The following is a 56,200-nucleotide window of genomic DNA, read 5'->3' as shown; positions in this document are numbered from 1 at the left end:
TGGTGCTGACCGCTCTTTATATTCCCCTGGTGTTGATGCTGCTGGGACTGATCTTCCGGGGTATCGCCTTTGAGTTCCGCTTCAAGGCCCGGGAACGGGAACGCGCGATCTGGGACAAGGCCTTCATCGGCGGCTCCTTCACCGCCACTTTTTTCCAGGGCGTGGTGCTGGGCGCCTTCATCAGCGGCCTGCCGGTGGAGAACGGCGTTTACCTGGGCGGGCCGCTGGACTGGCTCGCCCCCTTCCCACTGTTCACCGGCCTGGGCCTGGTGTGCGCCTACGCCCTGCTGGGCTGCACCTGGCTGATCATGAAAACCGACGGCGTGCTGCAGGCGCGCATGGCTCGGCTGGCGCGCCCGCTGTCCTGGGGGCTGCTGGCGGCGATCGTGGTGGTCAGCGTGTGGACCCCGCTGCGCGACCCGGCCATCGCCGAGCGCTGGTTCAGCCTGCCCCATCTGCCCTGGTTCGCGCCGGTGCCGGCGCTGGTGGTGGTGGCCATGGTGCTGATGCAGCGGGCGCTGCGCCGGGGCGCCCAGGTGACGCCGTTCGTATTGACCCTGCTGCTGATGTTTCTCGGCTACGCCGGGCTGGCGATCAGCGGCTGGCCGCGCATCCTGCCCCCGAACATCGATATCTGGCAGGCGGCGGCCCCGCCCCAGAGCCTGGGCTTCGCGCTGGTGGGAGCGCTGTTCATCGTGCCGTTCATCCTCATGTACACGGCGTTTTCCTACTATGTGTTCCGGGGCAAGGTGCGCCCCGGCGACGCCGGCTATCACTGATGGGAGGAGAAGGCCATGCGGCAACCGACGAGCACCCCACCCCCTTCCCGGCTGCGTCGGCTAGGCTGGCTGTTGCTGATCTGGAGTGCCAGCGTGTTGACCCTGGCCCTTGCCGCCGGGGCCATGCGCCTGCTGATGAACGCGATCGGCTTACAGACCACCTAGCGACAAGCTGACAAGCTTCAGGGAAAGTTACTCACAGAATCTGTGGATAAGTCTGTGAACTTTCTGTCAGGAAATCCGTCGAGCCCCCGAGATGACGGCGATGACCCCTAAATGACGAAAAAATATCCACCCTGTTAAAAGTCAATAAAATCAACGACTTAAAATATTGTCCAGGAAAAATCAATCGGTTACGTCGACTAGCTAAAAGTGAAATGAAAAGTGCACATTCACTGTGCAAAACTCTTGACCCTTGGTGCGCTTCATGCACCGTTCGGGGGCCGGCTCAGCCGTCCGCGGGAAGCCCGCGCACCAGGCGCACATTGATCACCCCCTGCAGGGCGGCGATCCGCTCCAGCACCGCCGGTTCCGGCTGCTGTGCCAGGTCCAGCAGATTGTAGGCCAGGTCGTCGCGGCTCTTGTTGAGCATGTCGAGCACGTTGAGGTTGGCCTCGGCCAGTTCCGAGAGCACCGGCCCGAGCATGCGCGGCACGTTGCGGTTGGTCACCGCCAACCGCGCGCCCGGGCCCGGCTCCAGTATCAGGTCCGGAAAATTCACCGAGTGACGGATGTTGCCGTTTTCCAGGAAATCCACCAGGGCATCGGCGGCCATCATGGCGCAGTTCTCCTCGGATTCACCGGTGCTGGCACCCAGGTGCGGCAGGGCCAGCACCCCGGGCACACCGCTCAGGGCCAGGCTCGGGAAGTCGGTGACGAAGCCGCGCAGTTGCTCCGCGCCCAGGGCCGCGGCCACCGCGCGGTCGTCGACGATGCCCTGGCGGGCGAAATTCAACAGCACCGCGTCCGGGTTCATCACCGCCAGTTGTTGAGCACCGATCAAATCCCGGGTGGCGTCCAGCAGCGGCAGGTGCAGGGTGACGTAATCGGCCCGCGCCAGCAGCGCTTCCAGGCTGGCCATGGGCCGCACCTGGCTGGGCAACCGCCAGGCCGCATCGACACTCAGCGCCGGATCGTAGCCGAGCACCTGCATGCCCAGATCCAGAGCGGTGCGCGCCACCCGCGAGCCGATGGCGCCGAGCCCCACCACGCCCAGGGTACGGCCCTGCAATTCACGGCCCAGGAAGTGTTTCTTGCCGGCCTCCACCTGACGGTGCAGATCGGCCTCGTCGGTGGCACTCAAGCCCGCCACCCAGTCCATGCCCTGGCGCAGGTGCCGCGAGGCCAGCAGCAAACCGGCCAGCACCAGCTCCTTGACCGCGTTGGCATTGGCCCCCGGGGTGTTGAACACCGGAATGCCCCGATCACTGCACTGGCCCACATCGATGTTGTTGACGCCGGCGCCGGCACGCGCCACCGCCTTCACCGTGACGGGCAGGCCGTCGGCGTCCAGGGGGTGACTGCGCAGCAGAATGGCGTCCGGATCGGACAGCTCGCTGGCGACCTCGAAGCGGTCGCGGGGGAAGCGCTCCAGACCGCGCAGGGCGATCCGGTTATGGGTGCGGATGCGGAACATGGCGATTCTCCGATCGGCCGTGGTTGTTGTTTTCCCACAGCCTCCCGGAAAACCGCCGCTTTGGCCAGCCCGTGCCGACCGGCGGCTTCAGTGCTCGAAGGTGATGCCCAGGCGGCGGCCCACTTCCTCGTAGGCCTCGATGACACCGCCCAGATCCTGACGGAAGCGGTCCTTGTCCATCTTCTCGCGGGTGTCCTTGTCCCACAGCCGGCAGCCGTCCGGGGAAAACTCGTCGCCGAGCACCACCTCGCCGTGGAACAGGCCAAACTCCAGCTTGTAGTCCACCAGCAGCATGTCGCCGTCCAGGAACAGCTTCTTGAGCACGTCGTTCACCTTGAAGGTCAGGTCCTTCATGGTGGCGATCTGCTCATCCGTGGCCCAGCCGAAACTGCGCACGTGGTATTCGTTGATCATCGGGTCGCCGAGGGCATCGTCCTTGAGGAACATCTCGAAGGTGGGCGGATTCAGCGCCTTGCCCTCCTCCACGCCCAGGCGACGCACGATGGAACCGGCGGCGATATTGCGCACCACGCACTCCACCGGAATCATCTCCAGCTTCTTGACCAGGGATTCATTGCTGGACAGCCGCTTCTCGAAATGGGTGGGGATGCCGGCGGCCTGCAGTTTCTCCATGATGGCGGCGTTGAACTGGTTGTTCACCGCGCCCTTGCGATCCAGCGCCTCCTTTTTCTTGCCGTCGAAGGCGGAGGTGTCGTCGCGGAAGACGATCACCAGCCGGTCCGGATCGTCGGTGGTGAAAACGGACTTGGCCTTGCCCGCGTAGAGTTCGTCGCGCTTTTCCATGAAATACCCGTATTGTGGTGTCGCTGAGTGTGGTGTCGCTGATCCGGGCGCCGGCGGGCGCCTCAGTGAATCTCCAGCCAGTCGAAGCCGTGCCGCTGGCTGGCGACGCGGATTCGTTCCTGCCCGATGTCCATGACCCGGTGCACCTGATCAAGGGCGTGCGCCGGAGTATTATTCTGCTCGCTCAGATGAGAAAGCACGAGATGCTGCAGGCGGTCCAGATTGCATTGCGCCAGCAGCGTCGCCGCCTGTTGATTGCTCAGATGCCCCAGATTGCCGCCCACGCGCCGCTTCAGCGAGGCCGGATAGGGACCGGCGGCGAGCAGCTCCGGTTCATGGTTGCACTCCAGCACCAGGGCGTCGCAGTCCTGGTAGGCCGCCACCACGTGGGGGGTCACCGAACCCAGGTCGGTGAGCACGCCCAGCTCACGGCCTCGCCAGCCAAACCGGTACTGGCAGGGTTCCAGGGCGTCGTGGGGCACGGTCACCGGCGTCACCATCAGGTCCGCCAGCGGGAACCCCCGCCCGGGCCGCACCTCGCGCCAATCGGCGCCGTGGAATCCGGCCGCCTTGCCGGACACCGCCCGGGCGGTGCCAAAGGTGCTGTACAGCGGTGTGCCGTGCTTGCGGGCCAGGGCCCCGGCGCCACGCACATGATCACCGTGTTCATGGGTGATCAGCACCGCGCTCAGATCCTCCGGAGCCAGGCCCAGGCTGGCCAGCCGCTGGGTGGTTTCGCGCAGCGTGAAGCCACAGTCCACCAGAACCAGGGTATCGCCGGCGCGCACCAGGGTGCCGTTGCCTTTACTGCCACTGCCCAGGGATGCCAGTCGCAATACCCGCCCTCCGTCGCGGCGCGCTTACAGTTCGTCGTGAATGCTTTCCAGAATCGCCAGGCCGGAGTCCTTGGCCGCCAACGCCGTGCCTTCGCCGTTCAGCACCGCCACCTGGATACCGTTGGTGGTATGGCTGAGCTTGAGCTGAGCCTGCGGCGGCTGGAGCTGGTAGCGCTCCGGCGCGGTCAGGAAAAACACGCCCTGATCCCGGTTGCGGTCGGTAACACGCAGGTCGGTCTGGGTAAGCGCCTGGCCGACCCGTTCCCAGGCCCAGGCGAAGCTGGTCGGCATCATGATGATCGGATAACCACTGCCGTCCTTGCCCAGCACCGGCCGACCCTGCTGGCCCGGCGGCGGGGCCGGCGCCTCGGCGTCGTCCTCGTCGCCGGCGTCCGGGGCGGCGGCCACCAGTTGCGGCGGGCGTGGTGCCTTGAAGCCCTTCTCGCCCTCCTCTTCACCGGTCAGGCGGCGGTCCATTTCCGGCACCGCGTAGAGTGGTTCCTCGCCGATGAACACCATGTCATCGGGCGGGGTCATCGGCTCCAGGACCTTGGCCTCGCGATAGCGCAGGCTGTTGTCGGGGAGCAGGCCGCAGCCGGTCAGGGCCAGGGCGGCGGCGAATACAGCAATACTGCGATGCATTATCCCTCCAGAAGTCCACAGCCACGCAGCGTTTCGCGCAGCCGCGGCTGGGCGGCCTTGGACAACGGCACCAGCGGCAGCCGGATACCATTGTCGATCAGGCCCATTTCGTACAGCGCCCACTTCGTGGGAATGGGGCTGGGCTCGATGAACAGATCACGATGCAGGGGTTCAAGTTCCGCATTCAGTTCACGGGCCTTCTCCACATCGCCGTCCAGAGCCGCCTGGCACATGGCCGCCATCTTGGCCGGCGCCACGTTGGCGGTCACCGAGATATCGCCATCGCCGCCACCCAGCATCAGTTCCAGGGCGGTGGCATCGTCACCGGAGTAGATCAGGAAGTCGTCGCCGCAGCGCTCGCGGATTTCCCGTGCCCGCTCCAGATTGCCGGTGGCTTCCTTGATGCCGACGATGTTCGGCACCTTGCTGAGGCGCTCCACGGTCTCGGGCAACAGATCGCAAGCGGTGCGACCGGGCACGTTGTAGAGAATCTGCGGAATATCCACCGCCCGGGCCACCTTCAGAAAGTGCTGGTAGAGGCCTTCCTGGGGCGGCTTGTTGTAGTACGGCGTGACCAGCAGACAGGCATCGGCGCCGTCGCGCTTGGCGTCGCGGGTGAGGCGAATTGCTTCCTCGGTACTGTTGGCGCCGGTACCGGCGATCACCGGAATGCGTTTATCGGCGATCGCCACCACCTCACGGATCACGCTGTCGTGTTCCTCGAAACCCAGGGTAGCGGATTCACCGGTGGTGCCCACCGCCACGATCCCGTGGGTGCCTTGCTCCACATGCCAGTTCACCAGCGCGCGCAGGCGTTCCCAGTCCACGGAACCGTCCTCGCGCATGGGGGTGACCAGAGCCACGATGCTGCCACGAATCATGCCGTTATCTCTCTGCGTGCAAAGGGCGCTATGGTAAACCCGGCGCCGGGGGCAAGGGAACCTCTACCGGCCCACCGGCGCCTCCGGCGGGCTGATTCGCGCCTTGCCGGCCTGGACGCCTCCCCGACCCCGCGGCGATAATCCCCGCCCCGACCGAGCCGTGAACAAGGATTCATCGATGACCATCAAAACGGGCCAGCCGGCCCCGGACTTCACCGCGCCGGCCACCGGCGACACCACCGTTACCCTGTCCGAACTGCGCGGCCGCAAGGTAGTGCTGTATTTCTACCCCAAGGACAGCACTCCGGGTTGCACCACCGAGGGCCAGAATTTCCGCGACCTCTACCCCAACTTCCAGGAAGAAGGCTGCGAGATCCTCGGCGTCTCCAAGGACTCCCTGCGCCGCCACGAAAACTTCAAGGCCAAGCAGGAATTCCCGTTCGAGCTGATCAGCGACGAGGACGAAACCGTGTGCCGGCTGTTCGACGTGATCAAGCTCAAGAAGATGTATGGCCGCGAATTCGAGGGCATCGAGCGCAGCACCTTCCTGATCGACCAGGAAGGCGTGGTGCGCGAAATCTGGCGCAAGGTGAAGGTCAAGGGCCACGCCGAGGAAGTGCTGGAAGCCGTCCACGGCCTCTGAGCCACGCCCGCGCGTGGGAGCGACCTTCAACCACCAACGCCACCCTACAAAGCCGCCCGGGACGCCACCTCGAAGCATCTCGGTGTGGCCCCCTTTCCGGGACCCTGTTTGACAGGATGTCAAACCGGGAGCCCCCAGGGGTGAGGCAAGCGTGTTGCGAAGCATTGCTTCGCGCGCCGCCGAACGCCGCCCATCTGTGATGGGTGGCCGGACCCGCTTGCGGGGGTTCACGGCGTTCCCGGAAAGGGGGCCACACCGAGACGCGTCCCTGCTGGAGGGCCCGGCGCCAGCCAAAGAGAACAATCAGCTCTCGGGTATTTGCTCGGGACGACCCTGACGACGGGGCCAGGCGTTGATCACCGCCTTCAGCAGGGTCGCCAGGGGGATCGCGAAGAACACGCCCCACAGCCCCCAGATCCCGCCAAAAAACAGAATCGCGGTAATGATCACCACCGGATGCAGATTGACCGCCTCGGAAAACAGCAATGGCACCAGGATGTTGCCATCGATGAACTGAATCACCCCGTAGACCACCATCACCAGGGCAAAGTCGCCGCTCCAGCCAAATTGCAGATAGGCCACCGCCGCCACCGGCAGGGTGACGATGGTCGCGCCGATATAGGGAATCAACACCGACAACCCCACCAGCACCGCCAGCAACACCGTATAGTTGAGCCCCAGCACCAGAAACGCCAGGAAGGTGACACAACCCACCAGCAGGATTTCCACCGCCTTGCCACGCACATAGTTGGCGATCTGCTGGTCCATCTCCTCCCAGACGTGGGACAGGATTCGCCGCCGCGCCGGCAGGAAACTCAACGCCCAGTCGGTGAGCGCCGCCCGGTCCTTGAGGAAGAAAAACACCAGTACCGGCACCAGCACCAGAAACACCAGGATCTCCAGCAGGCTGGGAATCGACGACAGCGACAGGGTCAGCACCGATTGGCCGAACTGGGCCAGCTCCCGCTGGGTCACGTTGACCAGGGTGTTGACCTGCTCCATGGAGATCATCTCCGGATAACGCTCCGGCAGGCCGCGCAGCCAGTTCTCCGAACTGTGCAGGATATTGGGCAACTGATCACGGACCAGCAGCACGGTCTGGCGCCACACCAGCGGCATCACCACCACCAGCACCGCCACCAGGGCGGCCAGAAACAGCAGAAACACCAGGTTCACCGACCAGCCCGACGACAGCCCCAGACGGTTGAGTTGGGCCACCAGCCCCTGCATCAGATAGGCCAGCACCAGGGCGGTAAGCACCGGCGCCAGCATGCCGCCGAACAACACCACCACGGCGAAACCGAGCAGCAGCACGAACAGCAGATAAACCGCCTCCTCGTCGGAGAACCAGGTATGAAACCAGCCCTTGAGCACGTCCAGCATCAGTCGCTTTCCTCTTTGCCACGGCGGATCAGGAAACGGAATTCCTGTTCGTTTTCGTCCCGGCGAACCAGCTCATGAGGAGATTGTCCGAGATAGTTGGGAATGTCCCGGGCCGAGCCGGCATCCGTGGCGGCCACTTCCAGTAGCGCGCCGGGCGCCAGACCACGCAGTGCCTGGCGGGTCTTGAGCAACGGCAGCGGGCAATTGAGCCCGCGGGCATCCAAAAATGTCGTGTCCATGGTGTGATCCTTTCGCCGGGGCCGTCATTATAGGGCAGCCATGCGTATTCTTCAGAGGAGTTCACTTTTGACCGCGGTCCGCCTTCTGTTCATTGGCCTGTTGTGCCTGCTGGCCGCCGCCGGCCGGGCCCAGACCAACGATCTCCCCGAGCTGGGCGACCCCACGGTGGCGGTCCTGTCCGCGGACCAGGAGCACCGCCTGGGGCGCTCCTGGCTGCGCGACCTGCGCGGCCAGACGCCGATCATGGAAGACGCCCTGGTTCAGGAATACGTGGAGAACCTGGTCTACCGGCTGGCCTCGTTCAGCGATCTCAATGAACCGAATCTGGCCATCGTGGTGATCAACAGCCCGGCCATCAACGCCTTCGCGGTACCGGGCGGGGTCATCGGTCTCAACGCCGGCCTGTTCCTCAACGCCGCCAGCGAGGACGAGGTGGCCAGCGTGGTGGCCCACGAAATCGCCCACGTCAGCCAGCGCCACTTTACCCGCCGCTACATGGATTCCAAGCGGCGCGGCCCGGCGGTGCTGGCCGCCATGCTGGCGAGCATCGCCCTGGCGGTGGCCGGCGCCGGCGACGCCGGCATGGCGGGCATGGCCGCCACCCAGGCGGCCTCGATCCAGGCGCAACTGGCCTACTCGCGGCAGAATGAATACGAGGCCGACCGGGTCGGCATGCAGACCCTGTCCCGCGCCGGCATGGACCCCACCGCCATGCCGCGTTTCTTCGAGCGCATGCTCGAACAGCAACGTTACGCCGGTGATCCCCCGGAGTTCCTGCTCACCCACCCCCTCACCGAGGAGCGGGTGGCGGATTCCCGGGCCCGGGCGCGCAATCTACCGCACCCGGACAGCAAACCGAACCTGCCCTTCCAACTGGTACGCGCCCGCGTCCAGGCCCGCTACTTCGAAAACACCGACAAGGCACGGGAATACTTTCAGGGCCAGCAGGAGAAAGGAGCCGGCATCCAGGCCCAGGCGGCCCGCTATGGTCTGGCGCTGATCGCCCTGCGCGACGACCGCTACGACGTGGCCCGGCAGCGCTTCCAGGCACTGGTGGACGACGGCGGCGGCTACCAGCCCTGGTACCAGCTCGGCTTGATGGAAGTGGACATGGACCAGGGACGCTACCCGGCGGTGATCGAGCGCGGCGAGCACCTGCTCGACATCAACCCCGGGGATTACGCCACCTCCATGCTGATGAGCCGGGCCTACCTGCTCGCCAAGCGGCCGGAGAAAGCCGCGCCACTGCTCGAACCGCTGGTGCTCAAGCGGCCCGACGACCCGGCCGTCTGGTCGCTGGCCGCGGACGCCTGGGGCAACGGCGGCGACCAGGCCCGCGCCCACCGGGCCCGGGCCGAGGTGCTGTTCCTGCGCGGCCAGGACCAGCCGGCCCTGCGGCAGATGGACTTCGCCCTCAAGGAAGCCGGCGACCAGTTCGCGCTGCGCAGCAAGCTGGGCGCCCGCCGGGACGAAATGGAGCGGCTCTCCAAGGAAGAGTTCTAGCCAAAGAAGAGTTCTAGGGGCGGTCCACCGTCTAGAGATCCAGGCGCAGGCTCAGGGTGGCGCTGCGCGGCTCCCCCCACCAGGCCTGATCATAGAAACCGGCCTGGGTGTAGTACTCCCGATCCAGCACGTTGTTGACCCGGGCGGTGGCGCTCAGCGACGGCGTGATCTGGTAGCGGGCCATCAGGTCCACCAGGGCATAGCTGCCCTGCCCCACCTTGGTCCGGCCGTGCACCGGCACCCGCGCGGAAGTATAACGGGAAAACCCGCTCTGCCAGGTCACGCCGGCCCCCAGGGTCAGGCGCCGTCGTGGTGCCGGCGGCTGGTAGCGGGTGAACAGCTTGAACTGGCTGCGCGGGTGGGTGCGGTTAAGCGTCTTGCCATCGGCGTCCTTGGCGGTGAAGTGGGTGTAGCTGGTGGAAACCTGCCAATGGCGGGTCAGCTCGCCGGTCAGTTCCATGTCGAAGCCCTCCACGGTGGCGCCGTCCACAGCCCGGTAGGCGGCGGTGTCCGGTCGGCCCGGCTGGGAGGCACCGGGGATTTCCTCGGCCAGGTTGTCCTGTTCCATGCGGTAAGCGGCCACCGCGCCGGTGAGCCGTCCGGCCAGCCATTCCGCCTTGAGGCCCACCTCCTGGCTGGTGCCGCGCACCGGATCGAGCAGATCGCCGCGCGGGTCCCGGTTGCTTTGCGGCTGGAAGATCCGGGTGTAGCTCAGGTAGCCCGAATACACCGGACTGAAATCATAAATCAGGCCGGCATAGGGGGTGACTTCGTCACTGACCCGGTAGTCCGTGGGCGAGCCGAAATACATCTGGTCGATTTCCCACTGACTGACGCGGGCACCGACGATGGCGTGCAGCGGGTCCGCCAGGGACAACCGCGCCACCGCGTAGCCGCCGCTCTGGCGGATCACGCTGTCATCCACATCGCCCAGGGGCCCCCACTCCGGGCGCGGCACGTCGCCGTGCCGCCAGTCAAAGAAGCTGCCGATGTCCGGCGCGGTGACCGGGTAGGCGGCGCGCATCAGGTAGTCATCCTTGATGTTCATCCAGCCCAGCGATACCTCATGGAAACGGCCGAAGGCCTCCACCGGCCCGCTAGCGGTAAGGTGCATCTGGTGATAGCGGCGGTCGCCATCGTACTTGATGAACGAACCGCTCATGCCCTCGCCGGTGTCCGGGTCCGGATAGCCACCCCGGAACAGGTACTCCATGAAGTAGTCGCCCTCGTTGTAGCTGAAAGCACCACGCAGTTGCCAGCCGTTGCCCAGAGCCTGGGTCAGGTCCAGGAAGGCGGTGGTGGAGGTGGTTTCGAAGCCGGCCCAATCGGTGCTGTTGACCACCGAGCGCGGAAAGTCGGTGCGGGTACCGTCGCTGTAAAACATGGGAAAGCCGGCGCCCATGCCGTTGCTCTGGTTGTTCTGGTGCTCGACCCCGGCGACCAGCAGGGTGCGCGGTGTCAGCTCGGCGCTGACCACGCCGTACAGGGTGCGCCGGTCATCGTCGAACAGCCGCATATAGCTCTCGCTGTCATCACGTACCGCCACCACCCGGGATGACACCCGGCCATCCTCGGTGAGCGGCATGGTCAGATCCAGCTCGGCACGGCGTGCATCCCAGGAGCCCACGGAGAGCGCGCCGCTGGCGGCGAACTCCCGCCCCGGACGCTTGCGCACGAAGTTGACCAGGGCGGAGGGTTCGCCGGCACCGCTCATCAGGCCGGTGGAGCCACGAATCACCTCGACCCGATCATAGATGGCGGCGTCCATATCGGTGGCGCCGAAGTTCCAATAGTTGGAAATCGGCGTAAGCAGGCCGTCGAACTGGAACTGGCGAATGGTGAAACCCCGGGACGAAAATGAATAGCGGTTGCTGTCGCTGCGAGTCAGTGACACGCCGGGGGCGCGACGCAGAATCTCGCGGGTATCCTCCAGGCCTTCGTCCTCGATCTGCTGGCGGGTGATGATGCTCATGGACTGGGGCGTTTCCCGGGGCGCCAGCAGCAGCCCGGTGGCGCTCTGAGTGGCGCCCAGGGTATAGCCGCCACGCTCCTCGCTGCTGTTTTCCCGGGCCAGATCCCCGGCGGACACGGTGACCGGCGCCAGCGTCCGCCGCTGGCCGGCGTTACCCGTGCCGTCACCGTCGTCATCCGCCGCCACCCAGGGCGCCATGCTCAATCCCCCGGCCAGCGCCAGGCCGACCACACCCGGTTTCCATGCAAAACGGTGGCAACCACGCCCCATACCCCTTACTCCTCGACAATGAACAGGAATGAGAATTGTTCTTTATTGAGGGTGGTTCCGGTTATGGGGAACGCCAGGAAGATTATGGGCGACGCGTCGGCACGGGAACCCGGCCCCGCCGCCACTCTCCAGGCGGCATGCCGAAGTGGGCACGGAAGGCGGTGGTGAAGTTGCTGGCATGGCGGTAACCGACAAAATGGGCGGCCTGTTGCACCGTGGCCCCTTCGCGCAGATAACGCCCGGCCCGTTCCAGTCGCTGTTCGCGCAGACAGTCGAACACGCTTTGGCCATAAACACGGGGGAATTTGGCGCGCAGGGTGCTGGGGCTCATGCACGCGAGCGCCGCCAGGGATGCCAGGGTGTGGGCCGCCTCCGGCTCTTCCGCCAGGCGCTCGCGGACGCGGCGCAATAGACGGCGGTCACGCTCGGACACCGGCTCCGGGGCCGGGCTATTGTCCAGGGCATGCAGGGCATGGGCCAGCAATTGCAGGGCGGTGCCCTCCCAAAGCAGGGTCGCCAGATCCCCGTCCCACTGGTCCTCCAGCAGCGAGCCCAGGCTTTCGCGCAGCGCTGGCGGCACCCGCCAGGGCGCCAGCCGCGAGCGTCCGGCCCGTCGCAGGGCACTGAGCCGGCTCTGGAGGCGCTCATCGCCGAGTCCCTGGATGTCACGCACCGACAGGTTCAAGCCATGCAGCAACGGGCCCGCCGGGTGGGAGGCGAGCAATGGCGTGTCGCCGGTTTCCAGCATGGTCACGGCGGTGGTACCGGTCATGCGCAGCGGGCCGTCCCGGCGGGTGCGCAGATGGGCCTCGCCTGCATCCAGCCAGGCCAGGGACAGGCAGAAGTCCGGTCGTGAGCGCGCCTCATAGGCGTGCAGGGCGCGTACCCGGGACAGCACCAGCAAGCCACCGAACGCCAGCGATCGCTGCTCGACGCGGCCTTCGAGCACGTCCCGGTCGCCGCCGTCGGCGCTCAGCAGGCGGTAGTCGGCGCCGTGGGGGGCGCCCAGGCGGTTGAGAGTGGACAGGGAATAGCGCTCGGCGTGCGGTTGCAAAACGGCCCCACTGGGTTATTGGCGGGCCCCGGACGGGGCGGAACGGTCGCCACCTTAGCGTCAGTGAGAATCATTTTCAAAAAAACAACCGGGCGACGACTTCAGCCCTTCAGGCGGGCGCCGAAGTCGAGCATGCGGTCCAGGGGCTTCATCGCTTTTTCGGCCAGGGCCGGGTCGACGAAGATTTCCTGCCCGCAGCCGTTTTCGTCCTGCAGCACCGCCAGGGTGTTCTCCAGGCCGTTCATGGCCATCCACGGGCAATGGGCGCAGCTGCGGCACTGGGCGCCGCTGCCGCCGGTGGGCGCTTCCACGAAGGTCTTGTGCGGGGCCAACTGCTGCATCTTGTAGAAGATGCCCTTGTCGGTGGCGACGATGAAGGTGTCGTTGTCCATCTCCGTGGCCGCCTTGATCAGTTGGGAGGTGGAGCCGACCACGTCGGCGATCTCCACCACCGCCGCCGGTGATTCCGGGTGCACCAGCACCGCCGCGCCAGGGTGAGCGGCCTTGAGGTCGAGCAGGCCCTGGGCCTTGAATTCCTCGTGGACGATGCAGGCGCCATCCCAGCACAGCACGTCGGCGCCGGTTTTGTCGCGCACATAGCCGCCCAGGTGCTTGTCCGGAGCCCACAGGATCTTTTCGCCGCGCTGATCCAGGTACTCGATCAGCTCCACGGCGATGGATGAGGTCACCACCCAGTCGGCACGGGCTTTCACCGCCGCCGAGGTGTTGGCGTAGACCACCACGGTGCGATCCGGGTGCTGGTCGCAAAAGGCGGCGAACTGGTCTTCCGGGCAACCGATGTCCAGGGAGCAGGTCGCTTCCAGGGTGGGCATGAAGACGCGTTTCTCGGGGCTGAGAATCTTGGCGGTCTCGCCCATGAAGCGCACGCCGGCGACGATCAGGGTGCTGGCCGGGTGGTCACGGCCGAAGCGGGCCATTTCCAGGGAGTCGGCCACGCAGCCGCCGGTTTCCTCGGCCAGGGCCTGGATTTCCGGGTCGGTGTAATAGTGCGCCACCATCACGGCGTCGCGTTCCTGTAACCGTTGCTTAATGCGCTGGCGGTACAGTGAACGCTGGTCATCGGTCAGTTCGGGTTGTTCCCCGGTGCCCGCCAGGTGGGCGCGCACGATCTCTTGAGCCTGTACGGTCATAAGGCATCACCCCGGGTAAGGGCCTTTTCTGAATCCTCGGACACCGCCGGCGACGGTGACCGCCGGGGCGTGGACCGGCAACTATACCACAATGGATCGGGACGGACCTCAGGCGTGCCGGTAGTCGGGGCCGGCGGCGAGCAGATGGACGGTGCTGATGGCCCGCTCCATGAAGGCGCCCTGGCAATAGCACAGGTAATAGTCCCACATGCGGCAGAAACGCTCGTCGAAGCCGAGCTCGCGGATGCGCGGCAGCGCGCCCAGGAAGCGCTCGCGCCAGTCGGCCAGGGTGCGGCCATAATCAGTGCCGATGTCGTCCAGGGCCAGGGGCGAGAGGCGGGTGTGGCGGCGCAGACCGTCGCACATCACCGACACCGACGGCAGGAAGCCACCGGGGAAGATATAACGCTTGATGAAGTCCACGTTGTCGCGGGCGTACTGGTAGCGATGGTCCGGCACCGTGATCGCCTGCAGCAGCAGCAGGCCATCGGGTTTGAGCCGTTCGCCCAGCATCGTGAAGTAGCCACCCAGGAACTGGTGCCCCACCGCCTCGATCATTTCCACCGACACCACCCGGTCGTAGCGACCGGTGAGCTCCCGGTAGTCCTTTTCGAGCACCTCGATGCGATCTTCCAGGCCGGCCTGGCGGACCTGCTCGCGGGCATGGCGGGCCTGCTCCCGGGAGATGGTGGTGGTGGTCACGCGCACGCCGTAGTGGCGGGCGGCGTGCAGGGCGAGACCGCCCCAGCCGGTGCCGATTTCCAGCAGATGCTGGCCGGGAGCCAGCTCCAGCCGCTGGCAGATCACGTCCAGCTTGTGAGTGGCGGCGGTTTCCAGGTCGGTGTCCGGGCTGGGATAGATGGCGCTGGAGTACATCATGGCCCGATCCAGGAACAACGCGAAAAAATCGTTGCCCAGGTCGTAATGGGCGGCGATGTTGCGGCGCGAACCGGCGCGGGTGTTGCGGTTGGCCAGGTGCAGCAGCTTCAGGGCCGGCTTGGCCAGGGTGACGGCCCCGCCTTCCAGAGCGCGCATGGCGTCCACGTTGGCGGCGAAGTAGCGGATCACGGCGACCAGATCCGGGCTGTCCCAGCTCTTGTCCAGGTAGGCTTCCGCCGCCCCCAGAGCACCGCCGGTCATCATCATCCGGTAGCTGTCCCAGTCATGAATATCGATGCGCGCGTCGAATACCCCGGCGTCGCCCAGGGTCACCGTTGTCCCGTCCGGCTCGCGCAGCACCACCCCGCCATGGGGCAGCCGCGACAAGTGGGCATGCACCCGATTCCGCGCCAGGTTCTGAATCCAGGACGGGCGCGGAGCCGCCAGTGCTTTTTCACCGTCCATCATTCGTCTTCTCCCCTTGTTCATGCTTGTCACGACCCGGATGCGGGTAAAACCGGACGCCCTTGCGCCACAATTTCCACGCCTGCCAGTAGATGCCCGCCAGGGTGCGCGCACCCTGGGCGCCGAAGCGCCCGATCACCGCGCCCATGGCCGCCACGCGGGGCTCGACCATGGCCAGCTTGAGGCCGGCGGCGAATACCGTCTCCGTGCCATCCCGGTCCCGCAACGTTAGGCGCAGCTCGGGAAATAAGGCGTGAAGGGTCCAGTGGTAACGCAGCGCCAGCGGCAGGAACGGCGACACATGGAAGGTTTTGTCATGTTCCACGACCTGCTCGTCGCCCTCCTGGCGCAGCCGCAGGGGGTAGAAATGACGCTCCCGCCAGGGGGTGTTGCGCACCTCCGCCAGGGCCGAATCCGGCCGCTCGGCGCCCTCCGGAAAATGGAAGTACAGCACCAGGGGATTGAACAGCACGCCGAAGGTGCGCCACTGGCCGAGCATGTACAGGCGCCCGGCGGACCAGTCCAGGCCCTGGGCCGCGGCGCGCTCGCGCACCTTGTCGGCCAGCGGACGTTCGGAGGTGTCCACGAAGTCCCGGTCGCGGAAGGTCACCGGTCGCCAGCGGCGTCCCCACAGCGGGTGCCGGGCGAGCAGCCGGTCGGGCCCATCCAGGTCGCTCCAGACCAACCACAACGGCACCCGGAAGCGGTGCTCCACCGGTGTATAACGGTGGTGCCAGACGTGGCCCCGGGCGAGAGCGAAATCGGGGATCATGGCCGGACTCCCAGGGCCTGGACCACGTCCAGCGCCGAGGCCACGCCATCCTCATGGAAGCCGTTGCGGCACCAGGCGCCACAGAACCAGGTGCGGCGGGCGCCGTTATCGGCAAGCAGGGTGTCGCGGGCGGCGAGACCATCCAGGGTGAACAGAGGGTGGTCGAAACGGACCCGGTGCAGAACATGGGCCGGGTCGATGCGTTCGCCGGCGTTCAGGGTCACGCAGAAGGTTTCCGGCGCCCGCAGGCCCTGCAGGATGTTCATGTTGTAGGTAACCTGCACCGGTTCATCGTCCCGGCCGGCGCCGAGCAGGGCGTTCCAGCTCGACCACACCCGGCGATGGCGCGGCAGCAGGCGGGTATCGGTGTGCAGCACCACCTCGTTGCTCTGGTAAGGCAGCCGTGCCAGACAATCGCGCTCGCGGCGGTCCGGGTCGGCCAGCAACGCCAGGGCCTGATCACTGTGGCAGGCCAGGATCACCTGGTCGAAATCCTGGTCGGCACCGCCAGCGCTGACGGTGACGCCGTCGTCCCGGCGCCGCACCGAGGTCACCGCCGTGGCGGTGACGAAGCGTGCCGCGCAGCGCGCGCGCAGGGCTCGCACATAGCTCCGCGAGCCGCCGGGTACCACATACCACTGCGGGCGGTTACGCAGCGCCAGCAGGCCATGATTGATAAAGAAGCGCACGAAAAAACGGGCCGGAAACGCCTCCATCCGCGCCAGGGAACAGGACCAGATGGCGCCCCCCATGGGCAGGATGTAATGGCGTTTGAACGCCTCGCCATAACCGTGGGCACGCAGGTAATCGCCCAGGGGCTGCTCGCCCTCCCGCCGTTCCAACAGCGCCGGCGCTTCCCGGTTGAAGCGCAGGATGTCGGCAAGCAGGCGCCAGTGGCGACGGCTCGCCCAGTTACGGCGCTGGCCGAAAAAGCCGGTCAGGCCGTCGCCGCAGTATTCCAGACCGCTGGCGGCATCACTCACCGCGAAGCCCATGGCGGTGGGCTGACGACCGATGCCCAGCTCCCCCAGCAGTGCTTCGAAGTGGGGGTAGGTGCGGTCGTTGAACACGATGAAGCCCATGTCCACGGCGTAATCACCGTGCTCACGGCACACATCCCGGGTATAGGTATGGCCGCCCAGCTCCGGTTCCGCCTCGAACACCGTCACTTCATGGTGGCGGCTCAGATACCAGGCGGCGGTCAGCCCGCTGATGCCGCCGCCGACCACGGCGATACGCTGGCTCATTGGTCGCCCTCCCGCTGCTGATCCCAGGCATCGCGGGCCTGGCGGAAGGCCTTTTCCACGCGCTGTTTGACACCCTGATGAGCGACGATCGGCGCCGGGTACTCCGGGCATAGCAACGGCTGCTTGCCGGGTTCGTGGATGGTCTTGTCATCCAGCTCCGCCAGTTCCGGCAGGTAACGGGCGATAAAGCGGCCATGGGGATCGAAGCGCTGGCTCTGGCGCAGCGGGCTGAACACCCGGAAATACGGCGCCGCGTCGGTGCCGGTGGAGGCGCTCCACTGCCAGCCGCCATTGTTGCTGGCGAAGTCGCCATCGATCAGATGCCGCATGAAGAAGCGCTCTCCCTTGCGCCAGTCAATGAACAGATGCTTGGTGAGGAACATGGCGGTGAGCATGCGAAGCCGGTTGTGCATCCAGCCGGTGGTGACCAGCTGGCGCATGGCCGCGTCCACCAGCGGGTAACCGGTACGGCCCTCGCACCAGGCCTGGAAATGCTCGTCGTTGTCGTTCCACTCCAGCAACCGGGTTTCCGGGCGGAAGGGCGCGCCCTTCGCCAACTCAGGAAAACGATGCATGATCTGGCGATAAAAGTCGCGCCAGGCCAGTTCACCGATCCAGGTGACCGCGCCCTCGCGCACGGCGGCATCCGCCATCGCCCGGCGGGCCGCCAGGTATGCGTCCATGGGTGCCAGGGTGCCCGCCGACAGCGCCGTGGACAGAATGCTGGTGGCCGGTTCGGCGGGGAAGTCCCGGTACGCCTTGTAGTCACCCAGCTGGTGCTCGACGAAATCATAGAGCTGCTTGTAGGCGGCGGACTCCCCGGGACGCCACGACCGGGTCAGCGCGCTGTCCAGCCCAAGACCGTCACGCAGCGCCTCGACCCGGTCGCGGCCGTGGAAACGGCCCTCGCCACCGGGCCAGGCCGGCGCCGGTACCGCCCCCGGGTCCCATTCCTCGATCCAGGCGTCCCAACGTTTTTTGTAGGCGGTGAACACCGTGTAGGGGGTGCCCTTGCCGGTGCTCAGGGTACGTGGCGGCACCAGCATGCCGTCATCGAAGCCGTGCAGGCGCACGCCCTGCCCTTCCAGACGCCGGGCCACGGCCCGGTCACGATTCATTTCGTTGAGCGGGTATTCCCGGTTGCAGAAAATCTCGGTGATGCCGTGCTCGGCGACGAATGCCTCCAGGGCGTCCACGGCGCCGCCGAAGTCGCCGCCGTCCAGCACGTGCAGGTCGACGCCCTTGGCGGCCAGTGCCTCGCCCAGCTCGATCAGGCTTTCCAGCACGTACCAGCGGCGCAACGGCGCCACGTCATGGACCTCCCACTGATCCGGGCACAACACATGGACCGCCCGCACCGGGCCGCCGCCGGCCAGGGCCTGGGTCAGCGGCGTGTGTCCGTGACAGCGCAGATCGTTACGAAACCAGACCAGTCGCACCGCGTTCTCCTCGTTGCTGGTGTTCATCCAGGGCCGCCACGAACGCGGCCCGGTCACCGACCACGCGTCGCAACCAGGGCGGCGTGATCAGCTTCTCGGTGAGCGCCGGTCCGGCGCACAGGGCGGGCCGGTCCGGCGCCGCCGTTAAAGGCCACAATTGCTCGGCGCGGCGACGACCCGGGTGCTCGCCAAGGACCCAGGCCACGCCGATCACCCGATCGCCGGCCAGCCAGGCCGCCAGCGCCGACCAGGGCAGCGCTGTTTCCAGACACCACACCGGCGTGCCCGCCAACACCGCCCGGGTCAGGGCCGGCAACGGATCGCCCACCGCCATCAGTAACCAGCCGCGCTCGCGGCGCGAAGGTGCCCGGGCCAACAGGCGACCGGCCAGTTTCTGGCGCAGAAAGGTATCCAGCAGAGTGCGCGACGCGGCCCCGTCCGGCCGCGCGCGCAGGTGTTCACGCAGCGGATCGCAGCATTGGCCGATCACCGCCTCCAGGGGGTAATCACCGGTCAGCCGCTGAAACCATTGCTCCAACCGCCGGGTATTCAGTTCCGCCAGGGCGGCCAGACCCTCGTCACCGGCTTCACGCCAGGGGTCTCCAGGCAGAGCCGTCGGTGTCTGGCCATCCAGCACCGCGCGCACCTGACCGATCGGCAGGCCACGATCCAGCCAGGCGAGAATGCGCCGGATGCGGGCCACGTCCGCTTCGCTGTAGCGGCGGTGGCCGCGCTCGGTACGCGCCGGGCGGATCAGGCCATAGCGCCGCTCCCAGGCACGCAGGGTCACCGGGTTGATGCCACAGCGTTCGCTGACGGTCTGAATGCTCAAGGTGCCGCGGTTCATACCCGGTTCCTCAGACCCAGCGCATCCGGATAGGGGGTCAGGTAGCGCTGTTCCGCCAGATAGGGCTGGCCCACCTTGCTTTGCGCGCCGCGCAGCAGGGTCATGGGCACCACCAGGGGCACCTCGCCACGCTGGTAGGCCTGGATTTGCTCATGGATCAGCGCCAGATCCGCCGCCTCCAGCCCGTCGCGCAGAAAACCGACCAGATGCAGCATGGTGTTGACGTGGGCGCCAGGGCTGATGCGCCTGGCCATGGCCGTCATGAAGTCGGCGATGTAATCGTCGGCGATCTCCTCCAGGGGACGACGCTTCAGGTCGGCCAGCATCGGCCCCAGACGCCGGTAGGTGGCCTCGCAGTGGGCCAGCAACTGGAACTTGTGGCGGCTGTGGAAGCCGATCAGCCCGCCCGGCGTCAGGCCGGCCTCGCGCAGCCGGCACCAGTCGTCGTGGATGAACACCCGCTCGACGAAGTTCTCGCGCAGGCGGTCATCATTGAGGCGGCCTTCTTCTTCCACCGGCAGCAGCGGATAGCGCTCCATCAGGGCGGCGGCGAACAGGCCACTGGCGTCGCGGCGGAGCACCTCGCCATCCTCCCGGTAAACGCGGATTCGCTCCATGCCGCAACTGGGCGACTTGGCCATCAGGATGTAGCCGCGCAGGTCCGCCAGCCCTTCCAGGGTGTCGGCGACGAACCCCTGCATTGGAGCCGTGAAGTCCTGTTCCCCCCGGGTGGCGCGCAACCGCATGCCCTGGTCGGTGTCGACCAGGTGCATGGCCTGCCGGGGCGCGCCCAGGCCGGCGCCCATTTCCGGGCACAGGGAGCGGAACTGGAAGTGACGCGCCAGCACCTCGGTGCAGTAACGCGAATGCTTATGGCCGCCGTCGTGGCGCACTTCCCGGCCCAGCAGGCAAGCGCTGATACCCACCGGGATGCGGTCGTCGGGGCGCGTTGGGGAGGACTCGGTCATCGGTTACACAACCTGTACAAATGTTTGATGTTGTACAAGTTTGCCGGCGTACCGATGAACGGATTGTGAAGCTTGGGGCGGGGGCACATTTAAAGCTGTTTTACACACAGCCACCGGGAATCGTGAGACAGTATTCCCACGTCGCCGGCCACGGAAGGTCAACGCTTCCCCCAGAGCGTCAAGCGACGTAATCCCCCTTCCTTCAGGCAATGAAGGAACCCCCAAGGCCACCTCCCCCCAGGTGGCCTTTTTTTTGTTCATCGCGCTTTGGTGGGAAATCTCGCTCCAGCCGGGCGCGACTCAGGGCGCGACGCCACCGGCTCTACGAAGCCGCCCCTCAACCCACCCTGGTTCATCGTTGTTCGCACTCGGAACGGTGCCGCCACCTCGAAGCGGAGCTGTGTGGGTGCCTTCCGGGACCCTTTTTGGCAAGGATGCCAAAAACGGGAGCGCCCATGGACGGCTTGAGCGATCCCGGAAGGCACCCACACAGATCCGCGTCCCGGATAGAAACCGCCCGCATCGATTTCCCGCCAAAGCGCGATGAACAAAAAAAAGGCCGCCCGATGGGCGGCCTTTCTATGAAGAGTGGTGGGTCGTGAAGGATTCGAACCTTCGACCAATTGGTTAAAAGCCAACTGCTCTACCAACTGAGCTAACGACCCGCCGAATGAGGCGCAAATAATACGGATTTATTTCCCGATGACAAGGGCCTGAGGCCACTTTTTTACCGAATCAGCGATAGACCGTTGGATCTTTGACCACTGCTTCCTCGAACCCCTGGCGCCGAAGGCGGCAACTGTCGCAGCGTCCACAGGCGCGACCGGCCTCGTCCGCCTGGTAGCAGGACACGGTCAGGCCGTAGTCCAGGCCCAGTCCGGTGCCCCGGCGGATGATGTCGGCCTTGGACAGATGCATCAGCGGCGTGGCGATCTCAATGGGGTGACCCTCCACGCCGGCCTTGGTGGCCAGCCTGGCCAGGGTCTGGAAGGCATCGATGAATTCCGGTCGGCAATCCGGGTAGCCGGAATAGTCCACCGCGTTGACGCCGATGAAGATGGCGTCGGCGTCCACCACCTCCGCCAGGCCCAGGGCCAGGGACAGGAACACGGTGTTGCGGGCCGGCACATAGGTCACCGGAATGCCGTCGCCGCCCTCCTCCGGCACCTCGATGTCGTGGTCGGTGAGCGCGGAGCCACCGATAGTGCCCAGGCCCAGCTCGATGACCCGGTGGGATTCGGCGCCCAGGGCGGTGGATACACGGGCGGCGGCGTCCAGCTCCGAGCGGGTGCGCTGGCCGTAGTCGAAGGCGATGGTGTGGCAGCGATAGCCCTGGTCGCGGGCGATGGCCAGGCAGGTGGCGGAATCCAGGCCACCGGACAGTAACACCACGGCGGTGTTCATGTTGGTTCTCCTCATTGATCGGAGTCAGCGCCCCTTGGCGTCGTTCCAAAGCAGCTTGTGCAGTTGTAGCTGGAAGCGCACCGGCAGACGGTCGGCGACGATCCAGTCCGCCAGTCGGGCGGCATCAAGGCTGCCGTGCACCGGCGAGAACAGGACGTCGGAGACCCGCTCCGCCAGGCGGTGCTGGTCAAGCATGAAGCGTGCCCAGTCGTAGTCACGGCGGTCGGCGAGCACGAACTTCACCTGGTGATGGGAGCGCAGGTGGGCGATGTTGTCCAGCCGGTTGTTGTGCTGCTCGCCGGAGCCCGGCGCCTTGAGATCCATGACCACGGAGACGCGCTCGTCCACCGGCGCGATGTCCATGGCGCCGCCGGTTTCCAGGCTCACTTCGTAGCCCTCGTCGCACAGGGCGGCGAGCAGCGGCAAACAGTTGGGCTGGGCCAGCGGCTCGCCGCCGGTGACCGTTACATAGCGCGCGCCGTGCCGCTCCACCTCCTGGAGAATACGCTCCAGGGACCATTTCTCGCCGCCCTGGAAGGCGTATTCGGTATCGCACCAGACGCAGCGCTGGGGGCAGCCGGTGAGACGCACGAACACGGTGGGCCGCCCCACGGTGCGGGCTTCCCCCTGCAGGGAATGGAAGATTTCGGTGAGACGCAGTTCCACGATGGTTCCGGGCTTGGGGACTGGGTCGGGGATTCTAGGGCCTGGGACGGCGAAATGATAGGTGGGGCGGCGGCCTGGCGATACCCGCCAGCCGCGCTCCGATTTTCAATTACCGCCGAGCTGCTTCAGCATGGACTTGGCCATCTCGGATTCGGACGCATCCGGGAACTGCTTGATCAGCTTGTGCAGCGTGACCCTGGCTTCGGTGACGTCCCCGGCCTTGGCCTGCAGACCGGCCAGCTTGTACAGGCTGGTCGGCGCCCGGCTGTGGTTGGGGTAGTCGTCGACCACGGTCTGGAACTGCTCGCGGGCCTTGTCCAACCGGGGGGTCTTCTGGTTGCTGTACACCTCACCCAGCCAGAAATGAGCGTGGGCGCGAAACTGCCCTTCGGGGAAATCCTTGAGATAGTTTTCGAAGGCGGTGGCCGCGGCGTCGAAATCCCGCTCGAGCAATTTGCCACGGGCGGCGGAATAGGCGGCCCGGTCCGCTTCCGGGTCGGCGGGGGCGGCGTCGTTGCCACCGTCGTCACCGGCTTCGGCGTCGGTCTGGGGCGCGCTCTTGGCCTGATCGACCAGCGCGTTGATACGGGTGTCCAGGTCCAGGTAACGCTCACGCTCGGCGGCCTTGAGACCCTCCACCTCGTGGCGCAGCTCTTCCACCTGACCCTGCAGATTCTGGATTTGCCGTTCGTACTGCTCCATCTGCTGCATCAGCACATAGAGGCCATCGTTGCCACCCTGGGCGCCGCTGGCGGCGGCCGGGCCCTGGCCGCCGGAGGAGCCACGCTCCTCGACGACCAGGGGTCCGGTGCTCTGCGCCTGGCCGAGCACCGGGCCGGCAAGCAGGAGCGCCAGGCCGGCGCGCTTGAATACCTGCTTGAACCGCATCATCGGTTACGGACGACCGGCGGTGTAGTTGAGTACCACGCGACGGTTCTTGGCCCAGTCCATTTCACTGTGACCGAAAGCGGCGGGTTTCTCTTCGCCGTAGGCCACGGTGTTGATCTGGGAAGCGCTCACGCCCTGCACGCGCAGGAACTTCTCGACCGCTTCGGAACGACGCTCGGACAGAGCCACGTTGTACTCGCGGGTACCGCGCTCATCGGCATGACCTTCCAGACGAACCTTGGCGTTCGGGTTTTCCTTCAGGTACTTGGCGTGGGCACGCAGGGTTTCGAACGCGGCGGCCGGCACGGTGTTGCTGTCGAACGCGAAGTAGATCACGCGGGTATCGGTGGTGCCGTCGTAGTTGGACGGGTGGTTATGGAAGTTGTCGGCGGTCAGCGGAATGGAGCTGGTTTCCGGCTTGGCCGGCTCGGGACGCTCCACCGGCTGGGTGGGAGTGGTTTGAGTTTCCTGCGGCATGGTGTCCGTGGAAGAAGTGTCTTCCTCGGAGGGAGTGCTGGAACACGCCGCCAGCAAGCCAGCAAGAATCACGGCGAAAAACGGATTGATGAATGAACGCATACGAAAACTCCTATTGATTTCCGGTATTGGACTCTGAGATCCGTTCAGAGGAACGGCGACCAGGCCGGTTCCCTGACTTCCCCTTCCTTCGACGGAAGCTCCACCTTCACTCTCCCGTCGATGGACACGGCTTGCAGGACCCCCGTACCCCGGTGTTGCGTCCCGTAAATTATCATACTTCCATTAGGGGCAACACTGGGCGATTCATCCATATTGGTCTGGGTCACAATATCGAATGTACCGCGTTGGAGATCCTGCACACCGACGTGGAATGACCCGTTACGCCGGTGTACATAAACCAGATAACGACCGTCCGGGGTGACGTCCGGGCGGGCGTTGTAAGCCCCCTCGAAGGACACCCGGCGGGTCGACTTGTCGTGCACGTTGAGCTCGTAGATCTGCGGCCCGCCGGAACGGCTGGAGGTGAACATCAGATGGTCGCCATCCGGCATCCAGCGCGGCTCGGTGTCGATGCCGTAATGGTTGGTGAGCCGTTCCAGGGCACCGCTGTTGAGGTCCAGGGTATAAATTTCCGGATTGCCATCCTTGGACAACGTGATCGCAAGCTTCTGACCGTCCGGTGCCCAGGCCGGCGCCCCGTTGATGCCCTTGTACTGGGCCACCACACGGCGCTCGGCGCTGCCAAGATCGTGCACGTAGATCTTGGGCAGGCCGTTGCCCTCGAAGGATACGTAAGCAATCTTCGAGCCATCCGGTGACCAGGACGGGCTCATGATCGGCTCGCGGCTGCGTACGATGGTGTGCACCCGGGCGCCATCGGCGTCGGCGTACTGGAGCTGATAGGGCCGGTCGGCGCCTCGGTTGTGGGTCACGTACAGAATCTTGGTGGAAAACGCGCCCTGGATGCCGGTGAGCTCCTCATAGATGCGGTCGGAGATAGCGTGAGCCACGTCACGCAACTGCGACGCCGGCGGCCGGTAGCTTTCGGTAAGCAGCTCCTTCTCGCGGGCCACGTCATAAAGGCCATAGCGCACTTCATAGGCACCGGTTTCGGTGGCCTTGACGCTGCCCACCACCACGTACTCCTGATCAAGCACCCGGAAATCCCGGTAGCTGAGCTGGTCGGCGCTGGTCGGCCGGCTCAGCATGTCTCCGGGTTCGAGGGTCTTGAACTGGCCGCTGCGGTGCAGATCGGCACGCACGATGTCGGAGACGTTCTCCGGAGCGTTGGCGGCGCCGCCAAAGGGCACCACGGCGATGGGCACGGCGTCCACCCGACCCTCGGTGATCTGGATCAGAAGTTCGGCGCGGGCGGCCAGCGCCAGCATGGACAGGGCCATGACGGCGGTGGCGCGGGCGGCGATGGATCGGATCTTGTTAACTCGCATCATTGCACATCCCTGGGACTGAAAACGATCACGAAAGTACGGAACTGTTCGAACAGCTTGCCCTCGGGCACGGGCAGCGGGCTGGCCAGTTCCACGGCGTTGACCAGCGATTCGTCGAAGTTCGGATAACCGCTGGACTTGGCCACCTGAACATTGACCACCTCGCCACCGGGAATCACCCGGATGCGAACCCGCACGCTGAGGTCGTCGCGGTTGCGATAATTGCCCGGAATCCGCCAGCGCTGGGAGATGGCATTGCGGATGGCGTCCTCGTAGCTGGCGGTTTCCTCGGTGACGTCGCTGTCCGACGGACCGGAACCGGGCTTCTCGGCCACCTGCTCACGCTTTTTGCGCGCCATTTCCAGCTCTTCCTCGGCCATCAGCTCTTCCATGCTCGGCTGCTCGAACTCCGGAGCGGGTTTCGATTCCTGCTTCGGTTCCGGCTTCGGCTCAGGCTTGGATTCCGGCTTGGGCTCGGGTTTCGGCTCCGGCTTGGGTTCGGGCTTAGGCTCCGGCTTGGGTTCGGGCTTAGGCTCCGGCTTGGGTTCGGGCTTGGGCGCCGGCTTGGGTTTCGGCTCGGGCTTCGGTTCCGGCTTAGGCTTTGGCTTTGGCTTCGGTTCCGGCTTAGGCTCGGGCTTGGACTTCGGTTCAGGCTTCGGTTCGGGTTTCTTTTCCTGAACCGGCTTCTGATCCTTTTCTTCCCGGGCCGGCGCGGTGTTGGCGTCCGGCGCGCGCCGGGTCTCTTCCATCACCGTGGCCATCACATGGGGCGGGATCTCCGGCGGCCGGCGCAGCTCCGGGTCCGAGGACCAGGTGAACACCATCAGCCCCAGCACCACCAGGTGCAGCAGGGCCGAGAACCCGACCGCGACGCTCCGATCGCTCATGAACGCCCCGGAGGCTCCGTGACCAGCCCCAGGTTGGTGACGCCGGCCTGCTGCAGCTCGGACATCAGCACCACCACCTTGCCATAGGGCACGTTCTGGTCGCCCTCCACCAGGAACAGCGTCTTGGGTTTCTGCTTACGGATGGTGAGCACGTGCCCCTTGACGGTTTCCAGGCTGGCGGCGTTGCGACCGCCATCCTCGCCCACATTGATGTGGTAGCTGCCGTCGGCGCGCACCGTGATCAGCACCGGCTCGTCCTTATTGGCGATCGGCGCGCTGTCGGTTTGCGGCAAGTCCACGGACACGCCCTGGGTCATCATCGGCGCGGTGGCCATGAAGATCACCAGCAGCACCAGCATCACGTCGATGTAGGGCACCACGTTGATGTCGGCCATCATCTTGCGCGGCTTGCGAACTCGTATACCACTGTTCATGGTCGTCTCCCCGGGCTCAAGCGTCCCGGCCGTGGGCCTGGCGGTGCAGCACGGAGGAAAACTCCTCGGCGAACACTTCACAATCGCCCACCAGGGATTCGGACTGGGCCGCGTAACGGTTGTAGGCCATCACCGCCGGAATCGCGGCGAACAACCCCATGGCGGTGGCCACCAGCGCCTCGGCGATGCCCGGCGCCACCACGCTGAGGGTGGCCTGGCTGACGTTGGCCAGGGCGCGGAAGGAATTCATGATGCCCCAGACGGTACCAAACAGGCCGATGTAGGGACTGGTGGAGCCCACCGTGGCCAGGAATGGCAGGTGCTTGGTCAGGCGCGACTGCTCGCGCTGCAGGGCCACCCGCATGGAGCGCTGAGCGCCTTCCATGATGGCATCGGGCCCGCGGGTGGTCTTGGACAACCGCACGAATTCCTGGAAGCCGGCGCGGAACACCGCTTCGCTGGCGGAGTCCGGATTGGGCTTCTTACGGACCTGGTTATAAAGGCTGGACAGATCCTCACCGGACCAGAACTTCTCCTCGAAGGCGCGATCGGCGCGGCGCGCACGACCCAGAATCCGGTAGCGGTTGACGATCATGTACCAGGAAATCAAAGAGGCCAGCAGCAACACCGCCATCACCGCCTGGACCACCGGCCCGGCATTGGTGACTAGCGACAGGATCGACATGCTGGACGATGCGTCATCCATTTACCCCAACTCCTCGACTTGAGCCTTGAACTTTGCAAACAAGGGCTTCGGCAGCGCCTTGGGCTTGATGCCATCGGCGCTCACGCAGGCCACCTTGATCTGCGCCTCGCACAGCAGTTCCCCATTCCGGGTCACCGATTGGGCGAACAGCAGGGTGGCGCGGCCCAGATGCGTTAAACGGGCGCTCACCCGCAGGTCATCGTCGATCCGGCCGGGCTTGTGATAACGCACCTGACAGGAATGCACGACGAACTGAAAATTCTCTTCCGCCAGGGCGTAATGCTGATACCCCAGCGAGCGCATGAATTCGGTTCTCGCCCGCTCCATGAACTTCAGGTAGTTCACGTAGTAGACGATGCCACCGGCGTCAGTGTCTTCGATGTAGACGCGAACGGGTAGGACAAATTCCGAAGTTGGCGAAGATTTTGCACTCATTTAAACAAATCACCTTCCCGGCTCGGAGCGCGCAGGCCGAAGTGACGCCAGGCATGGTTGGTCACCTGTCGTCCGCGCGGGGTGCGCTGAATGAAGCCCTGCTGAATCAGGTAGGGTTCCACCACCTCTTCCAGAGTGCCGGCGTCCTCGTTAAGGGCGGCGGCCAGGGAGTCGAGCCCCACCGGACCGCCATCGAACTTGTGCATCATCATGTTCAGCAGGCGGCGGTCGGTGCCGTCCAGGCCATGGCTGTCCACTTCCAGCATGTCCAGGGCACTTTCCGCCACCGGACCGGTGATGCGGCCATCGCTTTTTACCTGGGCATAATCACGCACCCGGCGCAGCAGGCGGTTGGCGATGCGTGGCGTGCCCCGGGCGCGACGGGCCACTTCGTGGGCACCGTCGTCGTCCACCGCGATGGCGAGAATCTCGCAGGAGCGGGCGACAATGCCCGCCAGGTCGTCGACGTTGTAGAACTCCAACCGCTGAACGATGCCGAAGCGGTCGCGCAACGGCGCGGTGAGCAGACCGGCGCGGGTGGTGGCGCCGACCAGAGTGAACGGCGGCAGGTCCAGCTTGATGGAGCGGGCGGCGGGGCCCTCGCCGATCATGATGTCGAGCTGGTAGTCCTCCATGGCGGGATAGAGGATCTCCTCCACCACCGGGGACAGCCGGTGGATCTCGTCCACGAACAGCACGTCACCCTCCTCCAGATTGGTGAGGATGGCGGCGAGGTCGCCGGCTTTTTCCAGCACCGGCCCGGAGGTCGACTTGAGTTCCGAGCCCATTTCCCGGGCGATGATGTGCGCCAGGGTGGTCTTGCCCAGCCCCGGCGGACCGAAAATCAGGGTATGGTCGAGCGCCTCGCCACGCCCGCGCGCGGCATCGATGAAGATCTCCAGGCGCTCGCGCACCTTGGGCTGGCCGTGGTAGTCCGCCAGGCTGGCGGGACGGATGGCGCGGTCCTGCTGGTCCTCGCGGCCATCCACGGCATCGGCGCTGATCAGGCGGTCATTGTCCATGGGAAATCACCTTGCCAGAGTTCGCAGGGCCCGGCGAATCAGTTCCTCGCTACCGGCCTCGCCGTCATCGGCGGCGCGCCCCACCGCGGCGGCCGCTTCCTTATTACGGTAGCCCAGAGCCTCCAGGGCGGCGATGGCGTCGGCGCGGGCGTCCGGCGCGCCGTCCAGCACCACCGGCCCGGGCAGGCGCGCCGGCCCGCCCTCCAGCTTATCCAGCCGGTCGGACATTTCGATGACCAGCCGCTCCGCGGTCTTCTTGCCGATGCCTGGCACCTTCACCAGGGAGGTGGTGTCCTGGTCACGGATACAGGCCGCCAGCCGGTCCGCCTCGATGCCGGAAAGGATCGCCAGAGCCATCTTCGGCCCCACGCCGTTGACCTTGATCAGGCTGCGGAACAGTTCGCGCTCGTAGCGGCTGGCGAACCCGAACAGCAGCTGGGCGTCCTCGCGCACCACGAAATGGGTGTGCAACAACAGCTCGCCACCGGCTTCGGGCAGGTCGTAGAACACCGTCATCGGCGCCTCCACCTCGTAGCCCACGCCGCCCACGTCCAGCAGCAGTTGGGGCGGTCGCTTCTCGATGAGTATGCCTTTCAGTTGTCCGATCATGGCTGCCTGATCACCGTATCCGTCCGCGCCGCACCGCCGTGGCGCCGCCCAGCCGCGCCAGGGACACGCGCATGTGCGCGTGGCACAGGGCAATGGCCAGGGCGTCGGCGGCGTCCGATTGCGGGCGCTTTTCCAGTTTCAGCAGATGGCGCACCATTTCCGCCACCTGCGCTTTTTCCGCGCCACCGCGCCCCACCACCGCCTGCTTTACCTGGCGGGCGGAATACTCGAACACCGGCACGCCGCCCTGCACCACCGCGGTGAGGGCGGCGCCACGGGCCTGGCCGAGTTTCAGGGCGGAATCCGGGTTGCGGGCCATGAACACCTTTTCGATGCTCACTTCGTCGGGCCGGTGCAGGGCGATCACCTGGCGCAGCCCGGCGAAAATCTCCCCCAGCCTCGGCGCCATTTCGACACCGGTGGTGTGAATGGTGCCGAAATCCACCGCCGTGGTGCGATTTCCCACCTGCTCGATGATCCCGTAGCCGGTGTGGCGCGAGCCGGGGTCGATGCCCATCAGAATGGTCATGGTGCGCCTGTGGCCGCTCTATAAAAAAGGCAGGTCTATCTAACCTGCCTGCTGTTCTTATGTCCAGTAGGAGTGACCGCGGTATCGCGACTAAAGTCGCTCCTACAATGGCATTCTCGCCGTAGAAGCGACCGGGCGGCGTACCGATTTAGTCACGAAAGGGTTATTCTTCATCCGGCCAGTTGGCGTTGGTGTAGACGTTCTGGACATCGTCCAGGTCTTCCAACAGGTCGATCATCTTGCTCACCGTCTCGGCGGTGTCGGCGTCCAGGTCGGCGCGGGTGGAGGGGCTCATGGTGACTTCCGCGTCCGCCGGCTCCAGGCCCGCTTCGCGCAGGGCGTCCACCACCTCGCCGAAGCTCTTGTCCGGCGCGGTGATCACCAGATAGCTGCCGTCCTCGTTCTCTTCCACGTCCTCGGCGCCGGCCTCCAGGGCCGCTTCCATCAGCTTCTCTTCGTCCACGCCGGGCTCGAAGAACAGCTCGCCACGCTTGGTGAAGAGAAAGGCCACCGAGCCGCTGGTGCCCAGGTTGCCGCCGAACTTGGAGAAGGCATGACGTACCTCGGAGACGGTCCGGTTGACGTTGTCGGTCATGGTTTCCACCAGTACCGCCACGCCGTTCTTGCCGTAGCCTTCGTAGGTGATCTCCTCCATGTTGGAGGTGTCGTCACCGCCAGCGCCGCGCTTGATGGCCCGGTCGATGGTGTCCCGGGTCATGTTGTTGCCGAGCGCCTTGTCGACCGCGGCGCGCAGGCGCGGGTTGTCGTTGATCTCCGCGCCGCCCATGCGGGCGGCGACGGTGATCTCGCGAATCAGTTTGGTGAAGATCTTGCCCCGCTTGGCGTCCTGAGCCGCCTTACGGTGCTTGATATTGGCCCATTTACTATGACCGGCCATAAATAACCTCCGCTTGCACGCAACACGCTTGCATGCTCGCACGCTGTTGATCGAGGCCCGCGGTTTTAGCGTGCCGGCGTGATACGTGCAAGCGTGTCAGCGCTTTAATTATCGTCCTTACGAACCTGGATACCCACTTCCCGAAGCTGCTGATTATCCACCGGCGACGGCGCGTCGGTCATCAGGCAGGCGGCGGTCTGGGTTTTCGGGAAGGCGATCACGTCGCGGATCGATTCGCCGCCGGTCATCAGCATCACCATGCGGTCCAGGCCGAAGGCCAGGCCGCCATGGGGCGGCGCGCCGTATTTGAGGCCATCCAGCAGGAAGCCGAATTTCTCGTCCGCTTCCTGATCGCTGATGCCCAGCGCCTCGAACACCGCCCGCTGCATGTCCGGACGGTGGATACGGATTGAACCGCCGCCCAGCTCGGTGCCGTTGAGCACCATGTCATAGGCACGCGACAGGGCGCCTTCCGGGTTGCTCTTGAGCTCTTGCGGATCGCACTTGGGCATGGTGAACGGATGGTGCAGCGCGTAGTAGCGGCCGTCCTCCTCCTCGAACATGGGGAAGTCCACCACCCACAGCGGCGCCCACTCGCCCTGGGCCAGGCCGCGTTCGTGGCCGACCTTGACGCGCAACGCGCCAATCGCCTCGTTGACCACCTTGGCCTTGTCGGCCCCGAAGAAAATCAGATCGCCGGTGGCCGCGCCGGTGCGCTCCAGGATGCCCTGGATCGCCTCCTCGGTGAGGAACTTGAGGATCGGCGACTGCAGCCCCTCGGCACCGGCGTCCAGGTCGTTGACCTTGATGTAGGCCAGGCCCTTGGCGCCATAGATGCCGACGAACTTGGTGTACTCGTCGATTTCCTTGCGCGACAGGTCACCGCCACCGGGCACCTTCATGGCCACCACCCGGCCTTTCGGGTCCTTGGCCGGGCCGGCGAACACCTTGAACTCCACCCCGTCCATCAGGTCGGCGATGTCGATCAACTCCATGGGCACGCGCAGATCCGGCTTGTCGGAGCCATAGCGACGCATCGCCTCTTCATAGGTCATGCGCGGGAATTCGGGCAGCGTCACGTCGAGCATGTCCTTGAACACGCTTTTCACCATGGCCTCGGTGATCGCCATGATGTCCTCCTCCTCGACGAAGGACGCCTCCAGATCGATCTGGGTGAATTCCGGCTGGCGGTCGGCACGCAGGTCCTCGTCGCGGAAGCACTTGGCGATCTGGTAGTAGCGGTCGAAACCGGCCACCATCAGAAGCTGCTTGAACAGCTGCGGCGACTGCGGCAGCGCGAAGAAACTGCCGGCGTGGGTGCGGCTCGGCACCAGATAATCGCGGGCGCCTTCCGGGGTGGCCCGGGTCAGGATCGGCGTTTCCACGTCCATGAAACCCTGGCCTTCCAGATGGGCGCGCACCGCGTGGGTGAGCCGCGAACGGAACTGGAAGCGCTTCAGCGCCTCCGGACGACGCAGATCCAGGTAGCGGTACTTGAGGCGCACCTCCTCGCCGGCGGCGGAGTATTCGTCCAGCTCGAACGGCGGCGTCTGGGCTTCATTGAGGATGGTCAGGCTCTTGCCCAGCACCTCGATGTCACCGGTATCCATGCGCGGATTGCGAACCGCCTCGTCGCGCAGACGCACCCGGCCTTCAAGCTGGAGCACGTATTCGCCGCGCACCTTGTCGGCCAGGGCGAAGGCGTCCTCGGTGTCCGGATCGAACACCACCTGCACCAGGCCGGTGCGGTCGCGCACATCCAGGAAGATCACCCCGCCGTGGTCGCGGCGGCGGTGCACCCAGCCACACAACCGTACCGTTTCCCCGTCGTGGGAGGCCCGCAAATCACCGCAATAATGGCTTCGCATTTCCACTGTCCGTCGTTGTATCCGATGAGACCACCGCCGGGCGCCGCCGGGGGTGGCTGAAAAGGCGGCCTAGTATAGCGATTCGGGGTTGGACCTGCTAACCCCGCGCCAGGCTGCCCTCATGAATGCCAATCCGTGCCGAAACACACAAAAAATAGGGTCTGGACGCCTTGTACCCGGGTTTTGCTTGGCATATAACTGGATGCGCACCCAATCAGAGGCTCCCTATCCCGGGGCGCTCCTGACAGGCAAGCGAACATTCATTCATCGCAGAAAGTCACTAACCTAAGGGGTAAGCGATCCTATGGCTGCAAAGAAAAAAGCGGCGAAGAAGGCCGCCACGGCATCCACCACGCGTCGGGTCAAGGCCATCGCCGAGCCGATGACCAAGTCCCAGATCATCACTCAGATCAGCGACAAAACCGGTCTCACCAAGAAGGACGTCAACGGCGTTTTCGATGAGCTGACCGAAATCATGGAAGGCCATCTCAAGAAACGTGGCGGCGCCGGCCAATTCACCCTGCCGGGTCTGTTCAAGGCGGTCACCCAGAAGAAACCGGCCACCAAGGCACGCAAGGGCATCAACCCGTTCACCGGCGAGGAAACCACCTTCGCCGCCAAGCCGGCGCGCACCGTGGTCAAGGTACGCCCGCTCAAGAAACTCAAGGATATGGCGCAGTAATGCGGAGCCGGGCCGGCGTCCGCGCCGGCTCGGAAATCCCCGCCGGCACCCGGGCCGCCCCAGCCGAACCCCCTTCCCCGACACCCGCCCGCCCCTGGCGGTGTCAATCGAACCGTCCCGCACCTATAATCTCCGGCCCCGAATCATCAGGCTGGACCAAGGTATTTCCATGGCTGAACGCAAGGACAAACAAAAAGTCATCGGCGAGCCGATGACCGACGAGCAGATCAAGGTGTTCCTGGACTTCCCGCCGGAAGATGGCGAGAACCCGGATTTCCACGTTCTGCTCAAGGCCTACCGCGCCCTGCGCGTGGAGGACTTCGAACGCTTCGTGGCGTTCTTCCAGGAACAGGGCCGCGATCTTCGCGCCACCGACACCCAGGGCCGTACCCTGCTGGACATCGTGCGCGGCCACGGCAAGAGCGAACCGTTCGTGGCCATCCTCGAACGGGCCGGCGCCTGACACCGGCGGCACCATGGGCTTTTATAGCGAACGGATCTTCCCACCGCTGCTCGACCGCGCCACCCGGGCCCTGTACCGGGACCGCCAGCGCCTGATCCGCCACGCCCGCGGCCGGGTACTGGAAATCGGCGTCGGCAACGGCGCCAACCTGCCGCTCTATGGCGACGCCGCCACCGAGATCCACGGCCTGGAGCCGGACGTCGCCCTGCTGGCGCGGGCCGGCCGCGCCCGCGACCAGGCGCGGTCACCGGAACGCTTTCATTTGCTGCAAGGCGACGCCCACCAGTTGCCCTACCCGGACGGCCACTTCGACACCGTGGTCGCCTGCCTGGTGCTCTGCACCATCCCCGACCCGGCCCGCGCCGCCCGGGAAATGCGCCGCGTGCTCGCCGACCACGGCGAGTTGCTGGTGCTCGAGCACGTCGCCAGCCACCGCCCCCGCGTACTCCGCTGGCAACGCCGCCTCAACCCGGTGTGGCGCCACCTGGCCTGCGGCTGCCAGCTCGACCGTCCCACCGCCGACACCCTCGCCGCCGCCGGCTTCGACCTCGCCGGCACCCGCGTCTTCGACCACCCCAAAATCCCCGGCCTGGTCCAGGAATTCCTCGAAGGCACCGCCAAACCCCGATAACCGCCCCTGCCGCGTAGCCAGCCCTCCCCACCGCCGGGAAGGCCTCACACCGTCGCGGTTTTCCTCGAAGCGTCTCGGTGCGGTCCCCCTTTCCGGGACCCTGTCAAACAGGATGTTTGACCGGGAGCCCCCATGGACGGGTTCACGGCGTTCCCGGAAAGGGGGACCGCACCGAGACGCGGCCTTCTGGAGAGAACCACCTGCGACAAAACGCCGCACCAACCCACCCCGAACCCGGCTACAATCCCCCCCATGACCACCTACCCCAACCCGCACAGAACCTGGCGACGCCGCCTGATCGCCCTGCGCAGCCTGCTGGTGGTGTGCCTGGCGCTGGCACTTCTGACCCTGCCACGCTTCTCCCCGGATCTGTTGCCGCCACCGGCTCTGCTAGCCGGTCTTGCCGCCCTGCTGCTGCCCAGCTTGCTGGCGGTGTGCACCCTGAACCTGACACCGCCCCGGCAACGGCTCATGCTGGGGATCGAACTGGCCCTGGACCTGCTGCTGATGCTCGCCCTGGTACGGCAACTGGGCGGCGCCGCCAATCCGCTGTCCTTCTATTTATTGGTGCCCCTGCTGCTCGCCGCGCTGACCCTTCCCCCCAGGGCGGCCTGGTCGCTGCTGGCGATGACCCTGCTCGGCTATACCGTGGTGGGCCTGTGGCACAGCGCGCCGGCCCCGCACTCCACCCTGCACGCCCTGAGCCGTGAGCTGAGCCCCACCCATGGCCTGGGCATGGCGGTGGTATTCGCCGCCCTGGCCGTGGTGCTGACCCTGCTGGGCCAGGTGATCCAGTCCCTGAGCCGGGAACAGCAACGTCAGCAGGAACGGCTGCTGGAACTGGCCGGCCGCCGGGAACGGCTCTACCAGGTGGCCGCCACCCTGGCCCACCAGGCCCATGAACTGAACACGCCGCTGAGCAGCCTGGTGATGCTGGCCGACAACGCCGGCCAGGAACCGGGCCTGCCCGATGCCACCCGGGAAGACCTGGCGCAAATCGAAACCCTGGCACGGCGGCTGGCGGACCGGCTGCGCCAAACCGACACCAGCGAACCACCGGAGCAATGCCATTATCAGGAACTCGGCGAGCGGTTGCGCCAGCACCTGCGGCACCTGTGCCCGACCCTTACCCTGACCGTGGAAGGCTCCCAGAACACCGAATTCCAGGACGCGCCGGCCTGGTTCCGGGTACTCGCCAACCTGGGCTATAACGCCATCGACGCCGGCGCCGAACACCTGGTGCTGCGGCTCGAGAATGATGGGCGCCGGGCCCTGCTGCAGGTCAGCGACGATGGCCCACGCCACGAACGCAACCGGGACCGCGAAGGCCTGGGCATCGGTCTGGCGCTGGTGGAAACCACCCTGGCTACCCTCGGCGCCACCCTGACCCTGGATTTCCATCACCAGTGGAGCCAGGCCCGGATTATGTGGAGCCCGGAGGCACCCACCCATGACCACGCCTGAATCCCTGCTGCTGCTGGAAGACGACGACCTGCTGGCGAACCAGACCCGCCGCGCCCTGGCCCGCCACGGCTGCGAAACCCACTGGGCCGCCGACCTGGAACAGGCCCGGCGGCTGCTCGACGCGTTGCCGACCCTGGACGCGGCGGTGCTCGACCAGAATCTGGGCACCGACAACGGCCTGGACCTGATCACGCCGCTGCTGGACCGTTTTCCCGATTGCCGGGTCATCGTGCTCACCGGCTACGGCAGCATCGCCGCAGCGGTGGCCGCCACCCGACGGGGCGCCCACAACTACCTGACCAAGCCGGCCAGCGTCGGCGATATCCTCGACGCCCTGGAGCGCGACCCCTCGGACCTGGACAGCCTGCCGGACGCGCCCCCCTCCCTGCAGCGCCTGGAATGGGAACACATTCAACGGGTTCTTGACGCCCACCAGGGCAATATCTCCCGGGCGGCGCAAGCGCTCGGCATCCACCGCCGCACCCTGCAACGGCGCCTTAAAAAACGCCCCAGCCCGACGCATTTCCAGCGCGATTGAACGTTGCCCGGGCTTGCTCCAGGGCAGCGCCGTACCGACAATGTGGTGTTTCCCCCACGGACCGGGACCAAGTAAGGCGGTCGATGAGCAGTTTTCACAGCCAGGCATTCCTGACGGCATTGATTTTTCTGGGCAGCCTGGCGTTGACCTCGCCGGCCCGTGCCGATGAGACCCCCGGCCTGATCTTGAAAGGCGACCCGCCAGAAGCGGTGGCGGCCAACATCCGCACCCTGGTGGACCTCGGTCGCTACCCCTGCCGACCCGGCCCCGGCCAGCAAACCCTGATCCGCCGCCAGGTACGCGACGACGCCCGAGGCGCCCTGCAGGCCCTGGGGTTCTACCAGCCGCGCCTGACCCAGGACTACCAGGCCGCCGACCAGGAACACTGCTTTCGCCTGACGCTGACCGTGGACCCGGGCCCGCCGACCCTGGTGGAAACCCTGGACGTTGCATTGAGCGGCGACGCGGCGAACGATCCGGCGTTCCAGCGCGTGCTCGACGAAAGCCCCCTGCGCGAAGGGGAACGCCTGCGCCACGATCAGTACGAAAGCCTCAAACGCACCCTCCAGCAGCTGCTGATCAACCGTGGCTACGCCGAAGGCGTTCTCAGCCGCCACCGGCTGGAAGTGGACCGCGACCGCCATCGCGCCCGGGTGGTACTGCACGTGGACAGCGGCCCGCGCTACCGCTTCGGCGAGGTGAGCCTCGCCGGTGACGCCCAGCTCAACGACACTCTGCTGCGCGCCTACCTGAACTTTCAGTCCGGTGAGCCGTTCAGCAACGAGCGTCTGCTGACCACCCAGCAGGCTTACCTGGGGGCCGGCTACTTCAGCGCGGTGCGCGTGGAGCGCGGCGAACCGGACCCGCAACGGCACACCATCGACGTGACCGTGCATTTCAGCCCGCGCAACGAATGGGCGCTGCTGGCCGGGGCCGGCATCAGCACCGATACCGGCCCGCGTCTGCGTCTGGGGGTGGAGAACCGGCGCCTTAACGCCGCCGGCCACACGGCGCGGGCGGAAACCGAGCTGTCCAGCGTGCGCCAGGGGGTCGGCGCCGGCTACACCATCCCGCTCAGCGATCCGCTCAACGAGAAGCTGGAACTGCGCACCAGCTATGTCAACGAGGACACCGACACCAGCGAAAGCGAAAAACTCAGTGTCGGCGCCGACTACATCCTCAAGCTGGAATCCGGCTGGATCGCCACGCCGTCCCTGGAATACCTGCGCGAAACCTACAACGTGGCCGATCAGGTGGACCAGGCGGAGCTGGTGATCCCCGGCTTCCAGCTCAGCCGCGTCAAATCCGATGATCCGGTACACCCGCGTTTCGGCTGGCGCCTGGGCGGCAAGGTGCGCGGCGCCCACAAGGCGCTGTCGTCATCCGCCACCTTCACCCAGTACGATTTGTGGGGCAAATTGATCCTGCCGGTGTTCAAGGGCCGCTTCATCACCCGTGGCGAATTCGGCTTCACCGACGTGGTGGACGTTACCGAGCTGCCCGCCTCGCTGCGTTTCTTCGCCGGCGGCGACGCCAGCGTGCGAGGCTTCGCCTATGAATCGCTGGGCCCGGAAAATGACGACGGCGACGTCACCGGCGGCCGCCACCTGCTGGTGGGCAGCGTGGAATACGACTACCCGATCACCGAGCGCTGGAGCATGGCGGTGTTCTCCGACGCCGGTAACGCCTTCAACGATTTCGACGACTATGAGATCCGCCGCAGCGCCGGCTTCGGGGTGCGCTGGCGCTCGCCGCTGGGGCCGATCCGGGTGGATCTGGCCCGTGGCGTCCAGGAACACCGCGACTGGCGCCTGCACCTGAGCATGGGGCCGGACCTGTGAAGCGCATCCTGCTGATCGTACTGATTGTCCTGCTGGTGCTGCTGGGTGCTTTCCTGGGCCTGCTCGGCACCCGGCCCGGCAACCTCTGGCTGCTGGAGCGGGCGCGCCCCTATCTGCCCGGGGAACTGACCGTGCACAACTGGCGCGGCAGCCTGCTCACCGGCGTCACCCTGGAGCGGCTTCATTACCGCCAGGGCGAAGGCGACCAGACTCTGGAAGTAACTCTCACCGACCTGGATCTGGAAGCGGCCCCACGCCAGCTCTGGTACGGCTGGCTGCACCTGCGCCACCTGCGCGCCAGCGGCCTCACCCTGACCCTGCCCGCCGGCGCGCCGGCGGACCCGGATGCTCCGCCGTTCGCCCTGCCCGATTCGCTGGCACCGCCCCTGGGCCTGCGCGTGGACACCCTGCGCCTGGGCCGCTTCACGCTCACCGGCGAGTCGCCGCTGGTGATCGACCACCTGCGCGGCGACGACCTGGCCGCCCGCAGCGAGCTGGCGGTGGCGGACCTGGCGCTGACCGTGGCGGACACCCGCCTGCGGGCGGCGCTGCAAGGGCAACTCGAACAGCCCTACCGAATGGAGGGAGAACTGGACTGGCGACGCCCGGCGACGACCGATGCCGATGCCGATGCCGATGCCGATGCCGATGCCGATGCCGATGCCGATGCCGATAATGGCACCACCAGCGCCGGCCCCCTGCAAGGACACCTCACCCTGGCCGGCACGCCGCAGGCGCTTACCGTCACCCACGACCTGACCGCCCCGGCGCGACTGCGCAGCGAGGGTGAGCTGGGCTACCGGAATGGCACCGTGCACCTGGACCTGACGCACCGCTGGCCGGCCCAGGCGCTGCCGCTGGGCACACCGGTGCCGGTGTCCCTGGGCGCCGGCCACCTCACCACCCGGGGCGACCTGGACCGGGTGGACCTGGACGGTGCCGCCGATCTCACCGCCGATGGCCATCCCGTGCGCGTGGAGGTGGCCGGCCAGGCCGGACTGCGCGACGCAAGCCTGACCCGGTTGGCGATCACCAGCGGCAAGCAAACGCTTTCCTTGCAGGGGCAACTGAACTACGCCGACGGCCTGGCCTGGGACCTGGAGGCCAGCGGCCAGCATCTTGACCCGGCGCTGCTGGCGCCGGCCTGGAACGGGAATCTGGCCCTGGACGCGCACACCAAGGGGCATTGGCGAAGCGCCGATGACTGGAGCCTGGGCGCCGACCCGCTGCGCCTGCAAGGCACCCTCAAGAACAGCCCGCTGACCGTCACCGGCCGCGCCCGCCAGCCCGCCGGCGGCGACCTGACGATCACCCTGGATGGCCGCTGGGGCGAGGACCGGCTGCGTGCCCGGGGCAGCGTGGGCGACCGCTGGAATCTGGATGGCAGCCTGGCGGTGGCGCGGTTGACCCGCTGGTACGCGCCGGCGCGAGGCGCCCTGAGTGCCGACTGGCGCCTGCGTGGCCCGCTCAAGGCGCCGCGCCTGAGCGGTACCGCCGAGGGCCGCGAGCTGGCCTACCAGGACTGGCACCTGGCAGGTTTGCGGGCACGCTTCCAGGACCTGACCCCGGCGGATGCGCCGCTGTCACTGACCCTGGACGGCAGCGAACTGAGCCAGGCCGGCGTCACCCGCCTGGACCGGCTCGGCCTGGCCCTGGAGGGACGCCGCTCCGATCACCGTTTGACCGTCTCGGCGGAGGCCGACCAGGCACGCACCGAGCTGACCCTGGAAGCGGCGCTGGACAATACCAACCGCTGGCGTGGACGGCTGCTCGACTGGCGCCTGGAGGAGCCCCGGGTGGGGCGCTGGGCGCTGCGTCAGCCGGCGGCTTTCCAGGTGGCGGCCGACCGCCAGTCCCTGGAGACCCTGTGCCTGGCCGGCGAACACAGCGAGGGCCGCCTGTGCCTGGCCGGCAGCCACCGCGGTGGAGCCCTGGATGGCGACCTCGACATCGAGGCCCTGCCCCTGGCGCTGGCGGAGCCCTGGTTGGGGGAAGGCCTGAAGCTGCGCGGCCAACTCAACGGCAGCGCCCGGGTGGACGGTCGCGTGACGGCGCCCAGCGGCCAGTGGCGGTTGAGCCTGGACGGCGCCGCCATCACCCTCACCACTCTGGAGGAACCCACCACCTTCGAATTGGCCACCGCCCGCCTGGAAGGCAAGCTGGCCGACGGCCGCCTCGACAACCGCCTGGACCTGGTGGTCACCGACCAGGGCGAACTGCACGCGCGCATCGGTACCGGCCTGGACGCCAACGCACCCCTGGAAGGCGACATTCAAATGGACGTGCCCAGTCTGGCGGATCTGGCGCCGCTGATCCCCCGGGTCGGCGAGGTGGCCGGCCGCCTCAGCGGCGATCTCAGCCTGGGCGGGCAGCGTGACCACCCGGCGGTGAGCGGCGAACTGGCGCTGCGCGACGGGCGTGTCACCGTCCCCGACCTGGGCATCACCGCCGAGCAGATCCATCTGGCCGTGCACGGTGATCCGTCCGGGGAACTGCGCCTGGACGGCGGCGCCCGCCTGGGCGACGGGGAGCTGGTGCTGGACGGCACCTGGGCTCCCACCCGCTCACCACTGGCCGTGGCCCTGACCCTGCGTGGCGAGCGCCTGCGCGTGGCCAACCGTGGCGACGCGGTGGTCTATGTCAGCCCGGACCTGACCCTGGAAGGCGATGGCGAGGTGCTGCGGCTGAGCGGTGATCTGGCGGTACCGGAAGCGGATTTAAAACCCCGGGAACTGCCGGAAAGCGCGGTTACCGTCAGTTCCGATCAGGTGCTGGTGGATGCCCGCGCGGAACAAACCAGCGGCCTGCCCCTGGCCATGGCGGTGGGCGTGAGCCTGGGCGACAAGGTGCACTTCGAGGGCTTCGGCCTCACCGCTACCCTGGACGGCGACCTGCGCGTGACCCAGCAGCCCGGCCAACCGGCCCAGCTCAACGGTGAGCTGGTGATCGTGGAGGGCCGCTACCGGGCCTATGGCCAGAACCTGGCCATCGAGAACGGTCGCCTGCTGTTCCAGGGCGCGCCGGATAACCCGGGCCTGGACATCCGCGCCATCCGCAAGATCCCCAGCGAAAACCAGGTGGTGGGGGTGCAGCTTTCCGGCACCCTGCAGCAACCGGAGGCGCGTATTTTCTCCGACCCGACGGTGGAGGAAAGCGAGGCAATGTCGTACCTGATCACCGGCCGTTCCCTGAACCGGGGCTCGGACAGCGACTCCGCCAAGGTGGCCCAGGCGCTGGCCCTGTATGGTCTGCAGAAAGGCGCCGGCGTCACCGAAAAACTCGGCGACACCCTGGGCCTGGACGAGATTTCCATCGGCAGCGACTGGGAAACCGAGGACGCCGCCCTGATGCTCGGCAAGCGGCTTTCCGAGCGGCTTTATCTGACCTACGCGGTGGGCCTGTTCGACGCCATTTCCACGGTGATGCTGCGCTACACCCTGACCCGCACCCTGCATCTGGAGGCGGAATCCAGCACCAAGGCCCAGGCCATCGACCTGATCTGGGAAAAGGAATTGCGCTAGGAGCGGTCGAACGACCGCTCCTACGACGGTTTGCCCGCCGGGATCGCGTAGGTGCCGGTCACGTGCGCCACCATGGGCGCGCTGCCCTCGCTGTAAATGCGCACCTCCAGCACCGCCGAGCGGCGGCCCAGGCGGATGATCTCCGCTTCGCCGATCAGATCCGCCGGCGCCGGCTTGCTGAGAAAGTTGATATTCAGATTCTGGGTCACGGCCATTTCCTGGCCGTCCAGGTTGGCGAGAATGGCGGCGTACATGGCCGCGTCCGCCAGGCTCATCAGGGTGGGGCCGGACACCGTGCCACCGGGGCGCACCATGGAGGCGTCGAACCGGTAGCGAACCCGGGCCCGGTGTTCGCCCACTTCCTCCACCACGACACCCTGCTCCGCCGCCGCCGGCAGGCCGCCACGGATCAAACCCTCCACCTGTTTCGCTGTCAGCATGCTTCTCTCCGCAAACGAAACCTGGAACATACGGCGGCGGACATCGGGCTGCAATCCCGGGCCGGGGGAATCGCGACTGAAGCGGAACGCCGCCCGGTCGCTCCTACCGTCCTGGTGCGCGGTAGGAGCGACTTCAGTCGCGAAAGGCCAGCGCCGCCAGCTGTGGCCGGTGCGCCCGCGTTTGACTAGAATGCCCGTTTGGCTTTCATCCATCGACTTCCACACCGACCAGGGAATCAAAACCGCTCATGCGCACCTCCCAGTACCTGCTTGGCACCATCAAGGAAACCCCCTCCGACGCCGTGGTGATCAGCCACCAGTTGATGCTGCGCGCCGGCATGATCCGCAAGCTCGCCTCCGGCCTCTATACCTGGATGCCATCCGGGCTGCGCGTGCTGCGCAAGGTGGAACGCGTGGTGCGCGAGGAAATGGACCGGGCCGGTGCCCAGGAGGTACTGATGCCGGCGGTGCAGCCGCTGGAACTGTGGCAGGAATCCGGCCGCGCCGACGACTACGGCCCGGAGCTGTTGCGCTTCACCGACCGCCACGACAATCCCTTCTGCCTGGGGCCCACCCATGAGGAAGTGATCACCGATCTGGCGCGCAACGAGCTGCACAGCTACAAGCAGCTGCCGGCCACTTTTTACCAGATCCAGACCAAGTTCCGCGACGAGATCCGGCCGCGCTTCGGCATCATGCGCTCCCGGGAATTCGTCATGAAGGACGCCTACTCCTTCCACGTCGACATGGACTCCCTGGAGCAAACCTACCGGATCATGCACCGCGCCTATTGCGCCATCTTCGATCGCCTGGGTCTGGACTACCGCCCGGTGGAAGCGGACACCGGCGCCATCGGCGGCGCCGCCAGTCACGAATTCCACGTGCTGGCGGAATCCGGCGAGGACGATATCGCCTTCTCGAACCAGTCCGACTACGCCGCCAACGTGGAGCTGGCCGAGGCTCTGGCACCGGCGGTGGAACGCCCCGCCCCGGGCGCCGACATGGAAAAAGTGGATACCCCCAAGGCGCGCACCATCGACGACCTGGTGAGCCAGTTCCAGTTGCCCATTGAGAAAACCATCAAGACCCTGGTGGTGAAAGGCAGCGAGGAAGGCGCCCTGGTGGCTCTGCTGGTGCGCGGCGACCACGAGCTCAACGACGTCAAGGCGGAGAAACTGGACGCGGTGGCGGCGCCCCTGGAATTCGCCTCCGAGGAAGAAATCCGCGCGACCATCGGCGCCGGCCCCGGCTCCCTGGGCCCGGTGAACCTGCCGATCCCCTGCGTCGCCGACCGCGGCGTGGCGGTGATGGGTGACTTCGCCGCCGGCGCCAACGAGGACGGCAAGCACTACTTTAACATCAACTGGGAACGTGACGTGGCGTTGCCGGAAGTGGCGGACCTGCGCAACGTGGTGGAAGGCGACCCCAGCCCGGATGGCCAGGGCACCCTGACCATCAAGCGCGGTATCGAGGTGGGTCATATCTTCCAGCTCGGCACCAAGTACTCCCAGGCGCTCAACGCCTCGGTGCTGGACGAGAACGGCAAGGCGGTGGTGATGCCCATGGGCTGCTACGGCATTGGCGTGAGCCGGGTGGTGGCCGCCGCCATCGAGCAAAACCACGATGATCGCGGCATTATCTGGCCGGCGGCCATCGCTCCGTTCCAGGTGGCCCTGGTGCCGGTGAACATCAAGAAAAGCCCGCGCGAGAGAGAGCTGGCCGAGCAGCTCCATCGCGAGCTCGAGGACGCCGGAGTGGAAGTGCTGTTCGACGACCGCGAGAAGGAACGGCTGGGCGTCAAGCTGGCGGACACCGAACTGCTGGGCATTCCCCACCGGGTGGTGATCGCCGAGCGCGGCATGGACAAGGGCACCCTGGAATACAAGGGCCGCACCGACGCGGAAAACACCGACGTGCCGGTGGATGGCATCGTTGATTTCCTGAAGGAAAAACTAAAGGCCTGAAACAGCAAGACGGTGCTGGTGGCGAAGCGGCCAGCGGCACCCCCTCAACGCCGGCGCGCCATGGCCTGGCTCATGGCGGCGTCGCCCTGGGCGGTGAGCCGCCACAACGGCAGGCCACGGCTGTCGGTCTCCGAGGTGCGGGTGATCAGCCCCAGAGTGCGCAACTGCACCTTGACCTGATTGAAGGCATGGCCCGCCAGCACCACATTGCGCACCGCGTGGGCCTTGGGGAAATCGGCGGTGACATTGTCCAGAGCCTGGCGGGCGATGTAATCCTCCAGGGCCTTCTGCATCACCGGCTCGGACACCGGGTTGAGCATCAGCGGCGCCACGCAGGCGAAGATGCGATTCCAGTCCAGTTCACAACTGGCCATGGCCACCTTGCAATCGCCGCCCTCGTAGACGTTGCAGGAATAATCCAGCGCCACGCGGTCGGTGCCCCGGGCCAGATTGCGCAGCGCCCCCCGCTGCGCGGCCAGTAATTCCTCCCGTTCCTTCTCCAGCTCCTCCACCCGGCGGCGCAGCGCCCGGCTGCCGGCATCGTCGGCGGCACCGGCGGAGCCCGCCTGCACCCAGCCCGGAGCCGGATACTGGCGCATTACGTCGGGCATCACCCGGGCCACCCGCTCACGCAGATCGCTTTCATCGCGCCAGCGGAAACTGAGGGTTTTGTTTTCCAATAGTCGGGCGAAGTCATCCCGGCGTACCTGACCTTCACGGGTGGGCTCGCGCACATCGTCGGGCAGGTTGAGCGGATCGTCGTGGATGAAACTCACCACCGGCTTGCGTTTGGTGGCGGCGAAGATGTACTCACGGTGGGTGTAGCTCAGCCCCAGCGGCGACAGGGTGCCGTAACGACCGCCCAGCAGGATCACGAAATAATCGCTGTCGTCGATCATGCGCTGGACCACGGGCATCAGGTTGTGGCTTTCGCCGCTGTGCATGTCCATGCCCATGGGCATCAGGCCCAGGTCCAGCAGGGGCAGCATCAGTGCCTGGCGGGCGGACTGCATGTCCGGGTAGGTGGTACTGATGTACACCTGATAGCGTTTGTCGACGGTCACCCCGTTCTCCTTGCTCCGGGCCGTGCGTTGATTTTGCCGGGCCATGTATTAAAACACGCCCGGCCGGCAAAGTGTGATGCACGCCGTTTCATGCTAGCCTCTGAGCCGTCGCCAAAACCGGATGTGGATGTCATGCAGACCATCGCCTTTTACAACCTGAAGGGGGGCGTGGGCAAAACCACCACCGCCGTCAACATGGCCTGGCACGCCGCCCGCTGGAAACACCGCACCCTGCTGTGGGATCTCGACCCCCAGGGCGCCGCCAGCTTCTATCTCGGCGTCGACGACGAGGAACCGGGCTACAAGGCCGGCGGCCTGCTCAAGGGCAAGCAGCCGGTGGGCCGTTTCAAGCGCGAAACCCGCTGGCCCAATCTGGAAGTGATACCCGCCGATATCAGCATGCGCAACGCCGACGTCAAGCTGGTGGAGGCCGGCGGCGCCCGCAACCGGCTCAAACAGCTTATCGCGCCGTTCGGCGAGAGCTACGAACTGGTGGTGCTGGATTGCCCGCCCACCCTAAGCCCCCTGGCCGAGAGCATCTTCGCGGCGGCGGATTACCTGTTCGTGCCGGTGATTCCCACCCACCTGTCCCTGCGCGCCTTCCAGCAGGTGCTGGACTGGCTGGCCGACAAGAAATTCAAACATCTTGAGGTGGTCCCGTTTTTCAACATGGTGGACCGGCGCCGTGATCTGCACGTGCAGATGCTGGTCAAGCGCCCACCGGAGATGAAAAACGGGCTGAATACCTGGGTGCCCTACTCCACCCATGTGGAGCAGATGGGCGACCACCGGGCGCCGGTGGGCGAGATCGCCCCCTACACCCCCGCCGCCCAGGCGTACCGGGCCATGTGGTTCGAAATCGCCGAACGGCTCAAGCTCTGACCCGCGCGCACGGCCTGCCATTCCTTGTATAATGGCGCGCCCCGCGGCGCGCCGTTGCCGGCCGCCGGCCATTTCCGCCTCAACCGGATGATCAAGCGTGCCTATTATCGACAGCGACCGGGTGTTTCAAAGCTACGGACGTTGCTGCAACAAAGAGCAGTTCTTCATCGACTTCTATGACCGCTTCATGGCCAGTTCCCCGGCCGTGCGCGAGCGGTTCGTCAATACCGACATGCCCGCCCAGCGCCATTTGCTGCGCAACGGCATCATGCAGCTGGTGCTGCACGCCCGTGGCATGCCGCCCACCAAACTGCGCGCCCTGGGCGAAAGCCACTCGCGCCGCCAGCTGGATATCGACCCGCAATGGTACGGCCTGTGGCTGGACGCGCTGATGGAAACCCTGCGCCGCCACGACCCGCAATTCGACGCCGAGCTGGAAGCGATCTGGCGGCAGACCATCCAGCCCGGCATCGACATCATCCGCGGCGCCTACTGACGCCTCTCCTACCAGGGCGCCGCCCTAGGCGTTCCAGGGGTTGGCGCGGGCCACCAGGGTATCGACGTCCACGCCGCGCGGCAGGCTGCCGTAGTTGCGGGTGTGGCCGCTGTCCAGACGGGCGGTGATAAAGGCGTCGCTGACCGCCTCGTTGCCGGCCTTCACCAACTGCGCGGCCTGCATGGTCAGGGCCATGCGATCAACCAGATCCCGGGCCCGATACGGCAGGGCCTCGCTGTCGCCCAGTTCCTTCCTGAGAGCATTGACCGCCTTGTCGAGCACCGGATTGCGCCCCTGGGCCCCGGCCAGCTCCGCGAACCAGGCATCCAGCACCTTGGGGCTCTTGCCCATGGCGCGCAGCAGATCCAGAGCCTGGACGTTGCCGGAACCTTCCCAGATGGCGTTGATGGGCGCGTCCCGGTAGAGGCGGGCGAGAATGAAGTTCTCGGTGACGCCGTTGCCGCCCAGGCACTCCATGCTCTCGTAGGCATGGTGCGGGGTGCGCTTGCAGATCCAGTACTTGCCCACCGCCGCGCCCAGCCGCGCGAACAGCTTCTCGTGCTCATCCTCCTGGTGATCGAGGGCGCGGGCCATGCGCCAGGTCATCGCCACGGAGCCTTCCACCTCCAGCTGCAGGTCGGCGATCACGTTGCGCATCAGCGGCTGGTCCAGCAGGGTCTCGCCGAAGGCGGCCCGGTGCGCCACATGATGCACCGCCTGGGCCATCACCTGGCGCTGGCCGGAGGACGAGCCGATCATGCAGTCGAAGCGGGTCATGGCGACCATCTCGATGATCGCCGGCACGCCACGCCCCTCCTCGCCCACCATCCAGCCGTGGGCACCGCGCAGCTCCACCTCGGAGGAGGCGTTGGAGACGTTGCCCACCTTGTTCTTGAGGCGCTGCACCTGCAGCGGGTTCTTGCCGCCGTCCTCGCGCCAGCGCGGCACCAGGAAGCAGCTCAGCCCGCCGGGCGCCTGAGCCAGCATCAGGAAGGCGTCGCACATGGGCGCCGACATGAACCACTTGTGGCCCACCAGTTCGTACAGTTCGCCGGGGCCCTCGGCGCCCACCGGGTAAGCCCGGGTGGTGTTGGCGCGCACATCGGAGCCGCCCTGCTTCTCGGTCATGCCCATGCCGATGGTGAGCGCCTGCTTGTCCTGGTGACTCACGTTGCGTGGGTCATAATCCCGGGCGGTCACCTTGGCGAGCCAGCGCTCGGCGATGGACGGCGTCAGCTTGAGGCTGGGCACGGCGGCGAAAGTCATGGTGATCGGGCAGCCGTGGCCACCTTCCACCTGGGCGTGCATGTAGTACTTGGCGGCGCGCACCACATGGGCACCGGGGCCGGGATCGGTCCAGGGCGAGGAATGCAGCCCCTCGCGCAGGGCCATGTTCATCAGGCTGTGGTAGGCCGGGTGATAATTAACCTGGTCGACGCGGTGACCATAGCGATCATGGGGCTCGAACTCGGGCTTGTTGGCATTGGCCTGGTAGCCCCACTCGATCACTTCCGGCCGGGTGGTTTCATAGCCATAGCGGCTCAGGTCGTCCACCCCCCAGTCACCGCCTTCGCGAACCACCGCTTCCTTGAGCGCGGTGTCGCCGGTGAAGGCGTCGTAGTTTTCCAGCGGCGGTGCCTGGTTGAACACCTCGTGGGTGCTGGCCAGGGGGTCCAGGTGAAGATCGTCGTGCTTGGCGTTCATGGTGCCATCCTCCCGCGCGCCGGCGGCGCGCCTGTTGTCGCGGTTGTCGGGTTGCTTCAGGAAGTCGTCACGGCGCCCACCGCGCGCAACGCGAACGCGGTGAGCTGATTCGGCAGATCGGCATCGGCCAGGGGCGCCGACAACGGGCCCACCAGCGCTTCGGCGATGGCGCCTACCAGGGCGGCGGCGCCCAGGGCGGTGGACTGGGCTGGCAGTTCGCCCCGGGCCACGCCGTCGTCCAGCACTCTTTTGTAGAGGTCCGCGTAGGCGGCCCGGTAACGCAGCCGGGCGGCATCCACCTCCGGCTCCACCGGTTCGGCGATCAGCGCCCAGGCCAGGCGCGGCGCCGCCATGGCGCGGCGGGCGAACACCCGCAGGGCGTGTTCCAGGCGCTCGGCGGCGGGGCCGTCGTGGCCCAGGGCGCGGGCCACGGCGTCCACCTCGCGGCGGGTGGCGGCTTCGAACACGGCGGCGGCCAGCGTCGCCTTGTTGTCGAAGTAGCGGTAGAGAGTGCCCACGCCAACGCCGGCGCGGTCGGCCACGGCCTGCATGGTCATGGCGGCGAAGCCACTTTCGCGGACCAGGGTTTCGGCGCTGGCCAGCAGATGGTCGCGCTGGGCGGCCTTGCGGGCTTTTACCTGGGCGGTTTCTCGATAAGCCATGAGTGGAATCCGGATTCCGATCTTTCAAGGATTGAATCATCATTCCGGGTTTGGGGCAAGCGGCGGGTCTGGCTGGTTTTGGGTTGGATTGGGTTGCTGATTCCCTCCAGAGGGGCGCGCGGGGGTAAGCGGGGCGCCTTGCCGGGAACGCCGCAAGTACGTCCCTGTAGGCTCCCTTTCGAACGTCCTGTTCTCAAGGGTCCCGGCAAGGCGCCCCGCTTACCCCCGCGCTCGGTGGTGAATCGCCGCCGCTTTGGGTGGGTTAAGGAGAGGAACCCTCCAGAAAGGATTGGCGGTTGGCTGAACCTCTCGCCCCACTACGAAGCCGCCGCCTCTATACCCACCGGGGGCTGGCTTTCGCTCGGGCGTTTCGGCGTGGTGGGCCCATCCCGGACACGCGGCAAGTACGTCCCTGTAGCTCGTTTCCGGCATCCCTGCCTCCAACGGTCCGGGATGGGCCCACCACGCCGAAACGCCCCCCTTCTGGAGAGAAGAACCTCAAACCCACTCAACCACCAGACCCAAAACCGCCATGCCAACCACCAGCCAGACCAATGGCACCCGCCCCCACCGCACCAACAAAAACCCCACCCCCACCATCACCAGATCCAGCCCCCCGTGCACCGCCGAGCGCAACACCGGGTCGTAGAAGGCGGCCAGCAGCAAGCCGACCACGGCGGCGTTGATGCCGGTGACGGCGCCGGCCAGGGCCGGGCGGTTGGCGAGGCGTTGCCAGGCGTCGCCCAGGCCCAGCACCAGCAGGAAGCCGGGCAGGAAGATCGCCAGGGTAGCAGTGAGCGCGCCGATCCAGGGCGCGCCGGGGGCCAGCAACGCGCCCAGATAGGCGGCCAGGGAAAACATCGGCCCGGGCACCGCCTGGGCGGCGGCGTAACCGGTCAGGAAAGCGTCGCCGGGGAGGCGTTCACCCACCAGGCCCTGCAGCAGCGGTAGCACCACATGGCCACCGCCGAACACCAGGGCGCCGGCGCTGTAGAAATCGCCGGCCAGGCGGGCCAGGCCGTCGTCGGGGAGCAGCCAGAGCAGCGCCCAGATCAGAGCGAACGCGAGCAGCGGCCAGCGGCGCGGGGCGGCGGCGGTGGCGCTGGCCGGGTCGCCCTGCCTGTCCTGGTGACGGGTCTGGGCGATCAGGGCCGCCACCAGCAGCGCCACCAGCTGGGTGGCGATGCCCGGCCACAACCACAGCGCGGCGGCGGTGAACACCGCCAGGGCGAGAGTGAGGCGGTCCCGGCAGAACTTGCCGGCCATGTTGAGCACGGCGTCGGCCACCACTACCGCCGCCAGCCACTTGAGCCCCTGGACCAATCCGCCCAGCACGGTCTCCGGCAGATGAGTGGCGTACAGGGCCAGCGCCAGCATCAGCAGAAACGACGGCAGGGTGAAGCCGACGAAAGCGACCAGGGCGCCGGGCAAACCGGCCCGGTGGCGACCGATGGCGAAGCCGAGCTGGCTGGAGGCGGGGCCGGGCAGGAACTGGGTGAGCGCCAGCAGCCGCGCGAAGGTGTCGTTGTCCAGCCAGCCCAGGCCGGTAACGAAGCGACGGTGGAAATAACCCACGTGGGCAGCGGGCCCGCCGAAGCTCACGCAGCCCAGCCAGAGAAATTCGCGAAAGACGGTCCAGATCGCCATGCATGTCCGAATGCTGAAGTTGTTGTAAGAGATTACCGCCAAGTCGTGTCATCCGGATGTCAGGGGACCGGCGGGCGGGTATACTCGCCGCCATGCAACGCGATCCCCTCTCCGTTTTACAGCACGTTTTCGGCTACCACGAATTTCGCGGCGAGCAGGCCGCCATCATCGACACGGTCACCGGTGGCGGCGACGCTCTGGTGCTGATGCCCACCGGCGGCGGCAAGTCGTTGTGTTACCAGATTCCGGCCCTGGTGCGCGACGGCGTGGGCGTGGTGGTCAGCCCGCTGATCGCGTTGATGCAGGACCAGGTGGACGCGCTCAACGCCCTGGGCGTGCGCGCCGCCTTTCTCAATTCCACGCTCACCGGCGAGCAGAGCTTCGCCCTGCAGGAACAGGTGCGCCGTGGTGAACTGGACCTGCTGTACGTGGCGCCGGAGCGGCTGATCCAGCCGCGCACCCTGGAGCTGCTGCATCAATCGCCGCTGGCTCTGTTCGCCATCGACGAAGCCCATTGCGTCAGCCAGTGGGGGCACGATTTCCGCAGCGACTATCTGCAGCTGTCCTTGCTGCACCGGGAATTTCCCAAGGTGCCGCGCATCGCGCTCACCGCCACCGCCGACCCGCGTACCCGGGCCGAGATCGCCGAACGGCTGGACCTCACCGAAGCGCGCCATTTCGTGTCCAGCTTCGACCGGCCCAATATCCAGTACCGGATCGAACGCAAGGACGGTGCCCGCCGACAGTTGCTGCGCCTGCTGCGCACCGAGCACAACGGCGACGCCGGCATCGTCTACTGCCTGTCACGGAACAAGGTGGACCAGACCGCCGACTGGCTCAACCAGCAAGGCATCGCCGCCCTGCCCTACCACGCCGGCCTGGACGCCCGCACCCGCGCCCAACACCAGCAGCGCTTCCTGCGCGAGGAGGGCCTGGTGATGGTGGCCACGGTGGCGTTCGGCATGGGCATCGACAAACCGGACGTGCGCTTCGTGGCGCACCTGGACATGCCCAAGAGCATCGAGGCCTATTACCAGGAAACCGGCCGCGCCGGCCGCGACGGCGAACCGGCCACCGCCTGGATGGCCTATGGCCTGGAAGACGCCATCCGCCACAAGCAGATGCAGGCCCAGTCGGAAGGCGGCGAGCAGTTCAAGCGCCACGAGAACCAGCGCCTGGAAGCCATGCTCGGGCTCTGCGAGGTGACTCACTGTCGCCGCCAGGCACTGCTGCACTACTTCGGGGAGGAACTGGCAAAACCCTGCGGCAACTGCGACACCTGCCTGAACCCGCCCAAGACCTTCGACGCCACCAAGGCGGCGCAGATGGCGCTGAGCTGCGTGTACCGCACCGGCCAGCGCTTCGGCGTCAACCATCTGGTGGATGTGCTCACCGGCAATCGCAGCGACAAGGTGGCTTCCGCCGGCCACGATCACGTCTCCACCTGGAACATCGGCGGTGAGTTCTCCGCCGGCCAGTGGCGCGCCATCTACCGGCAACTGGTGGCGCGCGGCCTGCTGGCGGTGGACGCGGAGGGCTACGGCGCCCTCAAACTCACCGAAACCTGCCGTCCCTATCTGCGCGGCGAGCAGGTGCTGCACCTGCGCAAGGACACCGCCAAGGCCACCGAACGCACGCGCCGCGACAAACCCCAGGTGGCCGACGCCGACCGCACCCTGTGGGAAGCCCTGCGCGCTTGCCGCAAACGGCTGGCCGAGGAGGAAGGGGTGCCGCCCTATGTGATCTTCCACGACGCCACCCTGATGGACATGCTCGCCCTGCGCCCCCGGGACCGCCACGAGATGGCCGCCGTCAGCGGCGTCGGCGACCGCAAGCTGGACGCCTACGGCGATGCCTTCCTGGCGGTGCTCAACGAGGGCGCCGCCAGCCAGCAGGCCACCGAGGTACGCGACCCACGCCGCGCCCCGGACAGCGACCAGGACGAACTGGAGGCTCTGGCCCGGGCCGGTATGACACCGGACGCCATCGCCCATCGCCAGGGCCTGGGCGAGGCGGAGGTATACCGGGCACTGGCCGATCTGGTGGCGGGCGGTCGCCTGGATCTGGAGCAGGCCCTGGGCCTGCCCCAGGCGGAGCTGGGCATCATCCAGGATGCCCTGCTCGCCCAGCCCAACCTGGGCGATGACACCTTCAGTTACCGTCAGGTGCGCGAGTTTCTCAGCGACGACTACCCCACCGGCGTGCTGCACTGCGTGCGCCGGGCGATTCTCGCCCACTCCTAGCGCCTTTGATCGCGACTGAAGTCGCTCCTACAGGTCGCTCCTACAGAATGGGTATGGCACCGTAGGAGCGACCAGGCGGCGTTCCGCTTCAGTCGCGATCGCCGTTAGCCCCGCCCGGTGCCGGTCAGCTTGATGATGTTGTTGGGGAATTCCCGGCTTGCCACTTCCCGGGAAAACGCCCGGGCCACATCAAGGATGGTGTCACTGGCGTGGGCGTACTGCTTGGAGAACGGCGGCCAGTAGTCACCCAGCCCCAGGGCATCGTTGATCACCAGAACCTGACCGTCGCAGTCCGGCCCGGCGCCGATGCCAATGGTGGGAATCGCCAGATCGGCGGTGATCACACCCGCCAGCTCATAGGGCACATGCTCGATCACCACCATGAAGGCGCCGGCGTCCTGAATAGCCCGGGCCTCGTCACGGATACGCCGGGCCTCGGCCTCGCCGCGCCCCACCTTGGCGAAGCTTTCGGCGGTCTGCGGCAGCAGGCCGGTGTGGCCGACCACGTCGATGCCGTTGGCCACCAGATGTTCGATCACCGCGTACTTGTCCCCCTCCAGCTTGACGCTGTCGGCGCCGGCGGCGATCAGGCGCCGGGCACTGGCCAGGGCGGTGTCCGGGTCGGCGTCGGTGCCGTAGGGCAGATCGCCGATCACGTGGGTGTCCGGCGCGCCGCGCCGTACCGCGCCGAGGTGGTATTCCATGTGTTCCAGGGTCACGTCGCGGGTGCTGTCGAAGCCCATCTCCACCATCCCCACGGTGTCGCCCACCAGAATCACCGGCACGCCGGCGCGCTCCACGCCACGGGCCACCGGACAGGTATAGGCGGTCAGCATGGCGATCGGGTCCTGACCCTTGCGGGCCACCAGAGCGGCTGCATCAAGTTTCATTGTCATTCCTCGCATGGCAAGTCAAGGACGCCCTTCATAGCACGGCACCACCTTCAAATAAAATTCATTTGGCGTTTATCGAAATGACGTTTTACCCGGCCATGCTTTCAGCGCTTTGTCATGGAGCCGTGCGCGGCTCCGACTTTTTCGGGTATATCTGGGGATAATTATGAAACCGTTTCTCTCCGGCGCCGCCGCCATGGCCATGGCGCTGGCCCTGACCGCCTGTGGCGGCGACTCCTCCCATTCCAGCAATAACGACGGCAACGGTAATGACGGTGGTGGCACGCCGCCCACCGAGCGCACCGCGGTGCGCATCGGCCTGCTGCCCGACACCCAGGGCGGCGGCGACAATGTCGCCATGCACCCCATGAAGGCGGTGCTCGACAAGGAAGTGGAACTGGGCGCCAACATCGTGATTCCGGTGGGCGACCTCACCGACCACGGCACCACCCGGGAATTCGAGCAATGGACCTCGGTGGCGCAAAGCTACCGCGACGCCGGCATCGAGTTCCTGCCGCTGATGGGTAACCACGAGGACAGCTACGCCTACTCCGTGGAGTGGATCGAGAACATGAAGCACTACATCCCCGAGGATGCGGTGCACATGAGCGGCGCGCAGTATCTGAACTACTACGTGATGCGCGGCAACGTGATGATCTTCCTGCTCAAGTACTACAACCTGCCGATCGCCTTCGACTGGATCAAGCAGGAAGTCAGCGCCCATGAAGGCGAGTTCGATCATCTGGTGATCGCCAGCCACGACGGTCTGATCGGCGCCAAATACGGCGAGACCCGGGAGATGATCGTGGAAGGGGTGGAAGGCGACAACCACCTGATGAACCAGTGGGACGAGATCCGCGCGTTCTTCTCCAAGTATGACGTGCTCTGGGTGCAGGGCCACGAACACATGTACCAGCGCTCGGTGATTCAGGCGCCGATCTGGGTGGACCCCACCTCCTGGACCCGGGAAGACGGCAACTACCGGCTGCCGCAATACACCCAGATCATGTCCGGCAACGCGTCCTACAAAGGCTATGAATTCCGCTACGGGGAGCGCGAGCTGGTGCAACGCATCGTCGCGCAGAAAATGAACACCCGCGACAATGGCTCCACCGCCTATGACGTGAACGCCTCCGTGCTGAGCTTCGACGGCGACCGGGTGGACTATGAATCCTGGTACACCGAGCACACCATCGGCGCCAACGAGGACGGCGAGAAAGAGCTGGCCGATCCCCAGTGGAAACTGCTGGACCGATTCTCGCGCACCGGAAACCGCTGCGAGCGCCTGGTTTACCCGACCTCGATTCCCGAGGACACGCGCCCGGTGATGTACCTGGACAGCCAGTACATCAGCAACGACTGCCTGGCCCATGACGGCAGCGTGGCACGCATGGTGGCCGGCACCAACGACACCTTCAACCGGGTGGAAAGCCGCACCCGCGACATGGAAGTGACACCGGGCTTCAGCCGCGCCGGCACCGTTATCGAGCTGGCCCGTCTGGCCTACCAGTTCCTGTTCCAGATGAACGAGTCCTGGACGCCCAATCTGAACGCGGAGAATCGCGTGGTGCCCAATGCCAGCGACGATGCCGTGCTGGATATTCCGGAGACCACCATCGATCTCAAGGAACTGGTCACCATGAGCTGGCAGGAGGCTGGCACCGACACCGCCTCGGACGTGCTTATCGTCAGCGGCACCCAGAACCAGACCGGTACCTACTCCAGCGCCTACGGCGCCGCCAAGGATCTGGAGACCGACACCGGCCTGCCAGGCAGCCAGCCGGATGGCACCGCCAAGCAGCCGCATACCCTGCCGGCCACCGCCAGCAAGGACTGGGACCTGGCCACCGCCGTCTCCGACGCCTATGGCCTGACCTTCGACGCAGCGGACAATCTGGACCCGGCGGCACTGACCCTGGGCTGGCGCACCGCCGACGGCTGGCAGGCGGTTACCCCCGCCGAGTGCGTGGTGGAACAACCGTTCAACAGCGCCTTTCTGAGCAGCGCCCCGACCCGGCCCGCCGCCTGCGCCGATCAGCCCCTGGTGGGCTTCGACGCCGATCACGGCCATCGCTGGTGGGTGGTGATGCAACGCGACGCGGAGCTGGCTTTGATCAACCGCTGAGCCGGTAATCGCGACTGAAGTCGCTCCTACAACCGGGGATCGTCCCCGGTAGATACCGTCTCTCCTATCCGGACTCAACCCCCGAGGGGTTGGGTCTGGAATGGGGTTTGTCGATTCAGTACGCCGAAGGCGATGTGCACCAGTTTGCGCATGGCGGCGCCGAGGGCAGACATCGGGGGCTTTCCGGCCTGACGCAATCGGGCGTAAAACGCACCCACCACCGGGTTGTGACGACTCGCGACCACCGCCGCCATA

52 protein-coding genes, 1 tRNA gene and 1 pseudogene (1 of these 54 cut by a window edge) are annotated in these 56,200 nt (G+C 66.3%); 16 read left to right on the top strand and 38 right to left on the bottom strand.

Annotated features, from left to right (window positions below; all coding sequences use genetic code 11):
• Positions 1-779, top strand: partial view of a cytochrome d ubiquinol oxidase subunit II gene (cydB, locus tag JF515_RS05935; RefSeq protein ID WP_203101981.1) — the 3' portion only. It extends 232 nt beyond the left edge of the window; the window shows 779 of its 1,011 coding nt (coding positions 233-1,011); its start codon lies beyond the left edge, outside the window; its stop codon occupies positions 777-779.
• A 15-nt stretch (positions 780-794) separates the two neighbouring features.
• Positions 795-944: a DUF2474 domain-containing protein gene (locus tag JF515_RS05930; RefSeq protein ID WP_203101979.1), complete on the top strand. Its 150-nt coding sequence runs from the start codon at positions 795-797 to the stop codon at positions 942-944.
• A 283-nt stretch (positions 945-1,227) separates the two neighbouring features.
• Here JF515_RS05930 and JF515_RS05925 read toward each other — a convergent pair whose 3' ends face one another.
• From JF515_RS05925 to dapA, 5 genes are all read right to left on the bottom strand, one after another.
• Positions 1,228-2,415, bottom strand: coding sequence for a phosphoglycerate dehydrogenase (locus JF515_RS05925; protein WP_203101977.1), 1,188 nt, complete (start codon positions 2,413-2,415; stop codon positions 1,228-1,230).
• Positions 2,416-2,502: 87 nt separating this feature from the next.
• Positions 2,503-3,219: a phosphoribosylaminoimidazolesuccinocarboxamide synthase gene (gene purC / locus JF515_RS05920; protein WP_203101975.1), complete on the bottom strand. Its 717-nt coding sequence runs from the start codon at positions 3,217-3,219 to the stop codon at positions 2,503-2,505.
• A gap of 62 nt (positions 3,220-3,281) precedes the next feature.
• Positions 3,282-4,055, bottom strand: coding sequence for an MBL fold metallo-hydrolase (locus tag JF515_RS05915; RefSeq protein WP_203101973.1), 774 nt, complete (start codon positions 4,053-4,055; stop codon positions 3,282-3,284).
• A gap of 24 nt (positions 4,056-4,079) precedes the next feature.
• Positions 4,080-4,697 carry an outer membrane protein assembly factor BamC gene (bamC, locus tag JF515_RS05910; protein ID WP_203101968.1) on the bottom strand — a complete coding sequence of 206 codons (618 nt, stop codon included), beginning with the start codon at positions 4,695-4,697 and terminating at the stop codon, positions 4,080-4,082.
• Positions 4,697-5,578, bottom strand: a complete 882-nt coding sequence (dapA, locus tag JF515_RS05905) for a 4-hydroxy-tetrahydrodipicolinate synthase (protein ID WP_203101967.1) — start codon at positions 5,576-5,578, stop codon at positions 4,697-4,699. Before dapA ends, bamC begins: the two co-directional genes overlap by 1 nt.
• A gap of 178 nt (positions 5,579-5,756) precedes the next feature.
• On the opposite strand from dapA, the gene bcp reads away from it, so the two are divergent.
• On the top strand, positions 5,757-6,221 hold the full coding sequence (bcp, locus tag JF515_RS05900) for a thioredoxin-dependent thiol peroxidase (RefSeq protein WP_203101966.1): 465 nt from the start codon (positions 5,757-5,759) through the stop codon (positions 6,219-6,221).
• A 303-nt stretch (positions 6,222-6,524) separates the two neighbouring features.
• On the opposite strand, the gene JF515_RS05895 is transcribed toward bcp, so the two are convergent.
• The gene (locus JF515_RS05895; protein ID WP_203101965.1) at positions 6,525-7,604 is read right to left on the bottom strand and encodes an AI-2E family transporter; all 1,080 of its coding nucleotides are present in this window, start codon (positions 7,602-7,604) and stop codon (positions 6,525-6,527) included.
• Complete coding sequence (locus tag JF515_RS05890) at positions 7,604-7,843, bottom strand: sulfurtransferase TusA family protein (protein ID WP_203101964.1); 240 nt, start codon at positions 7,841-7,843, stop codon at positions 7,604-7,606. The genes JF515_RS05895 and JF515_RS05890 overlap by 1 nt, the downstream gene beginning before the upstream one ends.
• 67 nt (positions 7,844-7,910) lie before the next feature.
• On the opposite strand from JF515_RS05890, the gene JF515_RS05885 reads away from it, so the two are divergent.
• Positions 7,911-9,347 carry a M48 family metalloprotease gene (locus tag JF515_RS05885; protein WP_238400893.1) on the top strand — a complete coding sequence of 479 codons (1,437 nt, stop codon included), beginning with the start codon at positions 7,911-7,913 and terminating at the stop codon, positions 9,345-9,347.
• Between the two features lie 31 nt (positions 9,348-9,378).
• Here the strand turns inward: JF515_RS05885 and fauA are convergent, their stop codons facing one another.
• From fauA to aspS, 24 genes are all read right to left on the bottom strand, one after another.
• Positions 9,379-11,550: a TonB-dependent alcaligin siderophore receptor FauA gene (gene fauA, locus JF515_RS05880; protein ID WP_338015174.1), complete on the bottom strand. Its 2,172-nt coding sequence runs from the start codon at positions 11,548-11,550 to the stop codon at positions 9,379-9,381.
• Positions 11,551-11,671: 121 nt separating this feature from the next.
• A complete protein-coding gene (locus JF515_RS05875; RefSeq protein WP_203101960.1) occupies positions 11,672-12,643 on the bottom strand; it encodes a helix-turn-helix transcriptional regulator in 972 nt (323 codons plus the stop codon).
• 101 nt (positions 12,644-12,744) lie between these two features.
• Complete coding sequence (nadA, locus tag JF515_RS05870) at positions 12,745-13,794, bottom strand: quinolinate synthase NadA (RefSeq protein WP_203101958.1); 1,050 nt, start codon at positions 13,792-13,794, stop codon at positions 12,745-12,747.
• Positions 13,795-13,902: 108 nt separating this feature from the next.
• Entirely contained in the window at positions 13,903-15,141 is a 1,239-nt protein-coding gene (locus JF515_RS05865; RefSeq protein WP_203101956.1) for an SAM-dependent methyltransferase, read from the bottom strand.
• Positions 15,128-15,910 (bottom strand): DUF1365 domain-containing protein, encoded by a 783-nt coding sequence (locus JF515_RS05860; protein ID WP_203101954.1) that lies wholly within the window; start codon positions 15,908-15,910, stop codon positions 15,128-15,130. Before JF515_RS05860 ends, JF515_RS05865 begins: the two co-directional genes overlap by 14 nt.
• Complete coding sequence (locus JF515_RS05855) at positions 15,907-17,157, bottom strand: NAD(P)/FAD-dependent oxidoreductase (RefSeq protein ID WP_203101952.1); 1,251 nt, start codon at positions 17,155-17,157, stop codon at positions 15,907-15,909. Before JF515_RS05855 ends, JF515_RS05860 begins: the two co-directional genes overlap by 4 nt.
• Positions 17,154-18,623 carry a cryptochrome/photolyase family protein gene (locus JF515_RS05850; protein WP_238400892.1) on the bottom strand — a complete coding sequence of 490 codons (1,470 nt, stop codon included), beginning with the start codon at positions 18,621-18,623 and terminating at the stop codon, positions 17,154-17,156. Before JF515_RS05850 ends, JF515_RS05855 begins: the two co-directional genes overlap by 4 nt.
• Positions 18,574-19,443 (bottom strand): MerR family transcriptional regulator, encoded by an 870-nt coding sequence (locus JF515_RS05845; RefSeq protein WP_203101950.1) that lies wholly within the window; start codon positions 19,441-19,443, stop codon positions 18,574-18,576. Before JF515_RS05845 ends, JF515_RS05850 begins: the two co-directional genes overlap by 50 nt.
• On the bottom strand, positions 19,440-20,411 hold the full coding sequence (locus JF515_RS05840; protein ID WP_203101948.1) for a YbgA family protein: 972 nt from the start codon (positions 20,409-20,411) through the stop codon (positions 19,440-19,442). Before JF515_RS05840 ends, JF515_RS05845 begins: the two co-directional genes overlap by 4 nt.
• Before the next feature lie 589 nt (positions 20,412-21,000).
• Positions 21,001-21,076, bottom strand: a tRNA-Lys gene (locus JF515_RS05835).
• A 70-nt stretch (positions 21,077-21,146) separates the two neighbouring features.
• Positions 21,147-21,815, bottom strand: a complete 669-nt coding sequence (gene queC / locus JF515_RS05830; RefSeq protein ID WP_203101946.1) for a 7-cyano-7-deazaguanine synthase QueC — start codon at positions 21,813-21,815, stop codon at positions 21,147-21,149.
• A 24-nt stretch (positions 21,816-21,839) separates the two neighbouring features.
• Positions 21,840-22,481 (bottom strand): 7-carboxy-7-deazaguanine synthase QueE, encoded by a 642-nt coding sequence (gene queE, locus JF515_RS05825; protein WP_203101939.1) that lies wholly within the window; start codon positions 22,479-22,481, stop codon positions 21,840-21,842.
• 105 nt (positions 22,482-22,586) lie between these two features.
• Positions 22,587-23,372 carry a tol-pal system protein YbgF gene (gene ybgF, locus JF515_RS05820; RefSeq protein WP_238400891.1) on the bottom strand — a complete coding sequence of 262 codons (786 nt, stop codon included), beginning with the start codon at positions 23,370-23,372 and terminating at the stop codon, positions 22,587-22,589.
• A gap of 3 nt (positions 23,373-23,375) precedes the next feature.
• Positions 23,376-23,948, bottom strand: a complete 573-nt coding sequence (gene pal / locus JF515_RS05815; RefSeq protein WP_203101937.1) for a peptidoglycan-associated lipoprotein Pal — start codon at positions 23,946-23,948, stop codon at positions 23,376-23,378.
• A gap of 44 nt (positions 23,949-23,992) precedes the next feature.
• A complete protein-coding gene (gene tolB, locus JF515_RS05810) occupies positions 23,993-25,249 on the bottom strand; it encodes a Tol-Pal system beta propeller repeat protein TolB (RefSeq protein WP_238400908.1) in 1,257 nt (418 codons plus the stop codon).
• 47 nt (positions 25,250-25,296) lie between these two features.
• Positions 25,297-26,184, bottom strand: coding sequence for a cell envelope integrity protein TolA (gene tolA / locus JF515_RS05805; RefSeq protein ID WP_203101935.1), 888 nt, complete (start codon positions 26,182-26,184; stop codon positions 25,297-25,299).
• Positions 26,181-26,618: a protein TolR gene (gene tolR, locus JF515_RS05800; protein ID WP_238400890.1), complete on the bottom strand. Its 438-nt coding sequence runs from the start codon at positions 26,616-26,618 to the stop codon at positions 26,181-26,183. Before tolR ends, tolA begins: the two co-directional genes overlap by 4 nt.
• Positions 26,619-26,634: 16 nt before the next feature.
• Complete coding sequence (tolQ, locus tag JF515_RS05795; protein WP_203101933.1) at positions 26,635-27,324, bottom strand: protein TolQ; 690 nt, start codon at positions 27,322-27,324, stop codon at positions 26,635-26,637.
• A complete protein-coding gene (gene ybgC, locus JF515_RS05790) occupies positions 27,325-27,759 on the bottom strand; it encodes a tol-pal system-associated acyl-CoA thioesterase (RefSeq protein ID WP_203101931.1) in 435 nt (144 codons plus the stop codon).
• A complete protein-coding gene (ruvB, locus tag JF515_RS05785; RefSeq protein WP_203101929.1) occupies positions 27,756-28,781 on the bottom strand; it encodes a Holliday junction branch migration DNA helicase RuvB in 1,026 nt (341 codons plus the stop codon). Before ruvB ends, ybgC begins: the two co-directional genes overlap by 4 nt.
• A gap of 6 nt (positions 28,782-28,787) precedes the next feature.
• Positions 28,788-29,390, bottom strand: a complete 603-nt coding sequence (gene ruvA, locus JF515_RS05780; protein ID WP_203101927.1) for a Holliday junction branch migration protein RuvA — start codon at positions 29,388-29,390, stop codon at positions 28,788-28,790.
• A gap of 10 nt (positions 29,391-29,400) precedes the next feature.
• Positions 29,401-29,919: a crossover junction endodeoxyribonuclease RuvC gene (ruvC, locus tag JF515_RS05775; RefSeq protein ID WP_203101925.1), complete on the bottom strand. Its 519-nt coding sequence runs from the start codon at positions 29,917-29,919 to the stop codon at positions 29,401-29,403.
• Positions 29,920-30,082: 163 nt separating this feature from the next.
• Complete coding sequence (locus JF515_RS05770; protein ID WP_203101923.1) at positions 30,083-30,817, bottom strand: YebC/PmpR family DNA-binding transcriptional regulator; 735 nt, start codon at positions 30,815-30,817, stop codon at positions 30,083-30,085.
• A gap of 104 nt (positions 30,818-30,921) precedes the next feature.
• A complete protein-coding gene (gene aspS / locus JF515_RS05765) occupies positions 30,922-32,685 on the bottom strand; it encodes an aspartate--tRNA ligase (protein WP_203101921.1) in 1,764 nt (587 codons plus the stop codon).
• 304 nt (positions 32,686-32,989) lie between these two features.
• Here aspS and JF515_RS05760 point away from each other — a divergent pair, with 304 nt between their 5' ends.
• From JF515_RS05760 to JF515_RS19670, 7 genes are all read left to right on the top strand, one after another.
• On the top strand, positions 32,990-33,367 hold the full coding sequence (locus JF515_RS05760; RefSeq protein ID WP_203101919.1) for an HU family DNA-binding protein: 378 nt from the start codon (positions 32,990-32,992) through the stop codon (positions 33,365-33,367).
• Between the two features lie 169 nt (positions 33,368-33,536).
• Positions 33,537-33,830, top strand: coding sequence for a PA4642 family protein (locus tag JF515_RS05755; RefSeq protein ID WP_203101917.1), 294 nt, complete (start codon positions 33,537-33,539; stop codon positions 33,828-33,830).
• Between the two features lie 13 nt (positions 33,831-33,843).
• Positions 33,844-34,461 carry a class I SAM-dependent methyltransferase gene (locus tag JF515_RS05750; RefSeq protein ID WP_203101915.1) on the top strand — a complete coding sequence of 206 codons (618 nt, stop codon included), beginning with the start codon at positions 33,844-33,846 and terminating at the stop codon, positions 34,459-34,461.
• A 252-nt stretch (positions 34,462-34,713) separates the two neighbouring features.
• Positions 34,714-35,925, top strand: coding sequence for a sensor histidine kinase (locus JF515_RS05745; RefSeq protein WP_203101913.1), 1,212 nt, complete (start codon positions 34,714-34,716; stop codon positions 35,923-35,925).
• Positions 35,912-36,463, top strand: coding sequence for a response regulator transcription factor (locus JF515_RS05740; protein WP_203101912.1), 552 nt, complete (start codon positions 35,912-35,914; stop codon positions 36,461-36,463). Before JF515_RS05745 ends, JF515_RS05740 begins: the two co-directional genes overlap by 14 nt.
• Positions 36,464-36,546: 83 nt before the next feature.
• The gene (locus JF515_RS05735; protein WP_203101909.1) at positions 36,547-38,304 is read left to right on the top strand and encodes an autotransporter assembly complex protein TamA; all 1,758 of its coding nucleotides are present in this window, start codon (positions 36,547-36,549) and stop codon (positions 38,302-38,304) included.
• A complete protein-coding gene (locus tag JF515_RS19670; protein ID WP_203101907.1) occupies positions 38,301-41,825 on the top strand; it encodes a translocation/assembly module TamB domain-containing protein in 3,525 nt (1,174 codons plus the stop codon). Before JF515_RS05735 ends, JF515_RS19670 begins: the two co-directional genes overlap by 4 nt.
• 20 nt (positions 41,826-41,845) lie before the next feature.
• Here the strand turns inward: JF515_RS19670 and JF515_RS05725 are convergent, their stop codons facing one another.
• Complete coding sequence (locus JF515_RS05725) at positions 41,846-42,265, bottom strand: PaaI family thioesterase (RefSeq protein ID WP_203101904.1); 420 nt, start codon at positions 42,263-42,265, stop codon at positions 41,846-41,848.
• Positions 42,266-42,513: 248 nt separating this feature from the next.
• Here JF515_RS05725 and JF515_RS05720 point away from each other — a divergent pair, with 248 nt between their 5' ends.
• Entirely contained in the window at positions 42,514-44,229 is a 1,716-nt protein-coding gene (locus JF515_RS05720; protein WP_203101902.1) for a proline--tRNA ligase, read from the top strand.
• Between the two features lie 44 nt (positions 44,230-44,273).
• Here JF515_RS05720 and JF515_RS05715 read toward each other — a convergent pair whose 3' ends face one another.
• Complete coding sequence (locus tag JF515_RS05715; RefSeq protein WP_338015173.1) at positions 44,274-45,293, bottom strand: DUF4062 domain-containing protein; 1,020 nt, start codon at positions 45,291-45,293, stop codon at positions 44,274-44,276.
• A 132-nt stretch (positions 45,294-45,425) separates the two neighbouring features.
• On the opposite strand from JF515_RS05715, the gene JF515_RS05710 reads away from it, so the two are divergent.
• Complete coding sequence (locus JF515_RS05710; RefSeq protein WP_203101898.1) at positions 45,426-46,175, top strand: ParA family protein; 750 nt, start codon at positions 45,426-45,428, stop codon at positions 46,173-46,175.
• A 97-nt stretch (positions 46,176-46,272) separates the two neighbouring features.
• The gene (locus JF515_RS05705; protein WP_238400889.1) at positions 46,273-46,671 is read left to right on the top strand and encodes a globin; all 399 of its coding nucleotides are present in this window, start codon (positions 46,273-46,275) and stop codon (positions 46,669-46,671) included.
• A 24-nt stretch (positions 46,672-46,695) separates the two neighbouring features.
• On the opposite strand, the gene JF515_RS05700 is transcribed toward JF515_RS05705, so the two are convergent.
• The 3 genes from JF515_RS05700 to chrA all read right to left on the bottom strand — a co-directional run bounded on the left by JF515_RS05700 (position 46,696) and on the right by chrA (position 50,684).
• Positions 46,696-48,375 (bottom strand): acyl-CoA dehydrogenase family protein, encoded by a 1,680-nt coding sequence (locus JF515_RS05700; RefSeq protein WP_203101896.1) that lies wholly within the window; start codon positions 48,373-48,375, stop codon positions 46,696-46,698.
• Between the two features lie 56 nt (positions 48,376-48,431).
• Positions 48,432-49,037 carry a TetR/AcrR family transcriptional regulator gene (locus JF515_RS05695; RefSeq protein WP_203101894.1) on the bottom strand — a complete coding sequence of 202 codons (606 nt, stop codon included), beginning with the start codon at positions 49,035-49,037 and terminating at the stop codon, positions 48,432-48,434.
• Positions 49,038-49,535: 498 nt separating this feature from the next.
• Positions 49,536-50,684, bottom strand: coding sequence for a chromate efflux transporter (gene chrA, locus JF515_RS05690; RefSeq protein ID WP_238400888.1), 1,149 nt, complete (start codon positions 50,682-50,684; stop codon positions 49,536-49,538).
• A 92-nt stretch (positions 50,685-50,776) separates the two neighbouring features.
• On the opposite strand from chrA, the gene recQ reads away from it, so the two are divergent.
• Positions 50,777-52,927, top strand: a complete 2,151-nt coding sequence (recQ, locus tag JF515_RS05685; protein WP_203101892.1) for a DNA helicase RecQ — start codon at positions 50,777-50,779, stop codon at positions 52,925-52,927.
• Between the two features lie 104 nt (positions 52,928-53,031).
• Here recQ and panB read toward each other — a convergent pair whose 3' ends face one another.
• The gene (gene panB / locus JF515_RS05680) at positions 53,032-53,817 is read right to left on the bottom strand and encodes a 3-methyl-2-oxobutanoate hydroxymethyltransferase (protein WP_203101890.1); all 786 of its coding nucleotides are present in this window, start codon (positions 53,815-53,817) and stop codon (positions 53,032-53,034) included.
• A gap of 169 nt (positions 53,818-53,986) precedes the next feature.
• Between panB and JF515_RS05675 the strand changes: the two genes are divergently transcribed.
• Positions 53,987-55,945: a metallophosphoesterase family protein gene (locus tag JF515_RS05675; RefSeq protein WP_203101888.1), complete on the top strand. Its 1,959-nt coding sequence runs from the start codon at positions 53,987-53,989 to the stop codon at positions 55,943-55,945.
• 74 nt (positions 55,946-56,019) lie between these two features.
• Here JF515_RS05675 and JF515_RS19380 read toward each other — a convergent pair.
• Positions 56,020-56,200: pseudogene (locus JF515_RS19380) on the bottom strand (IS110 family transposase); the annotation flags it as partial.

It is taken from the genome of Alloalcanivorax marinus (genome assembly GCF_016785095.1).
GTDB lineage: Bacteria > Pseudomonadota > Gammaproteobacteria > Pseudomonadales > Alcanivoracaceae > Alloalcanivorax > Alloalcanivorax marinus_A.
This window is presented reverse-complemented; position numbering and strand designations above follow the sequence as displayed.

What these genes read in the sequence shown, in the direction of transcription:
- JF515_RS05735 (WP_203101909.1), top strand. Translation starts at nt 36,547, where the DNA reads ATGAGCAGTTTTCACAGCCAGGCATTCCTGACGGCATTGATTTTTCTG.
- JF515_RS05750 (WP_203101915.1), top strand. Translation starts at nt 33,844, where the DNA reads ATGGGCTTTTATAGCGAACGGATCTTCCCACCGCTGCTCGACCGCGCC.
- JF515_RS05710 (WP_203101898.1), top strand. Translation starts at nt 45,426, where the DNA reads ATGCAGACCATCGCCTTTTACAACCTGAAGGGGGGCGTGGGCAAAACC.
- JF515_RS05695 (WP_203101894.1), bottom strand. Translation starts at nt 49,037, where the DNA reads ATGGCTTATCGAGAAACCGCCCAGGTAAAAGCCCGCAAGGCCGCCCAG.
- JF515_RS05850 (WP_238400892.1), bottom strand. Translation starts at nt 18,623, where the DNA reads ATGAACACCAGCAACGAGGAGAACGCGGTGCGACTGGTCTGGTTTCGT.
- bcp (WP_203101966.1), top strand. Translation starts at nt 5,757, where the DNA reads ATGACCATCAAAACGGGCCAGCCGGCCCCGGACTTCACCGCGCCGGCC.
- panB (WP_203101890.1), bottom strand. Translation starts at nt 53,817, where the DNA reads ATGAAACTTGATGCAGCCGCTCTGGTGGCCCGCAAGGGTCAGGACCCG.
- JF515_RS05675 (WP_203101888.1), top strand. Translation starts at nt 53,987, where the DNA reads ATGAAACCGTTTCTCTCCGGCGCCGCCGCCATGGCCATGGCGCTGGCC.
- JF515_RS05845 (WP_203101950.1), bottom strand. Translation starts at nt 19,443, where the DNA reads ATGAACCGCGGCACCTTGAGCATTCAGACCGTCAGCGAACGCTGTGGC.
- tolB (WP_238400908.1), bottom strand. Translation starts at nt 25,249, where the DNA reads ATGGCCCTGTCCATGCTGGCGCTGGCCGCCCGCGCCGAACTTCTGATC.
- tolR (WP_238400890.1), bottom strand. Translation starts at nt 26,618, where the DNA reads ATGAACAGTGGTATACGAGTTCGCAAGCCGCGCAAGATGATGGCCGAC.
- JF515_RS05930 (WP_203101979.1), top strand. Translation starts at nt 795, where the DNA reads ATGCGGCAACCGACGAGCACCCCACCCCCTTCCCGGCTGCGTCGGCTA.
- chrA (WP_238400888.1), bottom strand. Translation starts at nt 50,684, where the DNA reads ATGGCGATCTGGACCGTCTTTCGCGAATTTCTCTGGCTGGGCTGCGTG.
- JF515_RS05925 (WP_203101977.1), bottom strand. Translation starts at nt 2,415, where the DNA reads ATGTTCCGCATCCGCACCCATAACCGGATCGCCCTGCGCGGTCTGGAG.
- JF515_RS05895 (WP_203101965.1), bottom strand. Translation starts at nt 7,604, where the DNA reads ATGCTGGACGTGCTCAAGGGCTGGTTTCATACCTGGTTCTCCGACGAG.
- JF515_RS05865 (WP_203101956.1), bottom strand. Translation starts at nt 15,141, where the DNA reads ATGATGGACGGTGAAAAAGCACTGGCGGCTCCGCGCCCGTCCTGGATT.
- JF515_RS05890 (WP_203101964.1), bottom strand. Translation starts at nt 7,843, where the DNA reads ATGGACACGACATTTTTGGATGCCCGCGGGCTCAATTGCCCGCTGCCG.
- JF515_RS05840 (WP_203101948.1), bottom strand. Translation starts at nt 20,411, where the DNA reads ATGACCGAGTCCTCCCCAACGCGCCCCGACGACCGCATCCCGGTGGGT.
- ruvA (WP_203101927.1), bottom strand. Translation starts at nt 29,390, where the DNA reads ATGATCGGACAACTGAAAGGCATACTCATCGAGAAGCGACCGCCCCAA.
- dapA (WP_203101967.1), bottom strand. Translation starts at nt 5,578, where the DNA reads ATGATTCGTGGCAGCATCGTGGCTCTGGTCACCCCCATGCGCGAGGAC.
- pal (WP_203101937.1), bottom strand. Translation starts at nt 23,948, where the DNA reads ATGCGTTCATTCATCAATCCGTTTTTCGCCGTGATTCTTGCTGGCTTG.
- JF515_RS05740 (WP_203101912.1), top strand. Translation starts at nt 35,912, where the DNA reads ATGACCACGCCTGAATCCCTGCTGCTGCTGGAAGACGACGACCTGCTG.
- JF515_RS05725 (WP_203101904.1), bottom strand. Translation starts at nt 42,265, where the DNA reads ATGCTGACAGCGAAACAGGTGGAGGGTTTGATCCGTGGCGGCCTGCCG.
- JF515_RS05770 (WP_203101923.1), bottom strand. Translation starts at nt 30,817, where the DNA reads ATGGCCGGTCATAGTAAATGGGCCAATATCAAGCACCGTAAGGCGGCT.
- JF515_RS05720 (WP_203101902.1), top strand. Translation starts at nt 42,514, where the DNA reads ATGCGCACCTCCCAGTACCTGCTTGGCACCATCAAGGAAACCCCCTCC.
- nadA (WP_203101958.1), bottom strand. Translation starts at nt 13,794, where the DNA reads ATGACCGTACAGGCTCAAGAGATCGTGCGCGCCCACCTGGCGGGCACC.
- recQ (WP_203101892.1), top strand. Translation starts at nt 50,777, where the DNA reads ATGCAACGCGATCCCCTCTCCGTTTTACAGCACGTTTTCGGCTACCAC.
- tolA (WP_203101935.1), bottom strand. Translation starts at nt 26,184, where the DNA reads ATGAGCGATCGGAGCGTCGCGGTCGGGTTCTCGGCCCTGCTGCACCTG.
- JF515_RS05700 (WP_203101896.1), bottom strand. Translation starts at nt 48,375, where the DNA reads ATGAACGCCAAGCACGACGATCTTCACCTGGACCCCCTGGCCAGCACC.
- tolQ (WP_203101933.1), bottom strand. Translation starts at nt 27,324, where the DNA reads ATGGATGACGCATCGTCCAGCATGTCGATCCTGTCGCTAGTCACCAAT.
- queC (WP_203101946.1), bottom strand. Translation starts at nt 21,815, where the DNA reads ATGAACACCGCCGTGGTGTTACTGTCCGGTGGCCTGGATTCCGCCACC.
- bamC (WP_203101968.1), bottom strand. Translation starts at nt 4,697, where the DNA reads ATGCATCGCAGTATTGCTGTATTCGCCGCCGCCCTGGCCCTGACCGGC.
- ybgC (WP_203101931.1), bottom strand. Translation starts at nt 27,759, where the DNA reads ATGAGTGCAAAATCTTCGCCAACTTCGGAATTTGTCCTACCCGTTCGC.
- aspS (WP_203101921.1), bottom strand. Translation starts at nt 32,685, where the DNA reads ATGCGAAGCCATTATTGCGGTGATTTGCGGGCCTCCCACGACGGGGAA.
- ruvB (WP_203101929.1), bottom strand. Translation starts at nt 28,781, where the DNA reads ATGGACAATGACCGCCTGATCAGCGCCGATGCCGTGGATGGCCGCGAG.
- JF515_RS05760 (WP_203101919.1), top strand. Translation starts at nt 32,990, where the DNA reads ATGGCTGCAAAGAAAAAAGCGGCGAAGAAGGCCGCCACGGCATCCACC.
- ruvC (WP_203101925.1), bottom strand. Translation starts at nt 29,919, where the DNA reads ATGACCATTCTGATGGGCATCGACCCCGGCTCGCGCCACACCGGCTAC.
- purC (WP_203101975.1), bottom strand. Translation starts at nt 3,219, where the DNA reads ATGGAAAAGCGCGACGAACTCTACGCGGGCAAGGCCAAGTCCGTTTTC.
- JF515_RS05755 (WP_203101917.1), top strand. Translation starts at nt 33,537, where the DNA reads ATGGCTGAACGCAAGGACAAACAAAAAGTCATCGGCGAGCCGATGACC.
- JF515_RS05855 (WP_203101952.1), bottom strand. Translation starts at nt 17,157, where the DNA reads ATGAGCCAGCGTATCGCCGTGGTCGGCGGCGGCATCAGCGGGCTGACC.
- JF515_RS05745 (WP_203101913.1), top strand. Translation starts at nt 34,714, where the DNA reads ATGACCACCTACCCCAACCCGCACAGAACCTGGCGACGCCGCCTGATC.
- ybgF (WP_238400891.1), bottom strand. Translation starts at nt 23,372, where the DNA reads ATGATGCGGTTCAAGCAGGTATTCAAGCGCGCCGGCCTGGCGCTCCTG.
- JF515_RS05860 (WP_203101954.1), bottom strand. Translation starts at nt 15,910, where the DNA reads ATGATCCCCGATTTCGCTCTCGCCCGGGGCCACGTCTGGCACCACCGT.